At 48.6% G+C, this 56,077-nt stretch carries 54 protein-coding genes and 1 pseudogene (1 of these 55 only partly in view); 14 read left to right on the plus strand and 41 right to left on the minus strand.

Translation table 11 applies throughout. The features are described 5' to 3' along the window. The 13 genes from accD to J0X21_RS07095 all read right to left on the minus strand — a co-directional run. Positions 1–371: the 5' end (the start) of an acetyl-CoA carboxylase, carboxyltransferase subunit beta gene (gene accD, locus J0X21_RS07035; RefSeq protein ID WP_206811484.1), read on the minus strand. 538 nt of this gene lie to the left of the window's left edge; 371 of the gene's 909 nt are visible here — the first part of the coding sequence; the start codon lies at positions 369–371; its stop codon lies beyond the left edge, outside the window. A gap of 3 nt (positions 372–374) precedes the next feature. Further along, complete coding sequence (locus J0X21_RS07040; RefSeq protein WP_206811485.1) at positions 375–575, minus strand: putative signal transducing protein; 201 nt, start codon at positions 573–575, stop codon at positions 375–377. A 36-nt stretch (positions 576–611) separates the two neighbouring features. Then, complete coding sequence (gene mtrB, locus J0X21_RS07045) at positions 612–842, minus strand: trp RNA-binding attenuation protein MtrB (RefSeq protein ID WP_206811486.1); 231 nt, start codon at positions 840–842, stop codon at positions 612–614. A gap of 114 nt (positions 843–956) precedes the next feature. Then, positions 957–1,448, minus strand: a complete 492-nt coding sequence (coaD, locus tag J0X21_RS07050) for a pantetheine-phosphate adenylyltransferase (protein ID WP_206811487.1) — start codon at positions 1,446–1,448, stop codon at positions 957–959. A 124-nt stretch (positions 1,449–1,572) separates the two neighbouring features. Next, a complete protein-coding gene (locus J0X21_RS07055; protein ID WP_206811488.1) occupies positions 1,573–5,025 on the minus strand; it encodes a DNA polymerase III subunit alpha in 3,453 nt (1,150 codons plus the stop codon). 381 nt (positions 5,026–5,406) lie between these two features. Further along, entirely contained in the window at positions 5,407–6,720 is a 1,314-nt protein-coding gene (locus tag J0X21_RS07060; RefSeq protein ID WP_206811489.1) for a DRTGG domain-containing protein, read from the minus strand. Positions 6,721–6,859: 139 nt separating this feature from the next. Then, positions 6,860–7,042: a small, acid-soluble spore protein, alpha/beta type gene (locus tag J0X21_RS07065; protein ID WP_206811490.1), complete on the minus strand. Its 183-nt coding sequence runs from the start codon at positions 7,040–7,042 to the stop codon at positions 6,860–6,862. Beyond that, positions 7,035–7,175 carry a cleavage protein gene (locus J0X21_RS07070; protein WP_206811491.1) on the minus strand — a complete coding sequence of 47 codons (141 nt, stop codon included), beginning with the start codon at positions 7,173–7,175 and terminating at the stop codon, positions 7,035–7,037. The genes J0X21_RS07065 and J0X21_RS07070 overlap by 8 nt, the downstream gene beginning before the upstream one ends. Before the next feature lie 115 nt (positions 7,176–7,290). Then, positions 7,291–7,983, minus strand: a complete 693-nt coding sequence (locus tag J0X21_RS07075; protein WP_206811492.1) for a metal-dependent hydrolase — start codon at positions 7,981–7,983, stop codon at positions 7,291–7,293. 25 nt (positions 7,984–8,008) lie between these two features. Further along, a complete protein-coding gene (locus J0X21_RS07080; RefSeq protein ID WP_206811493.1) occupies positions 8,009–8,959 on the minus strand; it encodes a glycosyl hydrolase family 18 protein in 951 nt (316 codons plus the stop codon). Positions 8,960–9,160: 201 nt separating this feature from the next. Next, positions 9,161–10,189, minus strand: coding sequence for a glycosyltransferase family 4 protein (locus J0X21_RS07085; RefSeq protein WP_206811494.1), 1,029 nt, complete (start codon positions 10,187–10,189; stop codon positions 9,161–9,163). A 29-nt stretch (positions 10,190–10,218) separates the two neighbouring features. After that, positions 10,219–10,665 carry a tRNA (cytidine(34)-2'-O)-methyltransferase gene (locus tag J0X21_RS07090; protein ID WP_206811531.1) on the minus strand — a complete coding sequence of 149 codons (447 nt, stop codon included), beginning with the start codon at positions 10,663–10,665 and terminating at the stop codon, positions 10,219–10,221. A gap of 52 nt (positions 10,666–10,717) precedes the next feature. After that, on the minus strand, positions 10,718–10,921 hold the full coding sequence (locus J0X21_RS07095) for an FmdB family zinc ribbon protein (RefSeq protein ID WP_206811495.1): 204 nt from the start codon (positions 10,919–10,921) through the stop codon (positions 10,718–10,720). Positions 10,922–11,286: 365 nt separating this feature from the next. On the opposite strand from J0X21_RS07095, the gene J0X21_RS07100 reads away from it, so the two are divergent. From J0X21_RS07100 to J0X21_RS07110, 3 genes are all read left to right on the plus strand, one after another. After that, entirely contained in the window at positions 11,287–13,206 is a 1,920-nt protein-coding gene (locus J0X21_RS07100; RefSeq protein ID WP_206811496.1) for an aconitate hydratase, read from the plus strand. Positions 13,207–13,412: 206 nt separating this feature from the next. Continuing rightward, positions 13,413–13,910, plus strand: coding sequence for an Lrp/AsnC family transcriptional regulator (locus J0X21_RS07105; protein WP_206811497.1), 498 nt, complete (start codon positions 13,413–13,415; stop codon positions 13,908–13,910). Next, the gene (locus tag J0X21_RS07110) at positions 13,907–15,067 is read left to right on the plus strand and encodes an aminotransferase class I/II-fold pyridoxal phosphate-dependent enzyme (RefSeq protein WP_206811498.1); all 1,161 of its coding nucleotides are present in this window, start codon (positions 13,907–13,909) and stop codon (positions 15,065–15,067) included. Before J0X21_RS07105 ends, J0X21_RS07110 begins: the two co-directional genes overlap by 4 nt. A gap of 26 nt (positions 15,068–15,093) precedes the next feature. Here the strand turns inward: J0X21_RS07110 and queG are convergent, their stop codons facing one another. The 7 genes from queG to J0X21_RS07145 all read right to left on the minus strand — a co-directional run bounded on the left by queG (position 15,094) and on the right by J0X21_RS07145 (position 23,189). Then, positions 15,094–16,245: a tRNA epoxyqueuosine(34) reductase QueG gene (queG, locus tag J0X21_RS07115; protein ID WP_328812460.1), complete on the minus strand. Its 1,152-nt coding sequence runs from the start codon at positions 16,243–16,245 to the stop codon at positions 15,094–15,096. Between the two features lie 129 nt (positions 16,246–16,374). Beyond that, positions 16,375–17,484, minus strand: coding sequence for a mechanosensitive ion channel family protein (locus J0X21_RS07120; RefSeq protein WP_236006122.1), 1,110 nt, complete (start codon positions 17,482–17,484; stop codon positions 16,375–16,377). Positions 17,485–17,822: 338 nt separating this feature from the next. Next, positions 17,823–18,311, minus strand: coding sequence for a rubredoxin-like domain-containing protein (locus tag J0X21_RS07125; protein WP_206811499.1), 489 nt, complete (start codon positions 18,309–18,311; stop codon positions 17,823–17,825). Positions 18,312–18,433: 122 nt separating this feature from the next. Continuing rightward, complete coding sequence (locus tag J0X21_RS07130) at positions 18,434–20,017, minus strand: tRNA nucleotidyltransferase/poly(A) polymerase family protein (RefSeq protein WP_206811500.1); 1,584 nt, start codon at positions 20,015–20,017, stop codon at positions 18,434–18,436. A gap of 25 nt (positions 20,018–20,042) precedes the next feature. Continuing rightward, positions 20,043–20,927 carry a diacylglycerol/lipid kinase family protein gene (locus tag J0X21_RS07135; protein WP_206811501.1) on the minus strand — a complete coding sequence of 295 codons (885 nt, stop codon included), beginning with the start codon at positions 20,925–20,927 and terminating at the stop codon, positions 20,043–20,045. Between the two features lie 91 nt (positions 20,928–21,018). Further along, a complete protein-coding gene (locus J0X21_RS07140) occupies positions 21,019–22,134 on the minus strand; it encodes an aminopeptidase (protein WP_206811502.1) in 1,116 nt (371 codons plus the stop codon). Between the two features lie 164 nt (positions 22,135–22,298). Next, positions 22,299–23,189 carry an MBL fold metallo-hydrolase gene (locus J0X21_RS07145; RefSeq protein WP_206811503.1) on the minus strand — a complete coding sequence of 297 codons (891 nt, stop codon included), beginning with the start codon at positions 23,187–23,189 and terminating at the stop codon, positions 22,299–22,301. Between the two features lie 44 nt (positions 23,190–23,233). Between J0X21_RS07145 and J0X21_RS07150 the strand changes: the two genes are divergently transcribed. Further along, positions 23,234–24,259 carry an RluA family pseudouridine synthase gene (locus J0X21_RS07150; RefSeq protein WP_236006123.1) on the plus strand — a complete coding sequence of 342 codons (1,026 nt, stop codon included), beginning with the start codon at positions 23,234–23,236 and terminating at the stop codon, positions 24,257–24,259. A 505-nt stretch (positions 24,260–24,764) separates the two neighbouring features. On the opposite strand, the gene J0X21_RS07155 is transcribed toward J0X21_RS07150, so the two are convergent. From J0X21_RS07155 to J0X21_RS07180, 6 genes are all read right to left on the minus strand, one after another. Beyond that, entirely contained in the window at positions 24,765–25,382 is a 618-nt protein-coding gene (locus J0X21_RS07155) for a TetR/AcrR family transcriptional regulator (RefSeq protein ID WP_206811504.1), read from the minus strand. A 362-nt stretch (positions 25,383–25,744) separates the two neighbouring features. Next, positions 25,745–26,485 carry an FMN-binding protein gene (locus J0X21_RS07160; protein ID WP_206811505.1) on the minus strand — a complete coding sequence of 247 codons (741 nt, stop codon included), beginning with the start codon at positions 26,483–26,485 and terminating at the stop codon, positions 25,745–25,747. A 241-nt stretch (positions 26,486–26,726) separates the two neighbouring features. Beyond that, positions 26,727–27,461, minus strand: coding sequence for an energy-coupling factor transporter transmembrane protein EcfT (locus J0X21_RS07165; protein ID WP_236006124.1), 735 nt, complete (start codon positions 27,459–27,461; stop codon positions 26,727–26,729). 118 nt (positions 27,462–27,579) lie between these two features. After that, the gene (locus J0X21_RS07170) at positions 27,580–28,128 is read right to left on the minus strand and encodes a Gx transporter family protein (RefSeq protein WP_206811506.1); all 549 of its coding nucleotides are present in this window, start codon (positions 28,126–28,128) and stop codon (positions 27,580–27,582) included. A 51-nt stretch (positions 28,129–28,179) separates the two neighbouring features. Then, positions 28,180–29,256: an FAD:protein FMN transferase gene (locus tag J0X21_RS07175; protein ID WP_206811507.1), complete on the minus strand. Its 1,077-nt coding sequence runs from the start codon at positions 29,254–29,256 to the stop codon at positions 28,180–28,182. 100 nt (positions 29,257–29,356) lie between these two features. After that, positions 29,357–29,740, minus strand: a complete 384-nt coding sequence (locus tag J0X21_RS07180; RefSeq protein WP_206811508.1) for a NusG domain II-containing protein — start codon at positions 29,738–29,740, stop codon at positions 29,357–29,359. A gap of 357 nt (positions 29,741–30,097) precedes the next feature. Here J0X21_RS07180 and J0X21_RS07185 point away from each other — a divergent pair, with 357 nt between their 5' ends. Both J0X21_RS07185 and nrfD read left to right on the plus strand, forming a co-directional pair. After that, positions 30,098–30,802 (plus strand): 4Fe-4S dicluster domain-containing protein, encoded by a 705-nt coding sequence (locus J0X21_RS07185; protein WP_328812469.1) that lies wholly within the window; start codon positions 30,098–30,100, stop codon positions 30,800–30,802. A gap of 4 nt (positions 30,803–30,806) precedes the next feature. Continuing rightward, positions 30,807–31,751: an NrfD/PsrC family molybdoenzyme membrane anchor subunit gene (gene nrfD / locus J0X21_RS07190; RefSeq protein ID WP_206811509.1), complete on the plus strand. Its 945-nt coding sequence runs from the start codon at positions 30,807–30,809 to the stop codon at positions 31,749–31,751. 89 nt (positions 31,752–31,840) lie between these two features. Here nrfD and J0X21_RS07195 read toward each other — a convergent pair whose 3' ends face one another. From J0X21_RS07195 to J0X21_RS07215, 5 genes are all read right to left on the minus strand, one after another. Further along, positions 31,841–32,674, minus strand: a complete 834-nt coding sequence (locus J0X21_RS07195; RefSeq protein ID WP_206811510.1) for a hydrogenase iron-sulfur subunit — start codon at positions 32,672–32,674, stop codon at positions 31,841–31,843. Between the two features lie 29 nt (positions 32,675–32,703). Then, the gene (locus J0X21_RS07200) at positions 32,704–35,799 is read right to left on the minus strand and encodes a CoB--CoM heterodisulfide reductase iron-sulfur subunit A family protein (RefSeq protein ID WP_206811511.1); all 3,096 of its coding nucleotides are present in this window, start codon (positions 35,797–35,799) and stop codon (positions 32,704–32,706) included. Between the two features lie 35 nt (positions 35,800–35,834). Continuing rightward, positions 35,835–36,989 carry a (Fe-S)-binding protein gene (locus tag J0X21_RS16055; protein WP_206811512.1) on the minus strand — a complete coding sequence of 385 codons (1,155 nt, stop codon included), beginning with the start codon at positions 36,987–36,989 and terminating at the stop codon, positions 35,835–35,837. Positions 36,990–37,123: 134 nt separating this feature from the next. Beyond that, positions 37,124–37,660: a 4Fe-4S dicluster domain-containing protein gene (locus J0X21_RS07210; RefSeq protein ID WP_206811513.1), complete on the minus strand. Its 537-nt coding sequence runs from the start codon at positions 37,658–37,660 to the stop codon at positions 37,124–37,126. Then, positions 37,635–39,611 (minus strand): aldehyde ferredoxin oxidoreductase family protein, encoded by a 1,977-nt coding sequence (locus tag J0X21_RS07215; protein WP_206811514.1) that lies wholly within the window; start codon positions 39,609–39,611, stop codon positions 37,635–37,637. The genes J0X21_RS07210 and J0X21_RS07215 overlap by 26 nt, the downstream gene beginning before the upstream one ends. 423 nt (positions 39,612–40,034) lie before the next feature. Here J0X21_RS07215 and J0X21_RS07220 point away from each other — a divergent pair, with 423 nt between their 5' ends. Further along, complete coding sequence (locus J0X21_RS07220) at positions 40,035–40,733, plus strand: metal-dependent hydrolase (protein ID WP_206811515.1); 699 nt, start codon at positions 40,035–40,037, stop codon at positions 40,731–40,733. Positions 40,734–40,826: 93 nt separating this feature from the next. Here the strand turns inward: J0X21_RS07220 and J0X21_RS07225 are convergent, their stop codons facing one another. Further along, on the minus strand, positions 40,827–42,461 hold the full coding sequence (locus J0X21_RS07225) for a class I adenylate-forming enzyme family protein (RefSeq protein WP_206811516.1): 1,635 nt from the start codon (positions 42,459–42,461) through the stop codon (positions 40,827–40,829). A 233-nt stretch (positions 42,462–42,694) separates the two neighbouring features. Between J0X21_RS07225 and J0X21_RS07230 the strand changes: the two genes are divergently transcribed. Continuing rightward, positions 42,695–43,621, plus strand: coding sequence for a metallophosphoesterase (locus J0X21_RS07230; RefSeq protein ID WP_206811517.1), 927 nt, complete (start codon positions 42,695–42,697; stop codon positions 43,619–43,621). Positions 43,622–43,747: 126 nt separating this feature from the next. Here the strand turns inward: J0X21_RS07230 and J0X21_RS07235 are convergent, their stop codons facing one another. The 9 genes and pseudogenes from J0X21_RS07235 to J0X21_RS07270 form a co-directional block, all read right to left on the minus strand. Next, complete coding sequence (locus J0X21_RS07235; RefSeq protein ID WP_206811518.1) at positions 43,748–44,905, minus strand: acyl-CoA dehydrogenase family protein; 1,158 nt, start codon at positions 44,903–44,905, stop codon at positions 43,748–43,750. A gap of 225 nt (positions 44,906–45,130) precedes the next feature. Then, positions 45,131–46,123: a LysM peptidoglycan-binding domain-containing protein gene (locus tag J0X21_RS07240; protein WP_206811519.1), complete on the minus strand. Its 993-nt coding sequence runs from the start codon at positions 46,121–46,123 to the stop codon at positions 45,131–45,133. Positions 46,124–46,241: 118 nt separating this feature from the next. Beyond that, positions 46,242–47,300 (minus strand): FAD:protein FMN transferase, encoded by a 1,059-nt coding sequence (locus tag J0X21_RS07245; RefSeq protein ID WP_328812476.1) that lies wholly within the window; start codon positions 47,298–47,300, stop codon positions 46,242–46,244. Positions 47,301–47,814: 514 nt separating this feature from the next. Then, positions 47,815–48,096, minus strand: a complete 282-nt coding sequence (locus J0X21_RS07250; protein ID WP_206811520.1) for a DUF1905 domain-containing protein — start codon at positions 48,094–48,096, stop codon at positions 47,815–47,817. A gap of 362 nt (positions 48,097–48,458) precedes the next feature. Next, a pseudogene (locus tag J0X21_RS07255) lies at positions 48,459–48,669 on the minus strand (TipAS antibiotic-recognition domain-containing protein); the annotation flags it as partial. Then, positions 48,648–48,860 carry a hypothetical protein gene (locus J0X21_RS16190; RefSeq protein ID WP_407947633.1) on the minus strand — a complete coding sequence of 71 codons (213 nt, stop codon included), beginning with the start codon at positions 48,858–48,860 and terminating at the stop codon, positions 48,648–48,650. The pseudogene J0X21_RS07255 and the gene J0X21_RS16190, both read right to left, overlap by 22 nt. A gap of 87 nt (positions 48,861–48,947) precedes the next feature. Further along, positions 48,948–51,593, minus strand: a complete 2,646-nt coding sequence (locus tag J0X21_RS07260; RefSeq protein WP_206811521.1) for a translation factor GTPase family protein — start codon at positions 51,591–51,593, stop codon at positions 48,948–48,950. 8 nt (positions 51,594–51,601) lie between these two features. Then, a complete protein-coding gene (locus J0X21_RS07265) occupies positions 51,602–51,916 on the minus strand; it encodes a type II toxin-antitoxin system RelE/ParE family toxin (protein ID WP_206811522.1) in 315 nt (104 codons plus the stop codon). Continuing rightward, positions 51,894–52,184: a type II toxin-antitoxin system Phd/YefM family antitoxin gene (locus J0X21_RS07270; protein WP_206811523.1), complete on the minus strand. Its 291-nt coding sequence runs from the start codon at positions 52,182–52,184 to the stop codon at positions 51,894–51,896. The genes J0X21_RS07265 and J0X21_RS07270 overlap by 23 nt, the downstream gene beginning before the upstream one ends. Positions 52,185–52,596: 412 nt before the next feature. Between J0X21_RS07270 and J0X21_RS07275 the strand changes: the two genes are divergently transcribed. The 6 genes from J0X21_RS07275 to J0X21_RS07300 all read left to right on the plus strand — a co-directional run bounded on the left by J0X21_RS07275 (position 52,597) and on the right by J0X21_RS07300 (position 55,960). Continuing rightward, positions 52,597–52,719: a hypothetical protein gene (locus J0X21_RS07275; RefSeq protein ID WP_328812479.1), complete on the plus strand. Its 123-nt coding sequence runs from the start codon at positions 52,597–52,599 to the stop codon at positions 52,717–52,719. Next, entirely contained in the window at positions 52,706–53,029 is a 324-nt protein-coding gene (locus J0X21_RS15660) for an aldo/keto reductase (protein WP_328812481.1), read from the plus strand. The genes J0X21_RS07275 and J0X21_RS15660 overlap by 14 nt, the downstream gene beginning before the upstream one ends. Positions 53,030–53,153: 124 nt before the next feature. After that, on the plus strand, positions 53,154–53,996 hold the full coding sequence (locus J0X21_RS07285) for an aldo/keto reductase (RefSeq protein ID WP_206811524.1): 843 nt from the start codon (positions 53,154–53,156) through the stop codon (positions 53,994–53,996). A 35-nt stretch (positions 53,997–54,031) separates the two neighbouring features. Next, complete coding sequence (locus J0X21_RS07290; protein WP_206811525.1) at positions 54,032–54,436, plus strand: cupin domain-containing protein; 405 nt, start codon at positions 54,032–54,034, stop codon at positions 54,434–54,436. Positions 54,437–54,450: 14 nt separating this feature from the next. Beyond that, complete coding sequence (locus J0X21_RS07295) at positions 54,451–54,777, plus strand: dihydrofolate reductase family protein (RefSeq protein WP_206811526.1); 327 nt, start codon at positions 54,451–54,453, stop codon at positions 54,775–54,777. A 13-nt stretch (positions 54,778–54,790) separates the two neighbouring features. Continuing rightward, positions 54,791–55,960, plus strand: coding sequence for an iron-containing alcohol dehydrogenase (locus tag J0X21_RS07300; protein ID WP_206811527.1), 1,170 nt, complete (start codon positions 54,791–54,793; stop codon positions 55,958–55,960). The last annotated feature ends 117 nt before the right edge of the window (positions 55,961–56,077 follow it).

Genomic DNA, 56,077 nt, shown 5'->3' on the forward strand with positions numbered 1-56,077 from the left:
AAGACCCCTTCACTCATCCCGGTGCTTTCAGCCGCTTCAGCTAATTTTTCCCGGTAGCCGGGAAAACCCAGAGGATCTGCAGATCGCAGCTCTGTGTCCCATTCTTCAAAACTGTTTTTATCAATCAAGTATTCCAAACGCGCCCGGGCCGAAATCCGCAGGTGATGGCTGCATTTGAGACAGACCCGTTGATTTTCTTCCAGATCTTTGCTGAATAATACTTCTCCGCATTTAGGGCACTTTACCCATAAGCCGTCAGGCAATTCCCGGCGGCTCACGGGCTGCTGCAGGGCCTCTTGTTTCGTAGAAGCTGCGGGAGGAACCGATGGAATCGTCACATACTTGGGTTTCCGAAACATATCCTTAAACATTCATTAGCTCCCCATTACCGTGGTAATGATCTCATGGGCTTCCTCGGCCTCGGATTCAGGCACCAGAATCTCAACCGAGGCATGATCGCCCAGGTGCGAAGACCCAATCGTACGCAGTTGCACGAGCAATCCTTCATCTGTAAGAATCTTCTTGTACTTTTCAGCAATCCCTTTATTTGGAGCAATATAAACCACAGTCCACATTGACTTGATCCTCCTTGCGAAACCAGTAAGCCACGTTTAACAGCCTGCGGTAATCTCCCCGTGCTTAGTGTATATCACCGCTTGCCCGCGAATCTTAATCGCAGAAGTATGCTCAGTAAATTGAGCAATCATGACTTCCCCTTTGTCCAGCTTCTCGGAATGATGAAAACGGGTGTCTTTGCCGCGGGTCAGTCCGATAATCGTCACACCGTTTTCAAGCGCTTTTACCACGATATAATCATTGCCAAGTTCTATCATTTCAGGCATAGTAAGCACCTCAAGTCCAATTTTTCGGTATCATAATATCATAGGGCTGGACAATGTGCAAGAAAGCCCAGGAACGCAAGATACGACAATCCCCGGGCCGATTCCACAATTACATTAGTCGATGCGCGCGGTGGCGTATTTTTCAATTAAAGCTTTTTCCACATGCGGCGGCACCAGGTCGGACACACTTCCGTGCAGGCTGGCCGCCCACTTAATCGCACTCGAGCTGATAAAGGAATAATCGCTTTTAGCCACCAAAAAGACTGTTTCGATATCCGGGGCCAGTTTTTTATTCATTAAGGCCAGCTGAAATTCATACTCAAAGTCAGACATTACCCTGAGCCCACGAATGATCGCTTTTGCCATAGAGCGGCGGGCAAACTCGACCGTCAGCCCCTCAAAAACGCGGACACTGACACCGGGCATTCCTTGAGTTGCTTCTGTTAAGAGCTGCATCCTTTCTCCCAGGGAAAATAGCGGGGATTTATTACTATCAGCCGCAACTGCGATAATCACTTCATCAAAAACATCGGTTGCCCGTTGCAGGATGTCCAAATGCCCATAGGTAACCGGATCAAATGTACCCGGATAAATCGCAATACGCACTTTCTTATATCTCCTTTGCTAACATTCTGTCCTCATACTTCTCTATCAATTGACAGAATCCTCTTCATGTCGAACAATTTCTCATACAATACCACATGAGGCAAGATGCCTTGCTGAGCGAACTTTATCCCGCTTTCCAGGCCACATTTTCCGGACCCAATATTTTCCCCAATGCTTCCTGGACAGGCGTCCCCTCTTTTACCCAGAATTCCTGCTTGCTCTCCACGATCTTCTTATTGGACGTAAAATAGAAATACACCGGGTTCGATCCCGGAAAACGCTGAAGCAGGGACAACACTGCCTCAATCAGCTCACTGTTTTCGTCCGGAATCCTTAGAAACAATTTGGGGAGCTTCGTCCTAACCCCTTCGCGTTGGCGTGCGAACTCATCCACGTATTCATCCACCGGCACGATTCTCTCCGCAAAAATCTTCTTCTCCTCATCCCGCACCACATAACGCCCGCTGACAAAGACTGCCACGTCATTACCCAACCTTTGGATCTGAGGAAAAATCCGGGGAAAGACCAAAACGTCCATACTCCCGCTTAAATCTTCCAGCACAAAGCTGGCCATCATTTCCCCTTTTTTGGTCACGGTCTGACGCAAGGCGGTAATGATTCCGCCCAAAACCAGCGGCCGGTCCTCTTCCCATTCCTGGCAGGCTGCGATATCAAACGAAGTGACGTCTCGAATCTTAGACATTTTCTCCGCCAGAGGATGCCCGCTTAAATAGATTCCTAAATATTCCTTCTCCATAGCCAAGATTTCACTCTGAGAAAATTCCTCGACTGCGGGCAGCTCAGCCTCCCCCTCCTCCTCAACCGTTCCCAGGTCAAAGAGGGAGATCTGACCGGAATTCCGGTCTTTCTGCCGCCGGTTGACCATACTTAAAATCTCATCCATCAGGGCCAGGCCTTGACGCCGCGAACAGAAAGAGGAAAGTGCCCCGGCCCGGATCAAGCTTTCTAAAACCCGCTTATTCAAAACCTTGTTATCAACCCTGAGGCAGAAGTCCGAGAAGGACTTAAACGGTTCCGGCCTGCGCGCTTCCAGAATCTTTTCAATGACATTCAAACCCAGATTGCGGATCGCTCCCAAGCCGAAGCGGATTTTATCCCCTTCCAGGCGAAAACCGGCTTCACTGTGCTGCACATCCGGGGCCAGAACCTCAAGCCCCTGCTGGCGTGCTTCCTGAATATAAAATGAAACTTTATCCGAAGAATCCATAACTGTACTGAGGAGGGCCGCCATAAATTCAGCCGGGTAATTGGCTTTCAAATAAGCCGTCTGATAGGAAATCACGGCATAGGCGGTGGCGTGTCCCTTATTAAACCCGTACTCCGCAAATTTAGCCATTAAATCAAAAATCTCTTCCGCCTCAGCCTGAGACAGCCCCATATTTAGAGCCCCGGGGATCACCGTCTTGCCCTCAGCGTCTTTCAGCCCGTAAATAAAGTTCTGGCGTTCCTCATCCATGATTTCTTTTTTCTTCTTGCCCATGGCCCGCCTGAGCAAATCGGCGCGCCCCAGGGAATATCCGGCCAAATCCCGGGCAATCTGCATCACCTGTTCCTGGTAGACAATAATCCCATAGGTAGTTTTCAAAATGGGCTCCAGCTTGGGATGAAGGTAGGTGATCTTCCCGCCATGCTTACGCCGGATATACTCCGGAATCTGTTCCATGGGGCCAGGGCGGTAAAGTGCATTGACAGCAATAATATCCTCAAAGCAGGAAGGCTTTAAGTCTTTGAGAATGGCCCGCATTCCGCCGCTTTCCAACTGGAAGACCCCACTGCTGTTACCGGCTGAGAGCAAGGCATAGGTGGCTTGGTCATCGAGGGGCAGGGTTTGCAAATTAAGTTTGACTCCCCGTGTCTCCTCAATTAAGCGCACGCTTTCCCGAAGAATGGTGAGATTGCGCAAGCCCAGGAAGTCCATTTTCAAAAGCCCGATTTCCTCGACCGTCTTCATCGGGAACTGGGTCATGAGAAACCCGTCCGAAGTTTTCTGCAGGGGCAGATAGTTAGTTAAGGGGTCTTTGGCAATCACCACACCCGCCGCATGAGTTGAGGCGTGCCGGGGCATCCCCTCTACCGCCAAAGCTAACTCGTACAAGCGTTTAATTTCTTGATCCTCTTCAACCATGCGGGCGAGTTCCGGGGACAGGCTTAATGCTTTCTCCAAGGTCATGCCCAGGTCGTTGGGAACCGCTTTGGCCACTTTATCCACCCGGCCCAGCGGGATGCCCAGAACCCGGCCTATATCCCGGATCGCACCCTTGGCCCCCATGGTGCCGAAGGTGATAATCTGGCATACCCGGTCCGCGCCGTACTTGTCCGTCACATAGTGAATGACGCGTTCGCGCCCTTCCGGGTCAAAGTCGATATCAATATCCGGCATGCTAATGCGCTCCGGATTCAGAAAGCGTTCAAACAAAAGCTCATGCCTGAGGGGTTCGACTGAGGTGATTCCCAATAAATATGCGACCATGCTCGCCGCCGCCGAGCCGCGCCCCGGCCCGACAGCCACTCCGTGTTCCCGCGCATAGCGGCAAAAATCAGCCACGATCAGGAAATACCCGGAAAAGCCGGTCTGGGCAATAACCTTTAACTCATATTCCAGGCGCTCGCGCTCCTTGTCCCCGGCCTCAGGGTACAAAACCGGAAAGGCCTTGAGGCATTCCTGCCTTAAGTATTCATCCAGGCTCAGCCCCGGCGGTGCCTGAAATACCGGCAAATAATTGTTCCCGAATTGGAACTCAAGGCAGCATCGCTCCGCGATCCGGGCGGTATTTTCCAACACTTCAGGGTGCTCGCCGAAAAGCAAATGCATTTCCTCTTCAGACTTCAGGTACATATCCTGGCTGGAAAAGCTCATGCGCGCAGCGTCAGCCATGGTTTTTCCGGTCTGAATGCACAAAAGGACATCCTGGACAAACGCATCCTCGCGCTCGACATAATGCACATCATTAGTCGCCGCCAGCGGGATCCCGGTCTCCTCATGAACCCGCCACAGCCCCGCGTTTACTTTCCTCTGATCGCTCAGGCCGTGATCCTGAAGCTCGAGATAGAATGAGCCTTTCCCGAAAATCTCCTCGTATTCGCGGGCCGCCGCGCAGGCATCATTGAACCGGTCCTGCACCAGATTCTCGGCCACTTCCCCGGCCAGGCAGCCGCTGAGCGCAATCAGGCCCTCTGAGTGTTCCCTTAAGATCTCTTTATCCACCCTGGGTTTATAATAAAAACCGTCTATGTAGGCTGCCGACACCAGGCTCACCAAGTTGCGGTAGCCGGTTTCATTTTCCGCCAGGAGCACCAAGTGATAATTGGCATCATCCCGGCCCGGCGTCCGGTCCGTCCGCTTAAAGGGCGCGACGTAAACCTCGCATCCGATAACCGGTTTAATGCCTGCTTTCTTACAGGCTTTATAGAAATCAATCACTCCATACATTGAACCGTGGTCCGTAATCGCCAAAGCCTTCATCCCCAGAGCCGCCGCCCGTTTAACCACCTTGTCGATCCGGGCCGCCCCGTCCAAGAGGCTGTACTCAGTATGGACATGTAAATGGACGAACATTAATCATAACACTCCTCTTAACTAAAACAGAGAAATATCTTAAGTGAAAAGGTATTCAGAATTCAGGAGTCAGAAGTCAGACTCCCATGCCGCTATGCGGCACCACTGATGGATGAAAATAGCCAAGGTGCATTACCCGCTCACCACGCGCCGGAGCTGTTCGCTTGTTGATTCAGCTACAGCGCCAAACCTTAGGGTAATACCTGAAGTGAACCGTGACGCTGCTTAACGCTGAATCAACTGCGCTCTCGACGCTCCTCTGCTCTACGGTTCGCTAAGTAATTGCCCCTCGTCTATTTTCAGGGCAGAAGTCAGAATAAAATCGACGTTTCTCTCACCTGAATTCTGACTCCTGTCTCCTGACTCCTGTACAGCCCCGCATTACCCGAGCTGTTTCTCCCCCATGCGCGCCGTCATCAGCCCTTTGGCCACGATCTCCGGGCCGGAGGTTACTTCGATTTCAATGTTGCAGTGTTTTTTGGCCACTAATAGCAGCTTGGCAGTCACTTTGATAACTGTACCGACGGAAATCGGCTGCATCTGGTACACGGTAAAGTTCTCCGTAATCGCATCCAAGCGGTAGCGTTTACGGAGGGCGATATACCCGGCCATATTCATCACAGTCACCAAAACCCCGATCCCGGCCGAACCGAACTCATTGACCATAAAGCGGGTAATCTCCCCTTCAATGGTCAGGTGCTCCGGATCTTCCACATAGCGAAACCCGCTTAAGACCACGTTATCCACCGTTTCCCCGAATTGGGGCTGTTTTTGCACCTGCTGGTAGGCTTCAATCACGTCTTGCAAACTGATGATGCCGATAAGCTTGTCCCCGTCCACGACCGCCGCAATGTCCCAGCCTTCCCAGACCATAATCCGGGAAATGTGGGTGACCGGATCGTCCCGTCCTACTACAAACGGATTCGGGTTCATAACCTCCACAATCGAGGTTTTCAGTTCTGCTCCCGCCACATCGACCGCCGTAACTACCCCAACTACATTCATCTGCTCATCAACCACCGGAAAACGGCTGTGGCCTGAACGCTGAGAAAGCTCGCGCCAGTCTTCAACCGTGGCCTCCGTACGCAAGTAACTGACATCCTTTACCATGATGTCTTCCACTAAGATCAGTTCCTTCTCAATCAGGCGGTCATACAAAGCCCTGTTAATCATAGTCGTGACCACAAAGGTATCATAAGAAGACTGAATGATCGGCAGACCTTTGGCTTGAGCCAGCTTGACCACTTCTTTATCCGGATCCAGTCCTCCCGTGACCAACAGAGGGGCTCCATACTGGAGGGCCAGCAGCTGCGCATCCCGCCGGTTCCCGACAATGCAGAGAGCGCCTTTTTCCAGATAGCGCACCATCGCCTCCAGCTCCATGGCTGCAATGATAAACTTGCTTGGGGAGCGGTCCATATGCTCTCCCCCGCAAATGATAACCCCTTCCACAATTTGTGCGACTTCTCGCAAAGTCAGATCCTCAATCTGCCTCTCCTTGACTCCTTCAATACGAATCGTACCCACTTTGGGGATAGACCGCACCAGCCCTTTCGCTTCAGCTTCTTTGATAGCGCGGTAAGCCGTTCCCTCGCTCACATCCAATTCTTTGGCAATAAAACGGACGGAGACTTTACTGCCAATCTCGAGGTTTTCGATAAAGGTTAAAATCTGTTGATGCTTCGTCTTGCTCACTTAAGACGCTCCCCACTCAATCTGAGAAATATACATTTAAGGTGGAGTTTACGCTCCACCTTAATCTTAATTCCAATGTGATTATATCATAATAACATCGCTTGTTCTATAACAGAAGAGTAAACCTAACTGAAGTAAGTTAGTTGGACCCGCGTTTCAAGCGCTGGGTCATCATCCCTCCGATGCGCCCGGCATCCTCGGCGCTTAAGGAATCCCAGCCTTTGGTTTTAACTTGCTCTAGCAGCCCCAGCTCCGCAGCAATTTCCATTTTTAGCGGTTCCAGCGGGTTGGTTTTCTTTAAACGCGGCTTCGGCTTATTCATGGATCATCCCTCCCAGATAAAGAGCTCCTTCGTAATGAGGGCATGTCTGCTGCCGTTCGCCCAGTCGGTGTTCAAGACGGCAGCGCCCGTCGACAGCGTACAAGCAATTGGCCGTGCATAATTTGCGAGTCATCAGGCATTCATCTCCTCATTAGAGAGTTTTGCCTTTTTTTGCAAAAAATATCCCGCCTTAAGAGGCGGGAGACAGAGTTATATTTTAGATAAGACAATACCCTTCAAGATCGAAGTTACACTTCCAGAAATTCACCCGGAACCAGGGCCACACCCCTGCTTTCCGGTGCTTTGCGCTGGAGCATGGTCAAAAATTCTCCCACATCCTGTTCAATTACCGGAAAGGTATTGTAATGCATCGGAATCACGTATTTCGCCCGGATCAATTGCGCCGCGTACACGGCATCATCCGGGCCCATCACATAATTGTCCCCGATCGGAAGCATGGCAACCTCCAGCGGATGCCGGCGGCCGATCAGCTCCATATCACTGAAAAGCCCCGTATCCCCGGCATAATACAGCCAGCGCCCTTCCAGTTGAAGCAGGAACCCACAGGCCGGGCCGCCGTAAATCATCCCGTTCTCCGTTTCAATTCCGGACCCGTGCCAAGCGGGAGTCAGCTTTACCGTTCCGAAGGGGAAGCGGAATTTTCCCCCGATATGCATGGCATGGGTGCTGGCGCCCTGTTTTCTGCAATAAGCGGCAAGCTCCGCTGTAGAGATAATAGTGGCCCCGGTTGTGCGGGCGATACTCAGGGCATCACCCAAGTGATCCCTATGTCCGTGCGTCACCAGCACTGCGGCTACATCTATCAAATCTTCCGGCTTAACATCTGCCTGGGGATTTCCGCTGAGAAACGGGTCAATCAAGATATTACCGGCAGTTGTTTTAATTTCAAAACAAGCATGTCCATGAAAAACGATATGCATAGCTAGGCCTCCTTAACCACTGAATTTAAATATTTGCACTTAAAAGCTCCCAAAACTCCGGATAGCTTAAATTCATTTCCCATAGGGCGACCCCGCCGATTCCTTTACGTTTAGCCAAATCTAACTTTTCCTTGAGGCTGCGCAAATCTTCGAAATAGACGGTGTGCCGCTGTCCCCTGGTCTCATACCGAAAAAACGTACTGTGCTGCTCAGAATCCCATTGCAACGGAGCTCCGTAGCGGCGGGCAAGTTCGTGCGCCCGTTTATACCCGATCACCTGAGCCTTGCCGGGGCGCTCCCAATCATACCCATAAAGAGGCAAGCCTAAGTAGAGCTTAGAGGCGGAAATATTAGCAAGGGCGTAATTCAAGACCCGGGTCACCCAGGGTAAGGATGCTACTGATCCAGGCGAGCTGCCCGGCCAATGTTCTTCATACGTCATTAAGATTACCTGGTCCACACTTTGACCTAAGGCCCGGTAATCGAAAACCCCTTTCCAGACATCCGTCCTCTCATCTGAGGTTTTTGCGGGAACATCAATACTTACCAGATAATTAACACCTTTGAAACGGGCTGTCCAGGTATTAATAAAACGACTAAACAACGTCCGGTCTTCCGGAGAGCCTTTTTCTAAATCAAAATTGACCCCATCGAACTTATAAGTAACTAAGAGATTATAAATGTTGCGCCAGACCCTATCGGCAAAAACCGGTTCTCTTATTAAACGGCTGATTAACGGAGTTGAAAACTGCCCCTCCGCTGTCAGATTGCTAACCACCAGAAAAACCTTGATTCCCAAGGCATGTGCTTCCGCAATCAAGCGGCGGCTGGGTGTTCCTTGCAACTCCCCGTTCGCCTGAATAGATATCTCGAATAAGGCCATATCATCTAAAAGGCTGCCATATTCCTGTAAGTAGCGGTAACCTCTTGCCTGTTCCGTAAGACCGTTATAAAAAGCAAATACCCGCAAAGCCATAGTCTCACCCCTTTCGCACCATTCTATGCACGAGGATGCTTAAGAGTGAGCTAAATTAGCTGGTTAGTAGTCAGAATTCAGGAGTCCAGAATTCAGGAGTCAGGAGTCAGTAGGATTCTTGTATTCCTTTAGGGTCTTATCATTTTGATTTTACCAAAAAATATTCTGACTCCTGTCTGCTGACTCCTGAGTACTTACGGTTTACTTCCCGTGCCGGCGGCTGAGGACTCCCATGAGACCTGGGCGCCGCATTAAAATTCTCACCAATAAGATGAAATTGGCTACTAATAAAACCGTAGCCCAAATCCAAGACCCAACCGCTCCCAGGACTGCAACCAAGCCGAAGGAAGCACTCATGGCATAGAGCAAAAACACCGCCTGCCTCTGGGAAAGCCCCGCATCTAAAAGCCGGTGATGCAGGTGCCCGCGGTCAGCAATAGCAATCGAGCGGCCGCGAAGCTTGCGCCGGATAATCGCAAAAGCCATATCCGTGAGCGGCATCCCCAAAACCAGGAGCGGAAAGACCAATCCGAGGACGGTCGCTGTTTTTAACAAACCCATAATGGAAATGCCGCCGATCACGTATCCCAGAAACATGCTCCCGGAATCCCCCATGAAAACCCGCGCCGGATGAAAATTATAAAAGAGAAAGCCTAGCGTGGCTCCGGCTAAGGCCAGGGTTAAATTCCCCGCATCCTCCATCCCGATGCGATTGGCAGACCAAAAGAGCAGTAAAGCGGCCCCGAAACAAATCCCTGCAGCCAAACCATCCAGGCCATCCGAAATATTTACGGTATTAACCAGGCCCACAATCCAAAAGACCGTCAGCAAGAGCCCGAGCGCCCCAAAAGGAATCAGCCCAAGGATAGGCAGGGACACTTGATACATATTATATCCATAAAAAAGCAGAATGCTTGCCGCGGCGATCTGCCACAGGAGCTTGGTCCACGGCCGGATCCCACGGATATCATCCCAGACACCGACCATCAGGATCAGGGTGCTCCCAAAAAACAAGCCCCAGATCGGCTGATCCCATCCCTGGGTCAGATAAACAGCCAGCCAAAAGGCAGCATAAATAGCCAGCCCTCCCAAGCGCGGAATGGGCCGTTTATGCACCCGCCTTCCCCCGGGATAATCAATCGCTTTCCAGCGTTTGGCCAGTATCATGGACACCGGGGTGGCGGTAGTTGCGACGACCAAAGCAATGATAAAGGTTAATACATAAGTCATGGCAATTTCTTAACCCTCCGTCCGCTCACTCAAACTAACCCGGGATAATTCCATTGGCGCAAGGCCTCATACACCACTACGGCCACGGAATTGGACAAATTAAGGGACCTGGCTTCAGCGCGCATCGGCAAGCGCATCGTTGTCTCCGGGTACTTGGCTAAAATCTCCGGGGCCAAGCCTTTGGTTTCTTTGCCGAAAAGGAAGTACCCTCCCTGCTCAAACCGGATATCCGAATGGGCGCGTTCTCCTTTGGTTGTTGCCAGATAACGGGGGCCCACCGGGTTTTTCTCCTCAAAGTCTAAAAAATTTTCATAAATTAAAATATCTAGGAGATGCCAGTAATCTAAACCCGCCCGTTTTAAGTACTTATCATTCAATTCAAAACCCAATGGTTTCACTAAATGCAGGGTCGCTCCGGTGGCCGCGCATAAACGGGCCACATTTCCGGTATTGGGCGGAATTTCCGGTTCAACCATGACAATATTCAAAAACCTGTTCAAGAGGTAAGTTCCTTTCTCTAAGAGCAATCTAGCGGCAGCCCGAACACCGGCTGCAGTCCGAAGCGCAGCTCTTGCCCCCGGCTACTCCGGGAGCGGTAAAACCTGAGATTTTCCGGCACAGACCTACCTGCCCGCATCCGGGACAAACAAGACTATCTCCTGATTCACCCAGGCGGCAGAGTTTGTTGAAGGTCTGCCCGCACCGGGGACACTTAAATTCATAGATCGGCATCTTGACTCTCCTTTTCCACCCTATTATAACCCGAAAACGCTGCCAAAGCCAAAAAATATAAGAACAAGACGCTGACCGACTGGCCTGCGCCTTATCCGCTTTATTTTTTGCTCAACTTAATAGCATATACTTTTCACTTGATTCGTCCCGGAGTTTTATAAATTATAACAATAATGTCCTAAAAAAATTTTGTATACTTGTGTAATTCCTCTGGATGTTTCAAGCAGTTTTTGATACAGTTAAAATGTTATTTTTTTTGTGTTCTAAAAAAGCTTAAGGTACTCTTTGACCCGTTTTATTTCATTAATTTTTTCCGGTGATTAACTCAATTATTTAAATCGTGTTCTATAGAAGGAGTGTTAAGAATGGGACAAAGCTTGACCCATAAAATTTTAGACGCGCATCTGGTCTCCGGTCACCTGGGTTCCGGAAAGGAAATCGGGATTCGCATCGATCAGACCCTGACCCAAGATGCCACCGGGACTATGGCGTATTTACAGTTTGAAGCCATGGGCATACCACGGGTTAAAACTGAGCTTTCTGTAAGTTATGTCGATCATAACACCCTGCAAACCGGGTTTGAAAATGCGGATGACCATGCCTTTTTGCAAAGTGCGGCCGCCCGTTTCGGCATAAACTTCTCCCGCCCGGGCAACGGGATCTGCCACCAAGTGCATTTAGAGCGTTTCGGCAAACCCGGGAAAACCTTGCTCGGATCGGACAGCCACACCCCGACAGGGGGCGGCATCGGCATGCTCGCCATCGGCGCCGGCGGCCTGGATGTGGCCGTAGCCATGGGGGGCGGTGCTTTTTATCTTCCGGACCCGAAAGTGGTGCAAGTCAGGCTGGAGGGAACGCTTCCGGATTGGGTTTCAGCAAAGGACATTATTCTGGAACTGTTGCGCCGTCTCACCGTCAAAGGCGGTGTCGGCAAAATCATCGAATACACGGGTCCCGGCGTGGCCCTGCTCACCGTTCCGGAACGCGCGACCATCACCAATATGGGAGCGGAACTGGGGGCAACCGCCTCGGTATTTCCCAGTGATGCCCAAACCCTGGCCTTCTTAAAAGCCCAGGGGAGAGCGGAAGACTGGGTTGAACTCTCAGCCGATGCGGATGCCGTTTATGATGAAGAAGTGGTAATTCACTTAAGCGAGCTTACCCCTCTGGTCGCCCAGCCCCACAGCCCGGATCGGGTGGTTGCGGTGAGCGAACTGGCGGATGTTCCGGTAAATCAAGTAGCGATCGGAAGCTGCACCAACTCTTCTTACCGTGATTTGATGCGGGTGGCTGCCATCTTAAAGGGCAAACGGGTTCATCCCGATGTGAGCCTGGTCATTGCTCCCGGCTCACGCCAGGTCTTGACGATGTTAGCCTCCAACGGCGCCTTGACCGATCTGCTCGATGCCGGAGCGCGTCTTCTGGAGTCGGCCTGCGGCCCCTGCATCGGGATGGGTCAGTCCCCTTCCTCGGGAGCCGTGTCTGTACGCACATTTAACCGCAATTTCGAAGGCCGCAGCGGCACGGCTGATGCCAAGGTCTACCTGGCCGGCCCGGAAATCGCTGCCGCCAGCGCCCTGACCGGACATTTAACCGACCCCCGCACTTTAGGACCGGCCCCCGTGATTGAATTGCCCGAGACTTTCCGCATTGATGACTCGATGATCCTACCGGCCCAAGACCCGGAGACACCGATTCGGCGCGGTCCCAATATCAAGCCTCTGCCTATTGCTCCGGCCCTTGCGGACACCCTCGAACTGCCGGTGCTCTTAAAGCTTAGCAATAACATCACCACAGATGATATTATGCCTGCCGGTTCCAAAATCCTTCCTCTGCGCTCAAATATCCCGGCCATTTCGGAATATGTCTTCCATAAAATCGACCCCGAATTCCCGGCAAAAGCGCGGGCAGCCGGCCAGGGAATGGTGGTTGCCGGCCACAATTACGGTCAAGGATCCAGCCGCGAACACGCCGCCCTGGCTCCCATGTATTTAGGGGTTAGAGTGGTTCTGGCCCAGAGCTTTGCCCGCATCCACCGAGCCAATCTGATCAACTTCGGCATCCTGCCTCTCACCTTTGTCAAGGAAGAGGATTTGGAACGTCTTAGAGAAGGTGCAAAAATAAAACTTTCGGGCCTCAGGGCCGCGGTTTTGAACCCCGGGCCGTTTGCACTCTCTATTGATGGACAAGCTGAACCCATCATGGTTCAGCATAACCTTACCAAACGGCAAGCCGAGATTTTGCTGGCCGGCGGGCTCTTAAACGCAACCAAGAATTCACTGTAATCAATTTGGCTGACAAGTTAGGATCTAAAAATGAAATTGGTGGGCTGAGCGCCCACCAGTCTTTTTTTCTGTTATATAACTAGACAAACAATTACAGTTATTGTTATAATATAAGCTTAATTTGCTTCTGAATAATTTTCTATTGTTATAATACAGTTACCTGTGTTATCATGATGTTGTATCTTATTTAGGAAGGAGATTAAGAGATGCTGTCAGATCAAGACCGTAAACTGCTGTCCTTGATTTCCCAGGATTGCCGTTTGACGCCTGAAGAACTCTCCGTCCAAAGCGGGCTGGAGGTGGAGTACATTCGCGAGCGCATCCGGCAATGGGAAGAAGACAAAGTCATCGTCCAATACCACCCGCTCATCGATTGGGAAAAAGCCGGAGACGAGAAAGTCGCAGCCCTGATTGAAGTAAAAGTATTGCCGCAAAGAGGTTTCGGCTTCGACAAAATCGCCAAGCGCTTGCAAAAGTACCCCCAGATTAAGACCGTCTTTCTCATGTCGGGAGCGTATGATTTAGCCCTGCTGATCGAAGGACAGACCATGCAGGAAGTGGCCATGTTTGTCGCTGAAAAGCTGGCGACGCTCGAACATATTCAAAGCACGGCGACTCATTTTGTTCTCCGCCGCTATAAACAAGACGGGGTGGAACTGATGAATCAGGAAGAGACGGCTCAACGTCTCGTGGTCTCCCCATGAACAAGTACCTTAACTCTACCGTACGCGACATGCCCCCCTCCGGAATTCGCAGGTTCTTTGACTTGGTATCCACGATGAAAGACGTGGTCTCATTAGGAGTGGGGGAACCCGACTTTGTCACCCCTTGGACCGTCCGGGAAAGCGGCATCTTTTCCCTGGAACAGGGCCAGACCATGTACACAAGCAATGCCGGTCTTTTAGAACTGCGCCAGGAGCTCGCCCGCTATTTAAAAAAGCAGAACGGGGTTGAGTATAACCCAAACGGCGAGATTTTGGTTACAGTCGGAGCGAGCGAAGCGGTTGACTTGGTCATGCGCGCGCTCTTAAACCCCGGGGATGAGGTGCTGATTCCCGATCCCTCGTATATTTCCTATGCACCCTGCACTGCGCTCTCCGGAGGGGTGGTAAAGTACGTGCCCACACGGGAACAAGAGGATTTCCGCTTGCGGGTGCAGGATCTGGAGCGCAGTTACTCCCCGAAGTCCAAGCTCTTGGTCTTAGCCTACCCCAACAATCCCACCGGAGCTATCATGACCAGAGAAGACCTGCTCCCGATTGCCAAATTTGTCAAGGAAAAAGACCTGATCGTCTTAGCGGATGAAATATATTCCGACCTCACTTATGCCGGAACCCATACCGCCTTTGCCAGCCTTCCCGGGATGCGTGAGCGCACCCTGCACGTGAGCGGGTTTTCCAAGGCCTATGCCATGACCGGCTGGCGCCTGGGCTATGTCGCCGGGAACGCTGACTTAATCCACGGCATGACCAAAATTCATCAATATACTATTTTATGCGCCTCGATTACGGCCCAGTATGCAGCCATCGAAGCCCTGACTGCCGCCGGATCGGCCAAGCGGGACATGGTAGCAACCTATGACCAGCGCCGCCGCCTTATTGTCCAGGGCTTCCGCGATATGGGCTTATCCTGTTTCGAACCCCTGGGGGCATTTTATGCCTTCCCCAATATCTCTGCCACCGGTCTTTCCTCAGAAGAGTTTTGCGAAAAACTTCTCGAAGAGGAAAAAGTAGCCGTGGTTCCCGGCTCCGTATTCGGCCCTTCCGGGGAAGGGCACATCCGCTGCTCCTACGCCTATTCCACCGACCAGATCAGCGCAGCCCTGGAGCGGATCGGCCGCTTTGTCAAACGGAGAATCTAACAAGATTAGGAAACAGAAGACAGAAGTCAGGAGTCAGAATGCGAATCGATATACGGCAAAATCAACGCAGGGATTTCCCCATTTTCCGCCCGCTCCTTGAGCCATGCCTGCAAACGGGGATCACCGGCCTGCTTTAAAGCCAGGTAAGCGTTGCGCTGAAGTATCCCTTTGCCGCGCCAACCGGCCGCACTGGCTCGAAAACGGCGGTTAAACTCCCCTTTGGTCAAGTTTAAGGTATCATATAAATCCACACCCCGGTAATTATTGTTGAGCATAAACGGCACCGGTTCCCCTTGCCGTTTATGCTCTTTTTCATGCATTTGTTCCTGTACCCGATCTCGCTCCAGCTCCTGTTTTCGTTCTTGCTCCAGCTCCTGTGCTCGTTCCCGCTCCTGCTCGATGCGCTCCCGATTATGCGGGCAGACCTCCTGGCAGGTATCACAGCCGAAAATCCGCCCGCCCAGCCTCTGAGCACTCTCCCTGTCTAAGACCTCTTTGCTTTGGGTAAGATAGGAGAAACAGCGGCGGGCCGCGAAAGTTTCCCGGCCGATGACCTGTGCCGGGCAGGCTGTCCGGCATAAGGTGCACGCACCGCATTGATCGGACACAGGACAGTCAGGAGCCAGTTCCCGGTCCAGCAAAAGAAGGGCTAAAGCAACAAAAGAGCCGTATCCGGGGACAATCAACTGCTGATTGCGTCCGATCCAGCCCACTCCGGCTCTTAGCGCAAAGGCGCGCTCCACCAGCGGCCCGGTATCCACCTGGGTCTTGGGTGGTAAGGAGGGCCATCCGTCTTCCAGGATTTTGGCGCTTAAGGCTTCCAGTTTTTCCTGCACCAGCCGGTGATAATCTTCCCCCACCGCTGAACGCGCTAACACCCCTTCTCCCGCACGAGCGGGTGTGCTTAAGGGAAGGGGATATGCCAGAACCACTACCGTTTCGCACTCCGGCCACACGGCTTTTGGATTGACGCGCAGCTCCCACTCCACGCTTTCAAAGGATGTAGCCTCTCCCCGCGCCGCCCGCCGCTCAAGCATCTCCTTTAAGCCCTCCACCGGCGCGGCTGAAGTGAACCCCGCGGCCACAAAGCCCAAATCCGCCGCCCATTTTTTAATATTCTTTTTCCACACATCCGCAGATATATCTAAAGACTGGTTCTTCTGAACCACCGGTGACACATCCTCCTGGTTTTGTTATCCATCACTATTCTGAATACTGTTCCATTCGGCCATAGTTATAATTTATAGAAATGGCCTCATGGCGTGAATGTCCCCCGGACATTCACGTTCCTGAATTCTGAGTACAGCCTATTTTATTACTTGCTCCAGAGGGGTTTCAAAATAGACACTTTGACTGGGGAAGGCTGCACTGACTCCGTTTTTCTCCAGGATATCCATGATCTTAAAGTTAATGTCCTCCTTTACCTTCATGTAGTCAGCCCAGACCGTTGTATTGGTAAAAAAATATAGATGAATATCCAGGCTGCTGTCATTAAAACGGTCAAAAGCTACCAAAATTGTTTCTTTATGAACTTCCGGATGCTCTTCCAGCATCTTGTGAATACTGTGGATACAGGCTTCGAGCTTCTCCTTGGGGGTAGAGTACATCACGCCTAAATTAAAGGAAATTCTGCGTTTCCCCATTTTCGACCAATTAACAATGGATGCATTGGCTAAAATTGAGTTCGGCAAAGTGATTAAAGCTTGGTCAAAGGTTCTGATGCGGGTACTTCGAAAATTAATATCTTCCACCACTCCTTCCACTTCGGAGCTTTTTATCCAATCCCCGATCGAAAAAGGCTTATCCATGATGATTACTACCCCGCCGAAAATGTTGGCAATGGTATCCTTGGCGGCCAGGGCAAAGGCCAATCCCCCCAGTCCCAGACCGGCTATAAATCCGTTAATATCATACTCCCACTCCTGCAAGATCACGATAATGGCCAAGGCCACTGTAAGAAAACGAAACGTTTTGGACAAAAACGGAATCAGGATCCGGTCTATTCGAAGCTGGAGGGTATTTTGGAGCTTTTCAAAGATAAGGGAGGAGCTTTCTTCCATATTGTAAAGCCCCCAGGCAAAGAAGATTACAATAAACGTTCTTAAAGAATGCGACAGAAAACGCTGGTATGAAGCCGCACCCACCGGATCAGGAAATAATACCGGGGTTAGATTTTGAAGGGCCAGATAAATCCCCATGAACATAATAAACATCAGGACGGGACGCTTAAAGGCAAGCGCCAGATTATCATCTATCTCCAGCTTGGATTTGGATGTAAGATGAAAGACAAGCCGGTACAGATATTTAGATACGATATACCGGATCAGCCAAAAAAAGGCAACGATCAGGAGCGAAATCCCCAAGGCCTTCAACAGCTCCATCTTGCCCAGAATCAAATGTTGCAGGTATGTATTCATTCCAAAGCATTCTCCTTTACCTCGAGATAGAAATCAGTCACATTATAGAAATAAGCCATATTTAAGAACCTGCTATTCCCTATTCTATCCTAAGACAAGCAAATTCACAAAAACTTAACACCACCAAAACAGATTCTTCACAACCACTCGGGCAATTCATGTTATACTTTAGGCAAGCAATCACCCTTTTCTTTTTCCTTCCTCACTTTTTATATATTACCTCCTCCAGGGCCGCGCAAGGGATTTGTGCGGCCTTTTCTTAGCCAATAAAAGAAAGACCGATAAAAGTCATTAACTTTTACCGGCAAATATTTTAACTCATGAATTAGAAACTGCGATTAAAAGAGTCGGTCTAAAAGCCCTTTGAAGGCGGCCGCATGGCGGCCTTCGTCCTTGGAGGCTCGCTCGAAGAACTCGGCGGCAGCGAGGTTGCCGTCTTTGCGCGCATGCTCAGCCGCTTGGGCCTTCCCTTTTTGGGCGCCTAACTCTGCTTCCACCCTCCAGGCGAGGTTCTCTTTGGTGGATTTCACTTTTCCTTGAATGGCTGCAATTTCCGCTGCGTGCCAAGCTTCCTCAATCGCTATTTTGGCGAAAGCCTGGGCCACCTCGGGATAGCCTTCTTCTTCCGCTTTTTTGGCAAAAGCAAAATAAAGTCCGGCTTCCTCAGTCTCCCCGTCCCAGTTTCCGCTTAAGTTTTTATCCGTGACGCCGTTGCCGTCGGTCAAAAGCACAAATTGATCCTTGCCTGCTCCGCAAACCGGGCAGCTTTCCGGTGCTTCCTCCCCCTCGTAAACATACCCGCATACTTTGCACTGCCACTTTTTCATATTAAGTACCCCTTTCTTTTCTTACATTAATCATGTAAACAGGAAATCATGTGTTTAAGTGTTCCTGTTATTTGTAATTATTATAAATTGATATTATTTATATGTCAATAACATTTATGGGTTTATTTTCGCCAGGCAGGAGGGGTCCGGACAAAGTCCTGATACGCTTTGGCCAATGCCGCCTCATCCTCCAGGTTAAAGCCCTCTAAAACCGCCTTTTTTCTGAGAAGATCCTTAAAACGGCCGTAATCCGGGCCGCTTAAGCCCAACTCCTGCGCCATTTTCTGCAGGGGTTCCCACTGAAGTTCTTGCCAGCGTTTTTCGATGGCAGCTCCGGCCGTCCTGATGCTTTGCTGGATGGAGGCGAACTTCTCCTCATCCCCCTCTGCCCGCTTCTTGCCGCCGAAGAAATCTGCCTGCCACAGTTCTAATAGATTGTTTAATCTAACCGGATTATAACTGCGGCCATCCCAGCCATGCTCCCAGGCAAAACGCTTTCCCTTCTCTTCCAGGGGCGTGTTCCCTCTTTCCCCTCTCAGTTCATTCATGAAGGTTAGGGTTCCCGCCATATGGTGTTCAATGATATACAGCAGCTCGCGCTCCCCATGCTCGGATTCCAGGAACATCGACCAGCGGAAGCGGGGAAGGATCTGCTTTTTTACCAGTCTTGCACTTTCCCGTTCATGGTTCAAAAAATGGCGTTTTCCATCCGGCACCCAGGCAAAACCTGCCTGTTGATTTCTTCCGGACCGGATCTGTTTGACTTGAATCACTTCCGGGTAGTGATCCAGGCGGGCGCCGCGCACCGATACAGACCGCCCTTGCCAGCCGCTCAGATTGCGGCCGCTTAATTCAAATTCTCCCAGGAAAAACCTGCTTCCCCGCACCTCCAATTTGCCCCAGACATCGCACTCATGACTGGCCGTTTCCCACTTCCCCGTATCGTGAAAAAGGGCAGCCAGCCTGAGCAGGAGTTTAGCCGGAGTATTCTGGAGGACATGGAGCGTGTGTTCCCAAGCGTCCTTGGAATGGTAGCGGTTTTGGACTAATCCTTGCAGCCTGGCAAGCTCCGGCAGATACAACTTAAAATATTCCAGGTCATTCAGCATGCGCACAGCGGGTTCTGCTTCCGGCAAGAGCAAGATTTTACCCAGCTCCTCGGTAATGCGCTCAACCGCACTTTCCTTCAGACGGGCGATTAGCTTTTGACCCGCTGTCCAAGTTTCTGTTTCTACCTGAAGCCCTAAACCTACGGCCAACCGGACCATGCGCAAGATGCGCACCGGATCTTCGGCAAACCGTTCTTCCGGGCGGCCGCACCCTTGCAGGACATTTCCCTCTAAATCCCGGAGCCCGCCAACCGGATCGATGAACTCGGAATGGAGCGGGTCATAATAGACGGCATTCACGGTAAAATCCCTGCGCAATGCATCCTGCTCAAGACTCCCCCGCATTTCCGTAAAATCCAACCGTTCCCGGTCCCTAAAAAGTGTGACCGTTTGTTGGTGGGCTCCCATGAGATGCGGCTGATAGCCCCATTCCTGCAAAGATTGGGCTAGATCGTTCAAGTTCATGGCCACCACGACATCGAGGTCATGGGCCGGAACCCCTCGTTTCAAGTCGCGCACCGCTCCCCCCACCACGTATACAGTGGTCAGGTCTTTAATTTTAGTCAAGACCTCTTGGTGAAAAGGAGTTCCTAGCATTCATACCCTCCCAGTTGAAAGGATGTTAATGAAAAACGGAAATTTTGGGTCCGATTTTTATGTGCCATGGATTTTCCGGACCCCACTCCCCATCAAGATCGGATGTCAGTGAGCGGTCTGTATAAACCATGATTTCCTCAGTCTGAAACTGCTCAATTTTACCGCTCGCTGTTTTTTCCCCGCGCAGCAAACTGAACAGGATGCGCACAACTTCCGGCCAGCCGCTTTGACGCACCAATAGGATATCCAGCTTGCCGTCCGATAGAGATGCCCGGGGCATTAATTGCCTTAACCCTCCGACCGAGAGCCCGTTCACTGCCAGAAAGAGCATCACTTCCTCCTGATAATGCTTTCCCTCCAGGTCATACTGGAGGCGAAACGGGCGGAAAGAAGGCAGGCTTTCAAGCCCTTTCAGATAATAGGCAAGCTGGCCTAAGACATTCTTCACCCGCACATCCACTTTTTGAGAAATGTCGGTTAAAAACCCGGCGGCCGCGACATTGACAAAATACCGGTCATTGACCACACCCAAGTCCATCGCAAAGATTCGCCCCTGATTGATCACCGAACAAGCGGCCGCAATGGATCGGGGCAAGCGGAGGGCAAAGGCCAAATCATTGGAGGTTCCGACCGGCAATATCCCGAGAACCGGCCGTTCACTCTCTTTGATTTTCATTAAGCCGTTCACCGCATGGTGAGCACTGCCGTCCCCACCGGCCACCACCAGAACCTGCACATCTGAAGACCCGGCCGCAGTGTGTTCAATATCTGCCGGAGAGCCGGCCCGGTGGATACTCACCTCGTACCCGCCTTCCTGAAAGATCTGGATGATATGGTCGAGGGCAGCTACGGCTTTACGGCGACCGGCGTGAGGGTTATAAATAAATCGCAACCGTTTACTCTTGCTCACGTTTCTCTGCTTCTTTCCTCAAGAATCTTTACTAATACCTCTTTGACAGCCTTATGTATTCATGAGGCTTGTTATGAGTCAATCTTTCTTTTTACTTTAGATTTTCCGGATTCAGTCCTTCTAATTCCGGCAGGACAAAACGCCCGTCCTTTCGAATTAAGACTCCGTCGAAATAAATCTCCCCGCCTCCATACTCCGGCCGTTGAATGGAGACCAAGTCCCAGTGAATAGCTGATTTATTGCCGTTGTCACACTCATCATAACAAGACCCGGGAGTAAAGTGAAAACTCCCGTCGATTTTCTCATCGAACAAAGTGTCTTTCATCGGGGTCACGATATAAGGATTTACCCCCAAGGCAAATTCCCCGATGTAGCGTGCCCCTTCATCCGTGTTAAATACATTTTCGATCCGTTCCGTGTCATTGGCGCCGGTCCTGACGATTTTCCCGTTCTCAAATTCGAGGCTGATTCCTTCATAGGTAAACCCTTGGTATACTGCCGGAGTATTATAGGTAATTTTTCCGTTGACTGAATCCTTAATCGGTGCGGTAAATATTTCCCCGTCCGGGATGTTTACGTGCCCGTCGCATTTGATGGCAGGCATCCCCTTAATCGAAAAACTTAAATCCGTACCCGGACCGACAATCCGAACCTGGTCGGTGCGTTCCATGAGAGCTTTCAAGGGGTTCATGGCTTCGGACATCTTGCCGTAATCCAGGTTGCACACATCAAAATAGAAATCCTCAAATCTTTCAAGGCTCATGTTCGCCAGTTGGGCCATGGAATAGTTGGGGTAGCGCAGCACGCACCAGCGCGTATGCGGAACTCTTTGCTCGGAATGCACCGGTTTCGAATAGTAGGAAGCATAGATTTTCAATTTATGCGCCGGGACGTCCGCCCACTCGTTAATATTATCTCCGGAGCGCACACCGATATAGGCTTGCATCTCGCTCATCCTGGCCCGGTCCCAACGGGCCATTCCCTCCGCCTGTTCCACGGTCATCCCTTTTAATATTTCCCGCATGAGCGTATGATTAGAGATGGATAGAAACGGAACCCCGCCCGCTTCATAGACCCGTTTGATCAAAGCCTGGGCCAGGGGGATCTCTAAACCCACCAGCTCAATCAGGATCTTTTCTCCCGGCTGGAGGTTCACGGCATAGCCGATTAAGTTGTCTGCCAGTTTTTCAATTCTCGGTTCTTTCATTAATATAACGCTCCTTTTCTAAATCATTCTGAAGGCATTGTGGGTTAGTACTCAGTACACAGGAGTCAGGAGTCAGAATAATATCTAAAACAATAAGGAATTCTTAGCCGTATAGTAATAACCAAAATCTACTGAGTACTGACTACTGAATTCTGAGTACCTATTCAATCCCGGTAGAAGTAGCACTTGCCCCCGATGACAGTTAGGCTCAGCTCCTGGCGGTTGGCCAGATAGGATAGAAAGGCGCCGGCCGTCGCGTATGTCATGTAATACCCGGGTACATCCACTTCCATGGCGCTTTCCGATAAAATTTTTTCCGTGACATCCTCCCGGGTCAGCGGCTGGTCACACCAGCCCAGCACCAGCTCCAGATACTGCTCGATCCGCGCTTTGTTCTGCGCACACAGCTCTTTAACCCCGGAATACACCTGAGCCGCATGAGCAAGAACGACCTGCTCCACCTCGAGCCCGGCCAGAAAATCCAAGGTTTGAAGCTGCTTCTCCACATCTAAGAGGAACGGAAAACCATACTTCTCCATAATCTCTTCGCTGAAGAGGCTGTCTCCCGCAAAAAGCACGGAGTCCCCGGTCACGACTCCCACCTGGTGATAGGTATGCCCCGGCAGGGATACAATCTGAAAACGCTTATCCCCTATTTCCACTTCCCCTGCCTGCAGGATCACATCGATCTCAACGGCCGGGCCTTTAAGGAATCTTCCTTCCAGCTGGCGCAAGGGAGCTGACCCGTAGAGCGCCTCGCTTTCCAGGCGCGGATGCTTCATGAATACGGCTTCATGCTCCTCCGCATAGCGCACCAAACCCGGATATTGTTCCTTCAGCCACTTCACTGCCCCGAAGTGATCCGGGTGGGCATGCGTAATCAGCACATACTTGGGCTTAAGGTTTTCACTCTCCAAAGCTTGCGCGACTGCCCTCCCGGCTGTAGAATCAATTCCGGCATCCACCAGCAAAGCCGTCCCGTTTTTATACCGGACCAACCCTAGATTGGTCCCGCCCTGGTAATAATATGTATGCCCCTTAATTTTCGTTAGCATCGTTGGTTTGTCACTTCCATTTGTACAAATAAAGGAGAAATTCAATGTCCCCGAATGAGCGTTGGCAATACGTCTTGCAACCCGAGGATGAAGGCAAAAAATATTATGAGATATTGTACCACAAGTTCCGTTTCTCCCGCAGGCTGCTGCAAAAGCTGAAAATCGGGGAAAAGGTTTGGGTCGATGGGCGTTTTACCTTCCTGTCCGCCCGGGGGCACGCGGGGGAAACTTTAACCGTTGAGCTGTTCTCCCCGGAAGAAGCCACAATCGCAGCTACCCCTCTTACGCACGAACTAAGCGGATTAAGAACAGCCGCTAAAGACAGTCTATCCCAGGAGCATTATATCCTAAATATTACTGGAATGGAAACCCTAGAGTCAGTTACAATGGTTAACCCGGTAGCAACGGTACTCGGTCTCAATATTCTCTACGAAGATGATTACATTCTAGGCGTGAGCAAACGAGCCGGGCAGGTCGTGCACCCTACTCCCCGCTACCCGGAAGGAACCCTGGGCAATGATGTCTCGGCTTACTGGGAGAGCCAAGGGCAGCCCAGGCCTTTCCGGCCGGTGCACCGGATCGACCGGAACACCTCCGGAGTGGTCATTATTGCCAAAAATATTTTTGCCCACCAGCAATTAGCCCGCCAATTAGAAAGCGGGCTCATCCATAAGCGTTATCTGGGGTTTGTCTCCGGGGTTGTCGGCCCGAACACCGGTTTTATAGATCAACCCATCGGGCTGGAGGCGGGAAGCTTTATTAAACGGAAAGTGCGGCCTGACGGCTTGCCCGCGCTCACGGAATATAATGTGCTTCGGCGCTTCCGGAACGTGACTCTGCTCGAATTCATCCTCCACACCGGACGCACGCATCAAATCCGCGCCCATTGCCAAGCTCTTGGCCATCCCCTGCTAGGAGATGACCTTTACGGCGGGTATACAAGCTTGATCGAACGCCAGGCTCTGCACGCCTTGGAATATTCTTTTCTTCATCCTGCATACGGACGTAAAATCAGGGTCCGTGCACCACTGACACCCGATCTGAGACTGCTTATCCGGAAGCTTGTTTAGATACTCTTATAGACAATAAGGGAGAGAGCCTCACTTAAGCTCTCTCCCTGCTTTATTCCTACTGATAATACGTCTTAGTGCAGGAATATCACGCCCAGATTCATCCATGTTGAAACCGTCTGCCCGTGGATCGACTGGAATTCAGCTTGACCCGAACCTTGGTCTGAGAATAGACCATACGCCGAAGCCAGAAATGATAAGATTGCGATAGCAAGTACAAGCATTGTGATCGTATTCCTAAACTTCACGGCACATCTCTCCTTAACCTCGAACCAAACCTTAAAATTCTTTAACCTCGAAATTATAAAACCTCGAAACGTCTCCAAAGGCTTATATATTATTTAGATCCACCACGAATTGATTAATCTTATCTTCCAGGAGATTTGTCGTATCTTTGTTTACCTTAGCCACTTTCTTTTTCCGCAAGAATTTGGGCGCATTTTTCAGTACACCCGTGCTTGGTCGCATAAGCGATCAACGTCTTCATTTCCCCGCCTCACTTTCTTTATGATCTTACCTTTATCCCACTGAACAAGATCTCAAAATGCCGGTCGACCAGGCGCTCTACTTGCTCAGAGGAGATATCCTTTTCGATGATAAGTTTGATGATGAGTCCAAAGGTGGCCGTCCAGATAATCTGAGCGGTGAGCTCCGGGTCACACGGGGGATAACACCCTTTGTCGATCCCCCGTTGGATGTTATCACACAGCATCTGCATAGTTGGGCTCCGCCTGGAAATCCCCCGTTCGAGCAAAGCCGTCTTCTGCAAAACCGCCCCCTCGTCATTGAGCATCATCGCTTTATACTCTTCCGGAATAGCTAACGCTTGCTTGATATAATTTGTGAATACTTCTCTCAGTTCAGTGTCCGGTTCATCTTCATTGCGTTTCACGGAACGGACCGCCGCAAGAATTCTTCCATAACCTTCGTTGACTAAGGTCTCGATGATTTCTCCTTTATCCTTAAAATAGTGATAGATAATAGCCGGCGAATAATCCATGGCATTAGTTATTTTCCGGATGGACAATCCTCGGACACCATCCTTGGCAATGATGCTGCGGGCCACTTCCAAGATTTCATTCCTGATTTCTTCCTGCTTTTGCAGTTGCCGTTTTCTACCCAAATTGCTACACCTCCTTTCTATTAAACAGTGTTTGTTAGTTAAACAGTGTTTAATAATTTAATAAAAGTATATATCTTAGGTATTCATTCGTCAAGCGGACTCGGACATAAAAAACCAATGAGAGAGCTGTATCACTCTGTCATTCAGGAGCACTTTCAGAATCAAATTAAACCGTATTTACCGGCGGCCAGCTCCTGGGGCACGATCCTCATAATTTTCATCAGTATCAGAGCAGCGAAGGCAGATTTCCGCATAGTGCAACGAAAACAAAAAAGTATCCAAGAGATTCTAAAAACAATCTCTTGGATACTTATCTTTGATTAATTCGTTCCTAGAACAAATTTATTTACCGGTATTTCACTTTACTTAACTGTTACTTCAACTTTATTTTCATAAGCTTTTTTCAAAGCACCGATGAAATCACCGTGAGCGTCCTTCAGGCTGATGGTCGATCCGGAAGTTACATCGGCAAGAGCCTTCTTCTCAGCGTCGGTCAGCTTATTATATTTCTCGATGTCTTTCGGATCTTTGGCATCCGCTTTCAAAGGACGGCCGTTTATATCAGAAGTATTCTTGGCAAACCATTGTTCAATTTCGGCGACGGTTTTGTCTTTAAAGAATTTCTGATAGTTGCCGATTTGCTCTGACCAGTTCATGCCATAAGCCTGATCCCCGCGTTCACGCTTGGTCTGCCAAGCAGCCACTTGAGTTGCTGCGCTTTCATTGGTGTTGGAAACTGTGCCAAGATAACCGGGCTGGGTCGGCCATCCGGAGAAAACCGGAACCCCTTGATGCTCTTCATCATTCGGGGACAAGATCTCTAAAGAATCGAAATTAACGTCAATAATCTTGCCGTCTTTATCAAAAAGTGCATTCGCCATCACATAACTGATGCTGTAAATCTGTCCGCCTTTTGCATCTTTACCAGGTCCAACGCGGAAAACCGGAGTTTCCCCTAACCCGTGATATACCTTGACTTCACTTGCCTGCGGGGCTGCTTTCCCTTGATCCGTGCTTGCAGCCGGAGTGCTTGCGCCGCATCCACCTAAAATTAGTGCGGCTGTCAAAACCATAGCTACCGGGATTAACTTCAACTTTAACATCACTAGTTCCCTCCTTGAGAAAGTTTTATCAAGTGCAATCCTAGGGTCCCGTCTGTTGTCCGGCTCAAAAGTGCCTCCTTTCGTCAGATTGTAAGTACCTGGGGTCGAATCTTGGATCACGCAATCACGGTGGTTGTTCTTGTTCCTACTTTCATTTACCTATACTTGACTTTACCAAATGTTATACTCGGTTGTCAAGGAAGAATTTTGTAAAATAAGTGTCAGAAATCCAATTTTTCTTCTACCAATACCCCTTTTCAACCATAATGACCAAAATTGTAAACATGGTAAAACCAGAAAGAGCAATGATTTCTCTTTTAGTCAATCTAAAGAAATAGCCGTATAAATCCGCAGGATTAACATTCTCAACCAGTTTTTCGACCCGGTCTAATTTGCCAAAAGAGTTTACAATCAGAGAAACAATCACTTGGGATAAGGCTTTTATATTTAACTTGAACATAAACTTGGCCTTTTCTCCCCCTAAAACCGATCTCATACTTTTGGCCAAACTCTCCTTGAGCTCGGCTCCCGTGTTCTTAAGCTCGAGCACGGCACACATGACGACTTTTAAATAATCCTGAACAGGAAGGCCGGCTAATTTCAGCGGGAACAAGAATCGATCCAAGAGTCCAAGAACCGTTTTCATTGGCGTAGTCTGAAAATAGAGGATGCTCAAAAACCACATAATAAATAATCTCAAGAGTCTTAACAAAATCTGAGCAGATTCTTGAGTATACGCATAACCGTTTGAAAGGAAGGAAATGAAGATATTGATCATTAGTCCTAAAAGGTATGGGATGAGCACGATGATAAAGTAGGAAGAAGCACTGATAAAGAGGGTACGCATTTTTATTCCTGAGAGCAACGTGATGATCAATAAATAACCGGTCAGGAGGGCAAAACTCAGTGCTTTTACGAAATAGAACGGCATGAGCGCCAATGTTATAAAAAGAACAAGTTTAATCAAGCCGTCCATATCCATGAATCCGGCTGCATTTAAGACCCTTTTCGAGTCCGATATTTTGGATTCGTTGTTTACATTTGCTGCAGAATCTATCTTTGGATGGATAAGTAATGAATTATTCGCCATAGCACTACCTTTCTTCTTGTGCCGTTTCTTCTTGTATGGTTTCTTCTAGAAAAACTCCTTTTTTGCTCACTTCTTTGATAGCTATCTCCCCGATACTTCCCGTAATCAGGCCGGTGACCACCGCAGAAATCAGAAGAACCGGAAGATAATACAAAACAACAGCCTGCCCCAACATGACAGATGCTACCAGGAGCTGGGCCGAATTATGGATGATTGCCCCCGCAATACTCACTCCTTTGATACTGACAAACCTAGATAATTTTTGATATAAAAGCCACATTACAATCGCGCTTAAAATACCGCCGCTCAGGCTAAAGGCAATCATCATGACGCCTCGGGTTAGAATCGCGACCACAAAACTTCGTATAATAACAATGAGAAGCACATCCTGCCAACTAAGAAAGACGATGGCAATCATAGTAATGATATTAGCCAACCCTAGTTTAATTCCGGGGACCGGGATCGGGATGGGAATAAACGATTCTAAAAAAGAAATCAGAATCGCATTGGTCACCATAATAATAATTAAAGCGTACTTTTTATTTTTGTTCATGGTTCTTTACCCTCACCAAACCATACTATTCGCCATACTATTCAACCATAGCTATTCAACATACTGAAACTCATGGCTCTCATCATGGAGCGTGAAATTTCCTTTTAGGCCGTCAGTGACGTAAATCTTTTTATCCGTGGTGATAAAAACGGCCTCAACTCCGCCATACCGGCGCAGAAGCTCCTTCCCTTTCTCCAGTCCTAAAATAAAGACTGCCGTATCCAGCGCATCTGCATCAAAAGAAGAATCTGTAATTAAGGTGACGCTTAATAAATCAGATTGGGCTGGATATCCTGTATGAGGATCCAGGATGTGGTGATAACGTTTGCCGTCTTGCTCGAAGTAACGCTGGTCATCTCCGGCTGTGACCACCGCTTTATCGGTGACGGTGACAGTCCCGACAATTTGTTGTCCGCTCATGCGTTCCTGGGGCCGGGGATTGCGAATGCCAACCGTCCAGGGGCTGCCGTCCGGTTTACTTCCCAAAGTGACCACATTGCCGCCGATATTAACAAACCCGGAGGTGATGCCGTTCTTTTTATAGATTTGAATCGCTTCATCCCCGGCATATCCTTTGGCAATGCCTCCTAGATCCACCATTTGTCCGGCTTTGTTTAAACCGGCCGAGTGATCATCCACCGTTAAGTCTTTATAATTAATCAAAGGGAGAAGCTTTTTAATGTCCTCGGGTGCCGGTACACGTTCTTGCTCCGTTCCAATCCCCCAGCTTTTCACCAAGGGTCCTACAGTGACATCAAAGGCCCCGTTGCTCAGCTCAGCCACTTGCTGGGCTTTTTTAATAATATTTAAAGTGATTGGATTCAATTCAACCTTCTTCTGGCCGGCATTTTCGTTCAGCTTATATATATCCCCTTCCGGCGCATTAAATGTTAAAAGCCCATCAAGATATTGCATTCTGGCCATGGTCTCATCAACCGCTTTTTGCCCGTTTTTACCATAAACTTTCTGAGAAATCACCGTTCCCATGACAAAGCCTTCAACTTCGGTGGCCTGATTTTTATCTGGGGACTGGTTCTGATCCGGGCTGCAAGCGGTTAAAGATCCGGTCAGCATCAGTATAACTAAAACAGAAGCCACTTTGTTCTTTGTCTTCTTTTTCACTAACATAGGCAGTCCATTCCCTTCAGCTGTTGCTACCGTCTAGGGGAAAATTACCATAGGCATCCCTACGGTGTCAAGGGGCTAAAAAGCTAATCCACCCCTTTCTTTAAGGTATTACATCAATTGCATCATCTTTATCTCCTTCAATCGTAATGATAATCTTATTCGGAAGGCAGACAATCGATTGGTAGGGTTTATCAATCCAGCCGGTGTCCGAGCAAATACCATTGGGGCAAAGGTCCTTGCTCATTTCCAGGATTCTGACTTGGCCGTTTTTTGACTCCACATATCCGGTGTTGCCATGGAACTGAAAATCGTAAATCTTGCTTTCAGGAGACTGATTTAGCGGGATTTCCTTAACTTTTTGGTTGTCTACTTTGATTAAAATCTTTCCATTGGAATGACTGGGCTTTTGCAGCATGGTAAAACCGATAGACATCAAACTTAAAACCAAAATGACTGCTACAATTATTTTCTCTATTTTCTTCATACAGCTTTCACCGCTTAGAATTTTTTGGAATCAATTTGCCCGATTAAGTCCATTATAACACCTTAGTTGACTTTTGTATTCAAAGTTATTCATACATGACATGACAATGAAAATTAAGGAATACCGAAAAAAACTTATTAAAACAAGATTATACCCATAAAACTACTAAATAATAACCGAATTTGCGGGTTTATAGAAGTTTTTATTTATTGAATAAATATGCTATTCTTTTAACAAAGAACTCTGCTATTGTGTTCACATGCACTTCCTCTGTGATGATCGGAAAAAATCGGCTTCAAACCCAACCTAGTGAAAGTTTACTCTAGTACATATCATTTTGGGAAGGGGTTGTATCAATTGCCAAAGTTGCCAATGTTTAAGGTCAAACTAACACGCCGCTCGGTTTTGAAACTTGGTGCTTTAACTGCAGCGGCAGTGGCTGTAGGTGTACCCTTGGGGAATTTTAAAGTCGCAAGTGTTCAAGCGGCAGATGCCGGGGCGAGTCAACCAAAACAGCTAGGTTTCTATCATAATCAAGCGACATGCATTGGCTGTAAGAGATGTGTCAATGCTTGCAAATCAAAATACAAATGGGAGAAAGGTGCCGAGTGGCGCAAATTGCTTACAAAGGAAACTCCGGAAGGAGATTTGTATCTCTCCATCGCATGTAATCATTGTGCCGACCCGGCATGCCTTAAAGTTTGTCCTGTCGGTGCTTATACCAAACGGGCAAAAGACGGAATTGTGATTCAGGATCCGGCTAAATGTGTAGGCTGCGGGTATTGCGTATATGCCTGTCCTTATCATGCGCCTCAACTTGTGAAAGAGGAATCTGGAGCAGTTCACAAGTGTAATTTCTGCTATGAACTACAGGACGAAGGAAATCCTCCCGCTTGTGTTAAAGCTTGCCCCAAAAAGGCTCTGCGCTTTGGAGATATCAACGAACTCAGGAAAGAACAAGGTGTCAGCGAGCCGGATATAAAGGGACTGCCTCCGATAGAGCTTACCCAGCCTTCGTTTGTTATTGTCCCTGCTGAACATTCTGCCGGTGAGGAGGAATAATAAAATGGAACTGCATTGGGGATGGCTGATTGGAATTTATCTTTTCCTTGGCGGGCTGGGGGCAGGAGCATATCTCACTTCCTTCGCTGCTGAGAAAGGGGTTTTAGGGGATGCGGCTAGCTTGAAAAAAGTTGGCTATTACATCGCGTCCCCGGTTGTAGCTTTTGGCGCTTTGCTCCTGGTGTTTGATTTAGGGCAAGGGTTACGGAAACCATGGCTCATTTTAGGGATGTTTCTCAATCTCCGTTCCGTCATGACTTGGGGTATTTATATCCTTTCCGCTTTTATCTTGGTCGGATTGATCCGGGCCTATTATGCCTGGAAGAATAAAAAGTCTCCGCAAGCGCTTACTTGGCTGGGAGCTATACTGGCTTTAGCCACAGGATCTTATACTGGGATGCTCTTAGCGGTGGTGGAAGCAGTGCCGTTTTGGAACACTATCCTGACGCCGGTGCTCTTTGTATTATCCGCTTTGTCTACAGGACTTTCCGCCACTTCCCTTCTGGCTCATTTTATGGAGAAGGGAGAGCTTAAAGAAGGACGGTTATGCCAGGCCCACCTTGCGCTTGTGTTAGCGGAGATCATCGTCCTAGGGCTTTTTATCCAACGGGCCGCGTCCGGGGTGCGCGGCATGGCGGCTCAAGAGTCGGCTGCCAAGCTTATAAGCGGTTCCTTAGCCGTACCGTTCTGGGTAATCTTGGTGGCTTTAGGTTTGGTTGGGCCGTTTTTCCTCTATGCCGTTAACGCCCGGAAACAACGGCCGCGCCTGCAGATCCAGACAAATCCGCCTACTTTAGCCGAACAGGAACAGGCGGCAGCAAAGCTTCATCATGTGGGAGCTGCTCCCGCGATCTGTGCCTGTGATGCAGCGGTAATGCTAGGAAGTTTAAGTTTAAGATGTCTCTTTGTATTTGCTGCGGTGCCGATCTGGAATTTAACGCTTGGGTAATTATCAAAAGCGGCGGTATAAACACCGGAATTAGCCCATGTTTATACCGCCGCTAATAATTTTATTTTGGAAAAATCAGATGCTCAAGCTTAATTTGTTCTTTTGATCGTTCGTTCTTCCTCCGGCAGCGGAGGAGGAACTGGCTCGCCGCTAATTTTGGTTACCGCGCCAAAGCGGGATGGGCACACATCGAAACAAGTTCCGCACTTGATGCATTTATCCTGCTCAATGACGTGGATTTGGTTTTTGACGCTGATAATCGCCTCTTCCGGGCATCTCCTGGCGCAAATCATACAGGCCTGGCACTTGCTGGGATCGATATAATAGGACACGGGCTTGCCCAGCAGCTCGTCAATCTCTTCACTGGTGAACAGAGCTTCATATTCAGCCTTCGACTTATGCTTAAGGGGAGTGGCCAGCTTCTCTTTTTTTGCTATCTTAATATATGGGACCAGATTGCTCACTGCGGCAAGTCTTGATTTTAACTCCTGTTCGTCAAGTCCTTCACCTTTTCCCAACGGGCCCAAGGCCTTCACTTTTTTGGTAAAATCGGTCATGACTTCGGCAAAGAGGATTCCGTCACCGGAGGACATGTATTCCACCCTTAGCCGGTCCGGGTTCAAGCCGATGTGATTCATGATCTTCTTTGCCAGAAGCACCATGTTAAGCGCATGGTAATTTCCATGCGTATCATAGTTGCATTCACCGAGGTTGCACCCGCCGATAAACACTCCGTCCATTCCGTTCGCGAAAGCTCTGAGGACAAAGGACAGGTCCACTCTCCCGGAACACATGACCCGAATCAATCTGATTTCGTTCGCGTATTGTAGTCTGGAAACTCCAGCCATATCTGCTGCGCCGTAGCCTCACCAATGGCAGACAAAGCCCAGGATATTCGGCTTAAATTTAAGTGCTGCACTCATCGATCCCACCTCCTTGCTTAATCAAGTACTCAGAATTCCATCGCCGCATCGATTTGGCTGATGATCTCTTCATCGGTATAATGCTTCAGTGAAATGGCTCCGGTCGGGCACTTGGAGTTGCAGAGCCCGCATCCTTTACAGAGCACGGGATTAACTCCGGCCTTTTTCCCCTGCCTGGTGTCTACAAAATCCAAGGCGCCATAGGTGCAGGACGAAATACAGGCTCCGCAGCCCATGCACTTGCGTTCATTCACAACGCACACCGAACCGGAGGCGACGACCGTATCATGGGAGAGAAGGGTTAAAGCCCGCCCGGCCGCTCCATAAGCCTGGCTCACCGTTTCCGAGATAAACTTGGGATAATGGGCCATGCCGCAAAGATAGACTCCGTCCGCCACAAAATCCACCGGTTTTAATTTGACATGAGCTTCTTTGAAGAAACCGTCCGGATTGGCGTTCACTTTGAATTGCTGAATGACTTGGTCATTATCCGCTGACGGGATGACGGCGGCTGCCAAAGCGAGGTGATCGGCATCGATTTCCAGCTTCTTGCCTAAAACCGGATCAGTGACGGTCACTCTTAAGACCTTCCGTCCGTCCTCTTCCACCGCTTCCACGTGGGGTTTATCTTCCGGCTCATACCGGATAAACCGAACCTCCTTCCCGGCTGCCTCCCGGTAATAATTCTCATAATAACCGTACGTTCTGATATCCCTAAAGAGAATGTAAATATCCATCCCGGGGTTTAGCTCTTTGAGCGAGAGCGCGTTTTTGATCGATTCGCTGCAGCAGACCCGACTGCAATAGTTCCGGTCTTCATTGCGGCAGCCCACGCACTGGATCATGACCAGACTCTCGGAGTTCAAGAGCGTTTCGTCTTTGTGAGCGATGCGCTCATCCAGCTCCAGATGGGTCATCACCCGCTCATCCTCGCCATAGAGGTATTCCGCCGGCCGGTACAGGTCGGCGCCGGTCGCAAGTACGGTGACACCGTGTTTGATTTCGATGTCCCTGCGGTCATATCTTACCTTGGTCAAAAAGTTCCCGACGTAGCCACCGGTTTCAGTAATAATGGCATCGGTGTAGACATGGACGGAAGGGTGCCGGTAAACTTTGCGGATCAGATCCCGGAGATACTCCTGAACATCTAAGCCTTCCAGGGTGTGCCCGATCCGCCTGGCCATTCCGCCCAGGTCTTTTTCTTTTTCCAAAAGATAGACTTCATGCCCCTGGTTGGCTATGGAAAGGGCCGTGGTCATCCCGGCGAGACCGCCTCCCACCACCAAAGCCGTCTTATTCACCGGCAGGTCATATTCCTGCAGGGGCTCTAAATAGCGGGCGCGGGCGACGGACATGCGGATGAGATCCTTGGCTTTCTTAGTAGATTCTTCTTTTTCCTTGGTATGGACCCAGGAGTTATGCTCCCGGATATTGGCCATCTCCAGGAAATATTGGTTAATTCCCGCCTCTCTTAGGGTATCCCGGAATAACGGCTCCAGGGTTCTGGGGGAGCAAGCCGCGACCACCACCCGGTTGAGCCCTTTTTCCTTGGTCATCTCCGTGATTTCATTGGCTGAATTGCTGGCGCAGGAGAAGAGCTGTTCCTGGGCGTAGACAACATTGGGTAAGCTTAAGGCATATTCCACCGTGGAAGGAATATCCACGACTCTTCCGATATTGGCCCCGCAGTGGCAGACAAAGACTCCGATTCTCGGCTCCTCTTGCGCTACATCCTTTTCCGGGGGGTATATCCTGTCTTTGGTCAGCTTGCCGCGCCTGTGATCCAGGAGCTCCCCGATTTGGGAACCGGCGCCGCTGGCGCTGAACACGGACTCCGGAATATCGGTCGGACCCCGGAAAGCTCCGCTGACAAAAACCCCGGGCCGGGTAGACTCCATCGGATTTCCGGGACTTATCTTACTGAATCCGTAAGGATTCAGCTCAATCCCGAACTGACCCGCCAGCTTTTCGTACTCTTTGGGAGGATTTAAGCCGACGGACAGGACCACCATATCAAATTCTTCTTCTTTAACGCCTTCCGGGGTGGTATAGCGGATAGTGACGTTCTTGCTCTCCGGAATCTCCCGCCCGATGGATACGTAGCTCCGAATAAAGCGGACTCCCGGCAGATTTTCCGTTCTTTGATAGAAACGCTCAAAATCCTTGTTATAGGAACGAATATCATTGTGGAAGATCGTGCACTCGGCCTCGGCGTCGTGTTCTTTGGTCAGAATCACCTGCTTCTGGGCGTAAGTGCAGCACACCCCGGAACAATAGCTGTTGCCGCCCAGCGCCGGATTAACCTGTCTGGACCCGACACATTGAATCCAGGCGACTTTATGCGGATGCTTCTTGTCCGTAGCCCGCAGAATCTCCCCTTGGTAGGGTCCGGTGGCGCACAACAGGCGTTCATAATCCATACTGGTGACCACATTTTCATACTTGCCGTAGCCGTAATCATTCCTGAGCTTGGGATCATAAGGCTCGAGTCCGGGTGAGAGCACCACCGCGCCTACATTAATTTCGATTTTCTCCGGCTTTTGATTGAAATCAATGGCCTTATTTTTGCAGACGGCTTCACAGATTTTGCATTTCTTTTCTTTCAGGTAAAGACAGCTTTCATCAATATAGGTGACCAGGGGAATCGCTTGGGCAAAGTAAATATGAATGGCTTTATTATCCGATATTTCTTGGTTAAACGGGTCCGGGTATTTGACCGGGCAGTACTCAACACAGGTGGTACAGCCCGTGCAGATGCTCTCATCAATATACTTGGGCTTTTTTACCAGAGTGACCTTAAAGTCACCCGCTTCCCCTTCGACCTGCTCAACTTCAGTGTACGTCAGAACCTCAATATTGGGATGCCGGCCGACCTCGACCAGTTTGGGGTTGAGTATTCACATAGAGCAGTCATTGGTGGGAAAGGTCTTGTCCAGCTGGGCCATATGGCCCCCAATGCTCGGCGCTTTATCCACCAGGTATACTTTAAAGCCGGCCGTGGCCAGGTCGAGCGACGCTTGAATGCCGCTGATCCCTCCGCCCACAACCAGCACATCGCCGAAGTTGGTGCTGCCGGAGCTTTGCGCCAGCTGGGCGATTCTTTCTTTAAGCAGGAGTTCTTCCATCTCTATCACCTCTTCCGTATTTTATTGAAATTACCTCAGATGACTTCCTGGAGAATCTCGGTAATGTCTTTCACATGGATGGCATCATCATAGTTCAAAACCAAGCGGCTGTCTTCAAAGTTGGTGATGCAATAGGGACAGGCCGTGACCAGCTCCTCCGCCCCGGCTTCCAGCGCTTGTTCCAGCCGGATGTTTGCAAAACGGTCAGACTTCTGAGTCTCAATCCAAATCCTGCCCCCGCCCATGCCGCAGCACAGGCTCTCTTCCCGCGACTCCGGCATTTCGTTCAGTTCCAGTCCGGGTATCTTTTTCAAGACCTCCCGCGGTTCATCAAAGATGCCGTTATGGCGGCCGAGGTAGCATGGATCATGGTAGGTAATTTTCTTCAGGTACTCCTTGTTAATCTTGAGCCTTCCCTCGTTTATCAGCTCGAACAAATACTGGGTTATATGCACGATTTCAAAGTTCACCCTGAATTCTTCCGGGTACTCGTTCTTAAACGTTTCGTAGCAATGGGGGGAAGAGACCAGGATTTTCCTGACGCCGTGTTCGATCCAGGTCTTGATATTCTCCTTGGCCAGGCGTTTGAAGAGTTCTTCATTCCCGGTCTTGCGGATGCTTTCCCCGCAGCAGTTTTCCTTGACACCCAGGATGCCGAAATCCACCCCGGCCTTATTAAGGATATTGACGGTGGCGGCGGCAACTTTCTTTAATCTTGCATCATAACTCAGGTAACAGCCGGGAAAATACAAGATTTCCATCCCTTCGGCAAAGGGTTTGACCGGGAGGCCCTGGGCCCAATCCGCCCGCTTGGCCCGATCTTCTCCGAAGGGGTTGCCGTCTGAGGCCAAGTTGGCTCCGGCGGTGCGGACAGGCTTTACCGGTGCGGGGAAAACCCCATAGCCCGAAGCAAAGCGGCGCAGGGCAATCATGTTATCGATCTGCTTGACTTCCCTGGGGCATTTCTGAACACACTTGCCGCAGGTCGTGCATCGCCAGATCTCTTCCCGTTCAATCTCAGTCAAACCGAACGTCGCCTCCCGGATGAGCAGGCGCATACTAAACGTGCGAACCCTGTTCCATGGGCAAACGGTATCACATCTCCCGCATTGATAGCAGTACTTTAAGGCTTCGGCCCCACTCTCTTTGATTTCATCTATTGCCTCTTTGAAGGGTTGTACAGTTTCCACAGTTTTCGATCCCTTCTTTCACAAACAATTTGTAGTAACTTTTGGAGCAGTAGTCAGTACTAAGAATTATGTCTTGGAATTATTCTGACTCCTGTTCCTGAATTCTGAATTTGTTCCTGAATTCTGAATTCTACCTACTTTTGGTTTATCCGTGCCATGGTCTCTATTAGCTTCTCAAAGCCGTATTTGTCCACCAGGGATTTGAGCCCGACCTCCATGTCATCCAGCTTGACGTCTTCTTCGACTTCCTCTTCCCTTTCTTCATAAATAAGGGCATCGGCTAAGCACCACTGGACACACATGGGCTCTTCGAGGGTTGGGTCATCTTCACACATGTCGCATTTCAGGGGCAGGCCGGAATCCGGCTCCTTGAAAGCGTCCCTGGAGGGACACGATGCCCGGCAAAAGCCGCATTCATCATATTCCTTGCCGTTGATAATATATTTATCCCGGCCCATACATTCGGCCGCGGTATATTCCCCCGCGTAGACCGGCACAAACACGTCTCTCAGCGGATCGCGAATCAGGCGGATCCGGGCCCGCGCGGGATTGTTGCTGCTGTATTTGGGGGTTGCATGAAACGAAGCGCAGATCACCTCACAGGCCTTGCAGCCGTTGCACTTGTCCAGATCGATGCGGATGGTTTTAATTTTCTTCTTCACTTTGCTCATCATAAATCCCTCTCTGTTCAAAGTCTTCGACCACATAACCCAGGTTCAAATCCTGCAGGGTCTCTTGCGTAGGAACACCGTTCATGTTAAATCCCCGGAATTTGTAATACTCATCTAAGAGCGTCTTTTCAAGTTCAGGGAACCGGTGCTTCCAATGGTCTTCCGGCGGCCGGTCATCCTGTCTTCTTAAGCCTCTTCTGTTATTGATCGCCCGGATCAGGGTCCGGTTTCTCTTCGCTGTTTTTTTCAGTCTGGCTTCATCGAAATCCATCCCAGTCGCCGCCGAGATGACTTCCGGATAATTGTGGATATGATAGGCAGGCTTGAGCGGGAATGAGGACAATCCGGCGCACATTCCGAGGGAGTCATCAATGTAGTGCATCATCTCCATCCAGTCCACCAGCTCGCACGCCATTTCAACCGTCGGGTAATAGGGATTGGAATTTTCCCCGCGCGGATTCCAATCCAGGAAATACTGCTTAAACTTTTCATCCGGAACATGAATCCAGTCCTTAATAAACTCTTCCCGGTCTTCCCGGTTCGAAAAAGGCCCTTGCGGGAACTGGCCTTCGATTTGGGTGATGTTGATTTTTTCCCCGGTCGAATACATTAGGAAGTAAATCGGATTCAGCATCCCTAATTTAAGCGGTAGCTGCTCGTGTTTTTTAATGTTGTTATGGGCGTACTCTTCCGCGCCGTTGCCGATCTGCTTGGCTGCCCAATAGGTACCGTTGGCCAGAATATCTCCGATTCCTTCACGGCGGGCGATTTTGTCGAGGAACCAGAAAAACCGCTCCTCCGTATCGGACGGCATCCCCGGCAGATCCTTGTCCGTCAGAATACCTGCTTCATAAAGCTCGATGGCAAAGGCGATCGTCTGTGGGGTGGTAAATCCATCCACACCATAGGCCTGGGCATTGGAATTGATTCTGTACCCGAACTCCAGATCCGACATGGCGGCCATGGTGTATGTCAGTTTGGAATAACATTTCATCATGTATTTGGGAACGCCCGGGTAGGCCACGGAGGCCCCGCAGCTGAGCGGGCAGTTGTAACAGCTTAAGAAGCGCTCAAGCGTTTTCTCCGCGCTTTCCGTCCATTGCTTTTCCACTTCTTCCGTCCAGAAGTCTTTCCTGCGCGTACGGGCATTGCCCCACATGAAACTGGTGGTGTGCCACTTTTCATCGTGGAGCTTCATTTCCTGGGGCGACCCCAGCCCTTGGAAAATAGGTTCGACCATCCCGAGCGGATTCTTCTCCCGGAACTTGACATATTTCAAAATATCATTGCAATGCCCTATAAATTCGGCCGGGCGGGCGATATTAACATCCCTGGTGCCGCGGACAGCGATAGCCTTTAACCTCTTGTCCCCCATGACCCCACCCAGCCCTAAGCGGCTGGCACTGGAGCGACCCTGTTCAATCGAGGCAAAATAGACCCGGTTTTCCCCGGCCAGGCCAATGGCCGCGACATGCGCATTGGGTTCATTCAATTCGCGCCGGATGATTTCCGCTGTTTCCAAGGTGCCTTTTCCCTGAAGGTGACTGGCATCGCGGATTTCCACTTTGTCATTGTTAATCCACAAATACACCAGGCTGGGAGCACGGCCCCGAATGATTACTTTGTCATACCCGGCATGCTTTAACTCGGGCGCAAAGAAACCGCCCATCATGGAAAACGCCATGAGCTTGGTCTGAGGAGAAAAACTGGAGACAATCGTGCGGTTGGCGCCGGGAGCCTGGGTTCCGCCCAAAAGGCCGGCACTGAAGATCAGCAGGTTCTCAGGTGAATAAGGGTCAACCTCAGGAGGAACCCGGTCCCATAAGATCTTGGCATTTGTGCCCAGCCCGCCCAGATAAAGTTCAGCTAAGGCCGGATCGGTTTCTACTTTTTCAATGTTGCCGCTGGATAAATCAATTTCCAAGTTATACCCTGTCTCTGCATATCTCATATTTCAACACCTCTAGGCTTATAGTTGTTTATCTTAGCCATTTGCAAGTAAGATGCCATGTTTCGGTTTCGGAATTGCCCTGAGGCCTGATCGGTGTAAATCAGCGGTTCAACAGTCGAAAACATCTTGCGAGTGGTTATCCCAGCCTGAATATTCAAATAGTATGAGGGGTTGACAGGCAAACACCACTGCAAAATTGCAGTGGTGTTTGCCTTTTGCGGCGAAAACCATACCAAATGTGCACTTTAGGGAGTAAATCAATTCTGCATTGGTATGATGTCAAATCGACTTAGCGCAACGTAGGCTAAATCAGAAAGTCGCTAGAAATTGTAAGAATTTTTTGCCAAGTCCAGGTAAAGGTTGCAGGATATTTTATACAGACGGAGAATTATACTTTCATTATAAAAAAGGGAGGAATTGTCAATGCATCAGGTCAAATGGCTCGGTCATTCCGCTTGTCTCATTACCAGTCAGCAAGGAACGGCTATCCTTATCGATCCCTGGATCACCGGCAACCCGAGCTGCCCAGTCAAGAGAGAGGATCTTGGCCGCGTCGATATCATCTTAGTAAGCCACGATCACTTTGACCATATCGGGACAGACATTCCGGCTCTGGTGGAAGCATCCGGTGCAACGGTTGTCGTACAGCCGGAATTAATCGCCGGCTTGCAGGAAGCCGGTGTCAAAGGGGATAATATCGTCTCCTACGGCATGGGGATGAATATCGGGGGGACAGTAGAAATCAAGGGAATTAAAATCACCATGACCCAGGCTTTGCATTCCAGCGCGGCCGGAAGTCCCTGCGGCTATATCATTACTTTGGAAGACGAGAAAACAATCTATCACGCCGGAGATACCGGGATTTTTGCCGGGATGGAATTATTGGGTGAAATTTATCATCTCGACCTGGCCCTGGTTCCGATCGGCAGCGTCTTTGTGATGGACCCGGTACAGGCCGCTTATAGTCTACGCTTACTGAAAGCCAAGACAGCCGTTCCGATTCATTATGCCACCTTCCCAATCCTTACCCAGGACGCATCAGGGTTCGTGCGATTGGCACAAGAGAAGGCTCCGGATACCCAAGTGGTCGCCTTAAAACCCGGAGAAGAGGTTTCAATATAGCCATTGCCTCGGTCAATACGATATAGTCTTTGATATTTCACAGAGAGCTGCTCTTAGAGCAGCTCTTGTTTTTATCCCACTTGTTCTGCCGCATTATTTCTGCGTTTGAGCCGCCACTAAACTTGCGGCGCCGAATTTCTCCCGCAGGCGCGGTTTTTCAATCTTGCCGGTGGGGTTGCGCGGGACGTTATCAAAGATAATCTTGCGCGGACGTTTATAGCGCGGCATAGGGGCGCAGAAGACCGTGATTTCTTCTTCCGTGCACAGACAACCTGGTTTTAGTTCAATGATCGCGGCCGCTATTTCACCCAGACGCCCGTCCGGCAAGCCGATCACGGCTACATCCTTGATTGCAGGATGCGCCCGGAGAAAATCCTCAATTTGCACCGGATAGATATTCTCTCCCCCGCTGATAATCACATCTTTTTTCCGGTCAACCAAATATATAAAACCGTCTTCATCCATCCGGGCCATATCCCCGGTAAACAACCAGCCGTCTTTGAGCACTGCAGCAGTCGCTTCCGGGTCATTGTAGTAGCATTTCATCACACCCGGTCCTTTGACCGCCAATTCCCCCACCTGACCCCGGGGTACAGGGGAGCCATTCTCATCCGTAATCTTGACTTCCCAGTTGTGACCCGGCACTCCGATCGCGCCCACTTTATGAATATTCTCAGTCCCTAAATGGACACATCCTGGCCCGATCGATTCGCTCAAGCCATAGTTGGTATCGTAAAGATGGTTGGGGAAATATTTTTTCCAGCGGTTAATTAAGCTGGGGGGAACTGGCTGCGCCCCGATATGCATGAGTCTCCAGCGGGAAAGATCATAGTCTTCCAGCTTTAATTCTCCTCTTTCAACGGCATCCAGAATGTCCTGGGCCCAGGGAACCAAAAGCCAGACAATGCTGATTTTTTCTTCAGAGACTGTTTTGAGGATCCATTCCGGCTTCACGCCGCGCAACAAGACCGCTTTGCTCCCCGAGAGCAAACTCCCGAACCAATGCATCTTGGCCCCGGTATGGTAAAGGGGCGGGATCAACAGAAAATTATCTTCCAGCGTTTGGCCATGGTGTTCGAGCTCCGTTTCACAGGCTGACATCAGACTGCGGTGCGTATGCAAAATGGCTTTGGGAAATCCCGTCGTGCCGGAAGAGAAATAAACGGCCGCATCGTCCTCATCCGCAAGTTTAATCGGCGGGGCTTCCGAGGAACAATTGGCCGTGAGGCGGTCATAGCTCTCAGCAAAAGAAGGACGGTTTTCTCCCGCATAAAAAAGCGTCTTCACTCTGGGTATCTGATCATAGATCGTTTCCACCCGGCCGATAAATTCCGGCCCGAAAATCATGGCCACCGCTTCGGATAAACCTAAACAGTATTTGATTTCCTCAGCCGTGTAGCGAAAGTTTAACGGGACAGCGACCGCGCCCGTTTTTAAGATACCAAAATAAATCGGCAGCCATTCCAGGCAATTCATTAACAGAATCGCGACCTTATCTCCCTTTTTAATTCCCCTTTTTAAAAGGAGATTGGCCAGCCGGTTGGCTTTCTCGTCAAAAACGCGCCAGGTCATATCCCGCCGGTATTCACCGGCCGGGTTGTTTTCAATCAATTCGTACTCAAGCCAGGTGACATTGTGACTTTCCTGGAGGTCCATGTTAATCTCAGTGATGCATCGTTCTTGTCCATACATCTCGGCATTGCGCGCCAGGATTTCCGTAATGGGCATTCTCTTTTTTCCTCCCGTTCTACCAACACTGCGAAGAGATTGGCATTTTAAAAATAAAAAAAGGCCGTACTTCCAAATGAAAAACCACACCTAAAATTATAAAGCGATGCCGGGCGTTAAGCAACATTTCTTTTGTTGGCAGTTCTTTTGTCGGCAGAACCCTTTTGCAATTGAATCAATATATTAAGTTATTAGAAACGGAGAAACGGAATGTTAGCGTGAGGAGGGTCTAAATGCATACGTTGAAACGGATTTCTAAAGTTTTCGAAGCAGCGGCTGAAATTCCTTTTGACGACTCCTCGAAGTTTATCTTAATGAGTGACGTCCACCGGGGGGATGGCAGCTGGGCTGATGACTTTTCCAAGAACCAAAACCTCTATTTTGCAGCCTTAACTCATTATTACAATGAAAATTATACTTATATTGAGATTGGTGATGGAGACGAACTTTGGAAGAATAGAAAGCTCTCCGACATTATCCAAGTACACAGCGACGCGTTTTGGCTTCTTTCAAAATTCTTCAATGAAGGCAGGCTATATTTAATATTCGGAAATCATGATATGGTGAAACGAAATGATAAATGCGTTCAAAACAATTTATACCGCTACTTTCATGAACCGGAGAAAAAGTATATTCCCTTATTCGAGAACATTAAGCTTCATGAGGGTGTAGTTCTGAGACACCGGGTGACGGGTCAAAGAATTCTCTTGATCCACGGACATCAAGTGAGTTTCTGCGATTATACGCTTTGGAAATTCAGCCGCTTTTTAGTTAGGTATCTTTGGAGACCGCTTGAGTTATTTGGAGTCAATGACCCAACCAGTACCGCCAAAAATTATGATAAGAAAGATACCGTTGAAAATAAACTGACTGAGTGGGTTATCCGGGAAAAACATATGTTAATTGCCGGCCACACCCACAGGCCGATGTTTCCGGAAGTGGGAGACCCCCCCTATTTCAATGATGGCAGTTGTGTCCATCCCCGCAGCATCACGGGCATTGAAATTGCGGACGGTTCGATTACTTTGGTCAAATGGAATGTCAAAACAAAGAACGACGGCCAATTGTACATCGGCAGAGATGTCCTGGTAGGTCCGAGAAGGTTGGAGGATTATTTCAGATACTCACAAATTGGGGACAAGGCGCATACAATAAACTAGAAAATCCTTCTCTATTCATTGTAAAATTGCTTCTACACTAGAGTATATAGAAAGCAGCCTTTCGCATGGTAAGGCTGCTCATTATTATGCAATAAGATTAACTAGGGTTAATCGATATCACCAAGATTAACGGTTCTGCTGGTAGCCTAATTCAATGCCCGCGATAATCCCCATATGGATATTGGATGTTCCTTCAAGGGTTTCAAACTGCTTGGCATCGCGGAGCCATCTGCCGCAGGGATACTCTGTGGAATAACCGTAGGAACCGTAAATTTTCATGGCCATATTAGCCGCATGAACGGCCGCCATCGCGCCATATAACTTAGCCATAGAAGTTTCCTGCTGGCTGGGTAAGTTATGGTCTTTGAGCCAGGCTGCGCGGTAAACCAAAAATTTGGCCGCTTCGTCTTCCAGTTTCATTTCGGCGATCTGCTGTTGAATCATTTGGAATTTGCCGATTTGTTGGCCGAACTGGGTACGCTCATTGGCATATTGAACAGAACCTTCCAGAGCTGCAGCTGAAAGTGCAGCCGCACCGGTGGCACAACCCATGCGGGTGTTATTCAGCATCCACATACAAATTTGGAAACCTTGATTCAGGGGTCCTAACAAGTTTTCCTTCGGAACGACGGCGTTCTCAAATACCAGTTCCGAGGTCGGAGCCGGCCACATACCAACTTTTGTATGAATCGGAGTTCTGGTAACCCCAGGGGTATTCCTGTAGTCAATGATAAAGCAGGACAGTCCTTTATAACCCCCACCCTTTTCCGTGGCAGCATAAAGAAGTCCAACGTCGCTGGTGTGTCCGCCCGAGATCCACATTTTCGTCCCGTTGATTAACCAGTGGTCACCCTTATCTTCCGCAAAGGTTTTCATACTAGCGACATCAGAACCGGTATTCGGTTCGGTGATCGCAAAGCTGCCGACGAGTTGCCCGCTGACCAGTCCGGGAATATACTTTTGTTTTTGTTCCTCGGTACCATATTTGTTAATGGTCATGGCCGGTCCCCAGGTGTTGCCGCTGATGCTCAGCCTCCAAGAAGTATGAACTTTAGATATTTCATATAAAGCAGTGACGGCTTCCATCCAGCCCATGCCGTTTCCGCCGTACTCTTCCGGAATACTCCAGCCCAGCAGGCCCAACTCACCCATTTTCGTAAGTATTTCTCTGCGATAGTAATGATTTTCTTCGTCCTCCTCAATATAAGGAGCAATTTCTTTTTGGGCGAAGTCGCGGGCCATTTCTTGCACCATTCTTTGTTCTTCGGTTAAACCAAAATCCATTTCTCTTTACCCTCCTAAATAAAAATATTGCCACCCCTAACTCCTTATTTACATAAGGGCGAACAAAAAATTCTATGAATTCAGCCAAATAAGTCCTTACATTTATTAATAATAGCACAAAGTAAGCGATTTTTGAATATCTTTATTCGGATCTTCTTAAAACGCAAAAATAACGGGCCGTCTCAAATCAGTCTAATCTTGAGACAGCCCAATAGAAGCCTAATACTAGTACTTCACTTCTTCTCTCGCTTCATAGGCTTCTTTCAAAGCTGAAATGAAGTGAGAGTGCGGATCTTGCAGGGACATCGTAGCACCGGTTGTAACGTCGACAAGCATTGCTTTTTCTTCGGCTGTGAACGTCTTAACTACCGCTTTATCTGCGTCTGTTAACTTATCCGGATAAGCCATTTTATAAGGTCTTCCGTTAACATCTGTGTATTTCTTGAACCAAGCTTCTACTTCTGAAACAGTCTTGCCTTTGAAGAATGCCTCATAGAAGTCAAGCTGTTCAAACCACTCTTTTTTGGTCAGGTTATCGGCAGCGCCTTTTGCTTTCAAATGGGTCATATCATAGTTGTAGCCTTCTTCTCTCTTAGTTTCCCAAATATCGTCGATTTTAGCTGCAAAAGAGTCCATAGTCGCTTTGTCCGCTTTGGGGTCGACCCAGCCGGGGAATAGATCGTAAGTAATTTCCATAACGTCCCAAGTTAAGTCTACGATTTTACCGTCTTGATCAAATAAAGCGCTTGCTGTAGTGATGTTCAAATTATCTTTTTTCTCGCCTCTGATTCGGTAATTCGGCACTTCACCAAATCCATGAAAAAGTTTCTTGGCAGATACGGCTGGAGCAGTCACCGGAGCAGCCTTCACGATCAATTTATCGCCGGGATAGATCCGGTTAACGTTTTTAATATGTGGATTTAATTTGGCCAATTCTGCGGTTGTTAAGCTATATTTTTTGGCAATTTTCCAGAAAACATCTCCACTGACAACCGTGTAAACAACCGTACCTTCCGGTAATTTTGTAGTGTCGAGGCCTGCATTGACAGCTGACGGAGCTGAGGGGGCTTTTGGGGCTGGTGCTTTTGGAGTTGTTGGCGTTGTTGGAGCCGGAGCTTCAACTGATGCTGAGGTTGATGTGTCTACAGCGAAAGACGGGGATACCATTGCAGTAAGAACGAGTGACACCGATAGAACAAGACCCAGAGTTTTTTTCATGTTCTCCCTCCTGTAAATAATTTTATATAGCTAGGACTCAAATCACCTTAGGCGGGATGAATCCTAATTATATACAATGTTGTTCTAGTTGTTGTTCTTGTTCTTACTTTAGCAAATACTAGTCAATCAACTGATAGCTACTGCTTCCTTCAAGCAACTTGAAATTACCTTTTAATCCATCTGTAACATAGATCTTTTTATCGGTTGTAATGAATATAGCCTCAATTCCGCCATACTTTTGGAGAAGGTCCATCCCTTTCTCTGATCCTAAAATAAAAACTGCTGTGTCCAGAGCATCCGCGTTAAACGAAGAATCCGTAATTAAAGTAACGCTCATTAAATCAGACTGAGCCGGGTAGCCTGTATGCGGATCAATGATATGATGATACCGCTTGCCATCTTTGACAAAATACCGTTCCCCGTCTCCTGCAGTTACAACCGCTTTATTTCTAACTGTAATAGACCCCAAGATTTGGTGTCCCTCCGCCGCATCCTCCTTCCGGGGATTAAGAATGCCGACAGTCCAAGGACTGCCATCGGGCTTGCTTCCCAGGGTCACAACATTACCCCCAAGATTAATAAAAGCGGATTTTATTCCGTTTTTTTTGTATATTTCGATCACTTCATCTCCAGCATATCCTTTGGCTATCCCCCCCAGATCAACCATTTGTCCCGGATTTTTTAGGTATGCGGTATGATTATCTACTTCTAAGTCTTTATAATTAATAAGCGGGAGCAAGTTATGTATTTCCTCCGGTGCCGGTACCCGTTCATTTTCCGTTCCTATTCCCCAGCTTTTAACCAAAGGGCCGATGGTAATGTCAAAAGCCCCATCACTAAGTTCTGCTACTTGTTGGGCTTTTGTCATCAGTTTTAGAGTGATAGGATTTAGTTCAACTTTCTTCTTCCCAGCGTTTTCATTTATATTGTAAATATCCCCTTCCCGAGCATTAAAGGTTAAGAGCCCTTCTAGATATTTGATTCTATCGATTGCTTCGTCAATAGCCACTTGTCCGTTTTCGCCATATACTTTTTGTGATATAACTGTCCCCATGGCGAACTCTTTAGCCTCTGTCACTACATCCTTCTTCATATTCGTGTTGCAAGCTGTTAAAAACCCTGAGGACAGTAGAAGTACTAATAAACAAGAAATCTTTTTTCTCGTGTATTTTTTCACTAAAGAGTTCCAATCCTTTCTGTGCAATTGTTTTGCTTATTTAGAAAGCACTAAGGATCGTTACTATTATATTTCAACAAGATCAAGTCTATGTCTTCACTTTCACACACTAAAACAAGTATTAACTTGATATGTAAAAATTACCACAGGCTTTGCCTTGAGTCAAGAGAAATTATGATTTTTATAACTTATTTTTGATCATGAAAGGAGCATCCCTGTCCATTTTCACGCTATCGCTTGTTTCCGGTCAAAGTTGCGGCGCTGCTGATATTTGAAGCGGTAGTTACTCCAAGCAAGTAAGGAACAGGATTTAATTTAGCCTGTCCGGCTTATGACGCAAAGTCCAACGGGCAAGAAATCATCGGCTACACGGCAGGGCCGGAGTATAAATTGAATTTGTATTTTCTCCGGCCACAACCACTAATCCAAAACCAGTGATTGATCATTATAATGTTCTTTATCCCCAAGGCACTACTAACATGATGGCCGACGATCCCGGTAGACAATGGTAAATTCATGGCATCGGCTGAGCTACTCTTTCTTGAATAGTTACCTTAACCATATCTCCAGGTTGTTTGCCGATTTTAGCTCTGATATCTTTTTTGATACCGATTATATGGCATGGGGTTTTCATTTTCACAAGGCTGCCCTCATAAGGCTCACCGTCAAATGTAGCGATGACAGGGACTCTTCCTTTTCCGAACTCCGACTTGACATCAAATGGTATTTCGACATAGGCTCCGTCAATATCGGGTACCTTCTTAATTTCTGCTTCAAATTCATATAGCTTGCTCATTATTCACTGTTCCCTCCTATTCAAGCTCGTATAGTTTTTGCCGGTTGCGCAATAACTCAAACATAGCAAACCTCCTATCCCTTTTTCGGACAGGAGGCAGAACAAACATGAAGAAAAACCGATTTCCGTCAAGGCTTTAACGAGGGGGAACATAGATTGCATCTTTATCAGAGAAATCTATGCAATCGTTCCATCGTTTACATGGTTCATACTAATCCTATCCTAAAATAACTCGCAATTGTTGACAAGAGCATTCCCGAATAAGATTAGTCGCGTATGGTCTGAAACGTCACCCCTTCATGAGTAGTTCTTCTTTATCCTATGCTATATGGGGAACTGTGTCAAGTAATCATCATTCTAGCCTATTTTTTCATACCGGTATAAATGAGAACTGCATCTCTTAAAAATGCGGCCAATCCAGGTTGCCGCTCATCATAATAGGCTGTAAATCTTGGATCATCTACATACATCTGAGCAACTCCCGCATGCGCTTCTTTACTGTAGCTATCCCCAAAAAAGCCACCGGCGATGCAGATCTGCCGCCTTTTGAGCTAATTCGCCGGCAGGATCACCTTTTGCTTAAAGCCTTCAAACTTTTCTTTATCCGTCATCATTATTCTCCCTTCTGTTAACGCAATGAAAAACTCCGCTAGAATCATTTTCATGGCGTATTCATGCAAGAACAGGAAAAGTTTTTTGTCTTCTCCACCATCCAGGTGTTTAATTAATCCAGCGGCTAAAAGCTTTTTGATTGTGGTGTACATAGAAGCGGGGCCGATGGTCTGTCAAAGGGCATAATACCTGAGTGAGAAAGAAAAAACCAACTCCTACATGAGCTGGTTTCGAGTGTCCTATGGTTTTTCCCTAATCAGTTCTTTCATTTGCTGTTTTGCTTCCGCAGACAATACATCGATGAGATAATTACGGTCCCTTCCCTGTATTTCCTGGTATTCTTGCTTTATTCTTTCATTAGCCCCTTCGATCTCAACCTTAAGTTCTCTGGCGGATAACAAGGAACATCCTGCTCCCCTGATAATAAGCTGCTCTAAACCGTCTGACGTCGCAACGGTAATATGATATTTCTTCTGATTGTCATGGGCAAACTTTTCGATATACTGGTCCGCCGTTTGAGCCTCCCTGGTAAAAACCATATGGATATTATAATCGTCGATTACTTCCTCAGAATGTCCCTGAACACGGTAAGCGTCAAACACTACGATAACCTGGCATTTTCGAATCCCCTGATAATTGCTTAGAGAATCAAGCAGCTTCATTCTGGCGCCGTCCATATTCTCATCTGCAAGCTCTTTCAGTTCTGGCCAGGCATGGATAATATTATAGCCATCCACAAGGAGATACTCTTCTTGGGTTTCCTTCGGTCTGCTGACAAAGGTAACCGGTTCATAATAACTCTCGCCGGCTGTTTTGCGTCTTTTCCAGCCAGACTTCCTCCCTTGGTTCGCATAAAAGGTGTTATGGATAATTTGGTCAATCTCCTCTAAACTGATCGACCTCTCTTCTGTATAGGGGATCTGGTTTCGGACTGTTTCTCCCGATAAATCGTCTTTTTTCTGAAGATAGCTTTCAACATGCATGTAGTCCTTCACTTCATCCCAAGAAACCAAAAAGCCTGCACCCTGGGCGCAAAATACGGAACCTGTCGGATTTTCCAAGTCTCTTTCCGAATCATATCCGATACTTTCTATGACCTCTTCCGCATTATGGCATGGTTCGTACCCTTTCAGGCTGCAAAACAGCCTGCCAAGTCCTTTGGTATAGGCTACGACCTCTTTCTGGTAATTCCTCATGGTAACAACGGGAGCGCTCCCCACAAGAACCGCCGTCTCGCCATTGGTCTGTGAGATTTCGCAGGTGCCATGCATTTTCTCAATGTCATTCATCGCTCTTCCTACCATTTTCTCTGGCAGTTCGAGCTGAAAGGCATAATAAGGCTCCAACACGATGGATTCGGCCTCCTTTAAGCCCTGGCGCACTGCACGGTAGGTAGCCTCTCTGAAGTCACCGCCATCCGTATGCTTATTGTGTGCTCTACCTGAGACTAAAGTGATTTTCATATCGGTAATCGCTGACCCGGTCAGAACTCCTTTATGGTTTTTTTCTTCCAGATGAGATAATATAAGTCTTTGCCAGCTTTTACTTAAGCTATCCTCACTGCATTCCGCCCTAAACTGCAGACCGCTTCCCGGCTCACCCGGCGTGAGTATCACGTGAACCTCCGCATAATGCCGCAAGGGCTCAAAGTGCCCTACCCCTTCTACCACATTTGCAATCGTCTCTTTATAGACAATCCTTCCCGCATCGAAGGCTACCTCAACCCCGAAACGGCTTTGGATAAGGCTCTGCAGAATTTCAATCTGCACCTCGCCCATAATCTGTGCCTGAATTTCCTGCAGCTGCTCATCCCAGACAATATGAAGTTCCGGTTCTTCTTCTTCAATCTGACGCAGCTTGGGAAGCATCACTCTAGGGTCACAGCCTTCCGGAAGGATAATCTGATAAGACAGCACGGGCTCTAATACAGGGGCTGCTGAAACTTCCTCTATCCCTAAGCCTTCTCCCGGTCTGGTTTGGCTGAGCCCGGTTACCGCGCATACAGAACCTGCCTCGATCTCGTTCACGGCTTCGAATTTCTGTCCGGAATAGATACGAATTTGATTCACTTTCTCTTTCCAGATGCCATTCGTTAAGACATCCTTCACCTTAAGTCTTCCGCCGGTAAGCTTCATGTGCGTAAGCCGGGTTCCCTGCTCGTCTCTTGCTATTTTGAATATTTTAGCCCCGAATTCATCGGGGTAGGAAGGTATCAGTGCATACTTCACAAGGCCCCGCATAAATGGCTCAACGCCCTCTAGTTTTAAAGCGGAACCGAAAAAGCACGGAAAAACTTTGCGCTCCAGGATAGCTTTTTTAATCTGCGCGGTTTCAATATGCCCTGCTTCCAGATAGGCTTCCATCATGATTTCATCGCACATGGCCAATTGATCGTAAAAGCCCTCTGTCTTAGCTTGTCCGAATTCGATACAGCCATCATCCAGCTGGTCTTTCATTTCTTTGATTAACTTGTCCTTATCCGTCCCGGCCTGATCCATCTTATTCACGAATAAGAAAACAGGAATCTGGTACATTTTAAGCAGCCGCCATACGGTTTTGGTATGCCCCTGCACCCCATCCGCACCGCTTATTACTAAAATGGCATAATCCAGCACCTGAAGTGTTCTCTCCATTTCAGCCGAAAAATCCACATGCCCTGGGGTATCCAGTAAGGTAATCTGGGTCTCCCCTATTTCAAAAATGGCCTGTTTGGAGAAAATGGTGATCCCTCTTGCCCTTTCTAACTCATAGGTGTCTAAATAAGCGTCCTTATTGTCAACTCTTCCCAATTTTCCAATCTTACCGCTCAGATAAAGGATGCTCTCTGATAATGTCGTCTTGCCTGCATCCACATGTGCCAATATTCCAATCACTAATTTGTTCATAATCTATTTCAAACCAACCACCCATAATCCTGCCTGCAATCCACAATGTAGTCAACGTACACGGTCTGGTCCTTGATCTGATACAGAATCAGATACCATTTTTCAATGAACATCTTGTGATATTTATTTGGCGGGATAAATTCAGCCTCCAGAAATGGAAAACGCTCCTGCATTTGGTTAAGGGAGCGAATGGCGTCCATCAGGTCATTTTTTATTTTGCGGGCAGTTATAGGACTTTTCTGTGCCAGAAATCGAACATGCCCCGGCAGCATCTGACGGGCACGGTCTGAGACAATCACTTTATATTGAGGTTTCTTTTCCATGTTCCACCTCATCAATAATGCTTTCCAAGTAGCTGTCCAGTTCATCTGGTGTGCTTCCCATACGACCGGCCAGACGGTCTTCCTCAACAGCCAACAGTTCTTCCCTCAGTTTCAGCATTTTTTCACGGCGATTAAACGCCTCTATATCCATAACCACGAGATCACCCTCGCCGTTTTTTGTAAGATACACAGGCTCACCGGAGGATTTGCATAAAGCCGCAATTTCATTGTAGTTCTGCCGGATGCTTGCGGACGGTTTAATCTGCATGGGATCAACTCCTTGTAGTAACATTCTAACTATATTATACTTCTTTCATGCTATGTAATCAACCAACAATAGTTACAACTGTTTGAGCCATTGTAAGCAATAAAACCTTCAAATACTCATTGAGCTTTAAAGGTTTTATTGCTTACAATTTATTTCTAATTGTTGCAACTTTTCTTATAAATTTCTTCTTAACAGCATAAATTCTGAGCTACGCTTTTTTAGGAACATAGTTCAAAAATCATATATATTCTCAATTGATGAATACTGTTAATGGTTGCGTTTGGACATGACCAGACCATACAAAAAAAGTATTTATCACACCGCTTGACTTGGAGTTAACTCTAAGTGCTATGCTCTTTGAGTGATAGAAAAATACCTGCTATGGAGATTTATTTGGAAAGGAGAAACAAACATGAAAGGCAAAACACTTATCGCTTACTTTTCCCGCGCGGGAAACAATTATGTCGGCGGGAGTATCATAAACCTGCCTGTAGGCAACACCGAAACGGCGGCTAAAATGATTGAAGAACCGTGAATATGAGTTTTCACTTTTCCCTACACTGGAGCAATTTGGCATTGGATTTGTCGCGTTCAGCCCATTGGCCAACGGATTTTTGTCTGACAGGTACGATCAGAATTCAAGGTTCGAGCCGGGTACGGATTACAGAAGCTTCATGCCGCAATTTAAAGCGGAGAGTGTAGAAGTAAACCAGGTGCTTCTTGAACTGCTAAGAAAAACAGCCACGGAAAAGGGTGCAACTCCCGCTCAGATTTCGCTGGCGTGGGTGCTGGCGAAAAAGCCCTGGATTGTCCGATACCGGGGACACGTAAGCCGGATCGGCTGACAGAGAACTCCGGCGCTGCTGAGATTGTTCTGGCGGAATCTGAACTTCAGGCAATCGATCATGCTTTATCAGAAATGAAATTGTCCGCTGTCTACGGCGGACAGAATAACAGGAGGAAATAAATATGGATACAGTAAAATTAAATAACGGTATTACCATGCCGATTCTCGGCTATGGTGTCTATCAGGTAGACCCGGCCGAATGTGAGCGCTGTGTGCTGGATGCAATTTCCGTAGGCTACCGCTCCATAGACACCGCACAGGCTTACAACAACGAGGAAGGCGTCGGCAATGCCATTCAAAAGTGCGGTATACCTCGTTCGGAATTGTTTATTACCACCAAGGTATGGATATCCAACGGCGGCTATGAAAAAGCAAAAGTCTCCATTGAGGATTCACTGAAAAAGCTGAAAACCGACTATATCGACCTGCTGCTGATCCACCAGCCGTTTAACGATTACTACGGCACCTACCGCGCCATGACAGAGGCTTACAAGGACGGTAAGATCCGAGCCATCGGGGTCAGTAACTTCTATCCTGACCGCCTGATTGATTTCTGCCAATTCCAGGAGGTCATCCCTGCTGTCAATCAGGTGGAAACCCATCCCTTCCAGCAGCAGAAAGCCGCGCACGAAATCATGAAGAAATATGGCGTACAGCACGAGTCCTGGGGACCGTTTGCAGAGGGCCGCAAGGACATGTTTACCAATCCGGTCATCAAGTCTATTGGCGACAAATACAGCAAATCGGTGGCTCAGGTGATTCTGCGCTTCCTCATTCAGAGCGATGTGGTGGTAATCCCGAAAACCACCCATAAAGAGCGGATGATCGAAAACTTCGATGTGTTTAATTTTACTCTGACTGTCGAAGACATGCATGCAATTGCCGCCCTGGACGAGAGTGAAAGCGCATTCTTCTCCCATTATGATCCTCAGACTGTGGAGTTTTTGACAGGTCTGGGAAGGTAAGAGAGGTTAAAACCTTAAAAAAGGAGGACTTTGCAATGAACAACGAAAGAAATGAACTTTTTAAGACGGGCGTCCCGCTGCCCGAAATGTTTTCCAAATACTTCATCGGTCAGGCTTATTTGCAGCCGCTGACCGACAAGGGCGGCCCCATTGCTAATGTGACTTTTGAGCCGGGCTGCCGCAACAACTGGCATATCCACCATAAAGGCGGACAGATTTTGCTCTGCACCGAGGGACGCGGCTGGTACCAGGCGTGGGGAGAGGAACCGCAGGAACTGCACCCCGGCGACGTAGTCAACATCCCGCCGGAGGTCAAGCACTGGCATGGTGCGGCAAAAGACAGCTGGTTCGCTCATCTCGCAGTGGAGATTCCTGCCGAGGGCGCGTCCAACGAATGGCTGGAACCGGTAGGCGACGAAGCTTATGGCAGGCTGAAATGAACGAGAGGTGTTTCATGGACAGACCGTATATCATATGCAACATGGTGACATCGCTGGACGGAAAGGTAACCGGGGACTTTTTAGGAAGAGATGCTCACAGCGGACTCATTGAGGAATACTACAGAATTCACAGGGAATACGGCGCGGACGGCTTTCTCTGCGGCAGAGTGACGATGGAGGGCAGCTTTCCCCAGCCGCTCGTTCCGCCAACCGTGTATGAAGGCCCATCCATCGAGCGTAAATATCAAGCCAACAATACGATGGCAGCTTCTTTTCGGCTGAAGGAAGTAAAAAAATTAGACGACGGCGGCTTGTGGCTGACCTATCAAAAACAATTATGAAGGAGTAATGAACATGTACAATTTTATTTTTCAAAACACAACCAAGATTTACTTCGGTGAAAACCAACTGGGGCATTTAGGCGAAGAATTAAAGCAGTATGGCACCCGTGTGCTACTGACCTATGGCGGCGGCTCTATCAAGAAAATCGGCCTTTATGACAAGATCATGGAAGAATTGCAAAGAGCCGGACTTACTGTCTTTGAACTGTCAGGCATTGAGCCAAATCCCCGCCACACCACTGTCAATAAGGGTGCGGATATCTGCAAAAAGGAAAAAATCGACGTGCTGCTTGCCGTTGGTGGCGGCTCTACCATCGACTGTACGAAGGCAATTGCCGCTTCCGCATTTTACGAAGGAGACAGCTGGGATCTGGTGACGCATAAAGCGCCTGTTACCAAAGCCTTGCCGGTACTCACGGTATTAACGCTGGCAGCTACCGGATCGGAGATGGACACGGGAAGCGTCATCAGCAATATGGACACCAACGAAAAGTATGGCTTGCTGCATCCACTGCTCCTGCCGAAGGTATCCTTTCTTGATCCTGCCAATACTTATTCCGTCAGCGCGTTCCAGACTGCCTGCGGCAGTGCGGATATCCTGTCACACGTTTTTGATGTCTTTTATTTTACCGCTTCAGAGAAAATGGACATGGTGGACCGTGTTATGGAGGATGTGATAAAGACCGTTGTCAAATACGCCCCGATTGCTGTAAAGGAACTGGATAACTATGAAGCACGGGCCAACCTCATGTGGGCTTCCTCATGGGCACTGAACGGCTTTCTCCAAACCGGTGGGTTTCAGGCTGCCAGCTGTCATGCCATGGAACATGAGCTCTCTGCTTTTTATGACATTACACATGGCCTTGGCCTTGCCATTCTCACTCCCCGCTGGATGGAGTATATTCTGGATGAATCCACCTCACCGCAGTTTAAAAAATTTGGTGTAAATGTATTTGGTGTAGATGCGTCGCTTTCCGATATGGAAGGAGCAAAGCGTGCGATTGCATGCCTGAGCGATTTCTTGTTCAAGGAGCTTGGCCTGCAAAGCACCCTCACTGAAATTGGTATGGATGAAGCAAACTTTAAGGTCATGGCGAAGAGGGCTTGCAGAGGCGATGTATTACAAGGGTTTAAGCCCCTGACCCCAAAGGACGTTGAGAATATCTTCAGGATGTGCCTGTAAGACTGCGGTAAAAGTCAAGTAATTTACCGAAAAAATATAGGAAGGTGATTTCCATGATTTAGTTGATTTTTAGAAAAAAGGGTACACTAAATAAACCCTCCATCTACAAAAGGTAAT

It is taken from the genome of Paradesulfitobacterium ferrireducens, from assembly GCF_017310645.1.
GTDB classification, from domain to species: Bacteria; Bacillota; Desulfitobacteriia; order Desulfitobacteriales; family Desulfitobacteriaceae; genus Paradesulfitobacterium; species Paradesulfitobacterium ferrireducens.

Coding starts and splice junctions, on each gene's coding strand:
- J0X21_RS07040 (WP_206811485.1), bottom strand. CDS start 575: ATGTGGACTGTGGTTTATATTGCTCCAAATAAAGGGATTGCTGAAAAG.
- mtrB (WP_206811486.1), bottom strand. CDS start 842: ATGCCTGAAATGATAGAACTTGGCAATGATTATATCGTGGTAAAAGCG.
- J0X21_RS07055 (WP_206811488.1), bottom strand. CDS start 5,025: ATGTTCGTCCATTTACATGTCCATACTGAGTACAGCCTCTTGGACGGG.
- J0X21_RS07065 (WP_206811490.1), bottom strand. CDS start 7,042: ATGAATAAGCCGAAGCCGCGTTTAAAGAAAACCAACCCGCTGGAACCG.
- J0X21_RS07070 (WP_206811491.1), bottom strand. CDS start 7,175: ATGACTCGCAAATTATGCACGGCCAATTGCTTGTACGCTGTCGACGGG.
- J0X21_RS07075 (WP_206811492.1), bottom strand. CDS start 7,983: ATGCATATCGTTTTTCATGGACATGCTTGTTTTGAAATTAAAACAACT.
- J0X21_RS07080 (WP_206811493.1), bottom strand. CDS start 8,959: ATGGCTTTGCGGGTATTTGCTTTTTATAACGGTCTTACGGAACAGGCA.
- J0X21_RS07085 (WP_206811494.1), bottom strand. CDS start 10,189: ATGACTTATGTATTAACCTTTATCATTGCTTTGGTCGTCGCAACTACC.
- J0X21_RS07090 (WP_206811531.1), bottom strand. CDS start 10,665: ATGGTTGAACCGGAAATTCCGCCCAATACCGGAAATGTGGCCCGTTTA.
- J0X21_RS07095 (WP_206811495.1), bottom strand. CDS start 10,921: ATGCCGATCTATGAATTTAAGTGTCCCCGGTGCGGGCAGACCTTCAAC.
- J0X21_RS07100 (WP_206811496.1), top strand. CDS start 11,287: ATGGGACAAAGCTTGACCCATAAAATTTTAGACGCGCATCTGGTCTCC.
- J0X21_RS07105 (WP_206811497.1), top strand. CDS start 13,413: ATGCTGTCAGATCAAGACCGTAAACTGCTGTCCTTGATTTCCCAGGAT.
- J0X21_RS07110 (WP_206811498.1), top strand. CDS start 13,907: ATGAACAAGTACCTTAACTCTACCGTACGCGACATGCCCCCCTCCGGA.
- J0X21_RS07120 (WP_236006122.1), bottom strand. CDS start 17,484: ATGAATACATACCTGCAACATTTGATTCTGGGCAAGATGGAGCTGTTG.
- J0X21_RS07125 (WP_206811499.1), bottom strand. CDS start 18,311: ATGAAAAAGTGGCAGTGCAAAGTATGCGGGTATGTTTACGAGGGGGAG.
- J0X21_RS07130 (WP_206811500.1), bottom strand. CDS start 20,017: ATGCTAGGAACTCCTTTTCACCAAGAGGTCTTGACTAAAATTAAAGAC.
- J0X21_RS07140 (WP_206811502.1), bottom strand. CDS start 22,134: ATGAAAGAACCGAGAATTGAAAAACTGGCAGACAACTTAATCGGCTAT.
- J0X21_RS07145 (WP_206811503.1), bottom strand. CDS start 23,189: ATGCTAACGAAAATTAAGGGGCATACATATTATTACCAGGGCGGGACC.
- J0X21_RS07150 (WP_236006123.1), top strand. CDS start 23,234: ATGTCCCCGAATGAGCGTTGGCAATACGTCTTGCAACCCGAGGATGAA.
- J0X21_RS07160 (WP_206811505.1), bottom strand. CDS start 26,485: ATGTTAAAGTTGAAGTTAATCCCGGTAGCTATGGTTTTGACAGCCGCA.
- J0X21_RS07165 (WP_236006124.1), bottom strand. CDS start 27,461: ATGGACGGCTTGATTAAACTTGTTCTTTTTATAACATTGGCGCTCATG.
- J0X21_RS07170 (WP_206811506.1), bottom strand. CDS start 28,128: ATGAACAAAAATAAAAAGTACGCTTTAATTATTATTATGGTGACCAAT.
- J0X21_RS07175 (WP_206811507.1), bottom strand. CDS start 29,256: ATGTTAGTGAAAAAGAAGACAAAGAACAAAGTGGCTTCTGTTTTAGTT.
- J0X21_RS07180 (WP_206811508.1), bottom strand. CDS start 29,740: ATGAAGAAAATAGAGAAAATAATTGTAGCAGTCATTTTGGTTTTAAGT.
- nrfD (WP_206811509.1), top strand. CDS start 30,807: ATGGAACTGCATTGGGGATGGCTGATTGGAATTTATCTTTTCCTTGGC.
- J0X21_RS07210 (WP_206811513.1), bottom strand. CDS start 37,660: ATGAGCAAAGTGAAGAAGAAAATTAAAACCATCCGCATCGATCTGGAC.
- J0X21_RS07215 (WP_206811514.1), bottom strand. CDS start 39,611: ATGAGATATGCAGAGACAGGGTATAACTTGGAAATTGATTTATCCAGC.
- J0X21_RS07220 (WP_206811515.1), top strand. CDS start 40,035: ATGCATCAGGTCAAATGGCTCGGTCATTCCGCTTGTCTCATTACCAGT.
- J0X21_RS07225 (WP_206811516.1), bottom strand. CDS start 42,461: ATGCCCATTACGGAAATCCTGGCGCGCAATGCCGAGATGTATGGACAA.
- J0X21_RS07230 (WP_206811517.1), top strand. CDS start 42,695: ATGCATACGTTGAAACGGATTTCTAAAGTTTTCGAAGCAGCGGCTGAA.
- J0X21_RS07235 (WP_206811518.1), bottom strand. CDS start 44,905: ATGGATTTTGGTTTAACCGAAGAACAAAGAATGGTGCAAGAAATGGCC.
- J0X21_RS07240 (WP_206811519.1), bottom strand. CDS start 46,123: ATGAAAAAAACTCTGGGTCTTGTTCTATCGGTGTCACTCGTTCTTACT.
- J0X21_RS07250 (WP_206811520.1), bottom strand. CDS start 48,096: ATGAGCAAGCTATATGAATTTGAAGCAGAAATTAAGAAGGTACCCGAT.
- J0X21_RS16190 (WP_407947633.1), bottom strand. CDS start 48,860: ATGTACACCACAATCAAAAAGCTTTTAGCCGCTGGATTAATTAAACAC.
- J0X21_RS07260 (WP_206811521.1), bottom strand. CDS start 51,593: ATGAACAAATTAGTGATTGGAATATTGGCACATGTGGATGCAGGCAAG.
- J0X21_RS07265 (WP_206811522.1), bottom strand. CDS start 51,916: ATGGAAAAGAAACCTCAATATAAAGTGATTGTCTCAGACCGTGCCCGT.
- J0X21_RS07270 (WP_206811523.1), bottom strand. CDS start 52,184: ATGCAGATTAAACCGTCCGCAAGCATCCGGCAGAACTACAATGAAATT.
- J0X21_RS07275 (WP_328812479.1), top strand. CDS start 52,597: ATGAAAGGCAAAACACTTATCGCTTACTTTTCCCGCGCGGGAAACAAT.
- J0X21_RS07285 (WP_206811524.1), top strand. CDS start 53,154: ATGGATACAGTAAAATTAAATAACGGTATTACCATGCCGATTCTCGGC.
- J0X21_RS07290 (WP_206811525.1), top strand. CDS start 54,032: ATGAACAACGAAAGAAATGAACTTTTTAAGACGGGCGTCCCGCTGCCC.
- J0X21_RS07295 (WP_206811526.1), top strand. CDS start 54,451: ATGGACAGACCGTATATCATATGCAACATGGTGACATCGCTGGACGGA.
- J0X21_RS07300 (WP_206811527.1), top strand. CDS start 54,791: ATGTACAATTTTATTTTTCAAAACACAACCAAGATTTACTTCGGTGAA.